The 57671-nt window shown below is 49.4% G+C and carries 54 protein-coding genes and 1 pseudogene (2 of these 55 cut by a window edge); 21 read left to right on the top strand and 34 right to left on the bottom strand.

Features of this window, described 5'->3' with window-relative positions:
* Together ppk1 and KME12_00835 are read left to right on the top strand one after the other, a co-directional pair.
* Window positions 1-1300, top strand: the 3' portion of a protein-coding gene (gene ppk1 / locus KME12_00840) for a polyphosphate kinase 1 (GenBank protein MBW4486313.1). The gene continues 860 nt to the left of window position 1, outside the view; 1300 of the gene's 2160 nt are visible here — the last part of the coding sequence; its start codon lies beyond the left edge, outside the window; the stop codon is at window positions 1298-1300.
* Between the two features lie 365 nt (window positions 1301-1665).
* Window positions 1666-2070 (top strand): response regulator transcription factor, encoded by a 405-nt coding sequence (locus KME12_00835; GenBank protein MBW4486312.1) that lies wholly within the window; start codon window positions 1666-1668, stop codon window positions 2068-2070.
* 123 nt (window positions 2071-2193) lie between these two features.
* Here KME12_00835 and KME12_00830 read toward each other — a convergent pair whose 3' ends face one another.
* Both KME12_00830 and KME12_00825 read right to left on the bottom strand, forming a co-directional pair.
* Complete coding sequence (locus KME12_00830) at window positions 2194-2376, bottom strand: hypothetical protein (protein MBW4486311.1); 183 nt, start codon at window positions 2374-2376, stop codon at window positions 2194-2196.
* Between the two features lie 173 nt (window positions 2377-2549).
* On the bottom strand, window positions 2550-2807 hold the full coding sequence (locus tag KME12_00825; GenBank protein MBW4486310.1) for a hypothetical protein: 258 nt from the start codon (window positions 2805-2807) through the stop codon (window positions 2550-2552).
* Between the two features lie 326 nt (window positions 2808-3133).
* Here KME12_00825 and KME12_00820 point away from each other — a divergent pair, with 326 nt between their 5' ends.
* Window positions 3134-3703, top strand: a complete 570-nt coding sequence (locus KME12_00820) for a DUF2854 domain-containing protein (GenBank protein ID MBW4486309.1) — start codon at window positions 3134-3136, stop codon at window positions 3701-3703.
* Between the two features lie 11 nt (window positions 3704-3714).
* On the opposite strand, the gene KME12_00815 is transcribed toward KME12_00820, so the two are convergent.
* A complete protein-coding gene (locus tag KME12_00815; protein ID MBW4486308.1) occupies window positions 3715-3978 on the bottom strand; it encodes a chlororespiratory reduction protein 7 in 264 nt (87 codons plus the stop codon).
* Between the two features lie 166 nt (window positions 3979-4144).
* On the opposite strand from KME12_00815, the gene KME12_00810 reads away from it, so the two are divergent.
* The 4 genes from KME12_00810 to KME12_00795 all read left to right on the top strand — a co-directional run bounded on the left by KME12_00810 (window position 4145) and on the right by KME12_00795 (window position 9604).
* Window positions 4145-5128 carry a YegS/Rv2252/BmrU family lipid kinase gene (locus KME12_00810; protein ID MBW4486307.1) on the top strand — a complete coding sequence of 328 codons (984 nt, stop codon included), beginning with the start codon at window positions 4145-4147 and terminating at the stop codon, window positions 5126-5128.
* A gap of 474 nt (window positions 5129-5602) precedes the next feature.
* Window positions 5603-6133 carry a porin family protein gene (locus KME12_00805; protein MBW4486306.1) on the top strand — a complete coding sequence of 177 codons (531 nt, stop codon included), beginning with the start codon at window positions 5603-5605 and terminating at the stop codon, window positions 6131-6133.
* A gap of 802 nt (window positions 6134-6935) precedes the next feature.
* Window positions 6936-8930 (top strand): sulfite reductase, ferredoxin dependent, encoded by a 1995-nt coding sequence (sir, locus tag KME12_00800; protein MBW4486305.1) that lies wholly within the window; start codon window positions 6936-6938, stop codon window positions 8928-8930.
* 272 nt (window positions 8931-9202) lie between these two features.
* Window positions 9203-9604: a hypothetical protein gene (locus KME12_00795; GenBank protein MBW4486304.1), complete on the top strand. Its 402-nt coding sequence runs from the start codon at window positions 9203-9205 to the stop codon at window positions 9602-9604.
* Between the two features lie 20 nt (window positions 9605-9624).
* On the opposite strand, the gene KME12_00790 is transcribed toward KME12_00795, so the two are convergent.
* A complete protein-coding gene (locus KME12_00790; GenBank protein MBW4486303.1) occupies window positions 9625-11181 on the bottom strand; it encodes a response regulator in 1557 nt (518 codons plus the stop codon).
* 15 nt (window positions 11182-11196) lie between these two features.
* Entirely contained in the window at window positions 11197-13524 is a 2328-nt protein-coding gene (locus KME12_00785; protein MBW4486302.1) for a PAS domain S-box protein, read from the bottom strand.
* Window positions 13525-14099: 575 nt separating this feature from the next.
* On the opposite strand from KME12_00785, the gene KME12_00780 reads away from it, so the two are divergent.
* Complete coding sequence (locus KME12_00780) at window positions 14100-14912, top strand: 16S rRNA (uracil(1498)-N(3))-methyltransferase (GenBank protein MBW4486301.1); 813 nt, start codon at window positions 14100-14102, stop codon at window positions 14910-14912.
* A 12-nt stretch (window positions 14913-14924) separates the two neighbouring features.
* The gene (locus KME12_00775) at window positions 14925-16004 is read left to right on the top strand and encodes a tetratricopeptide repeat protein (protein MBW4486300.1); all 1080 of its coding nucleotides are present in this window, start codon (window positions 14925-14927) and stop codon (window positions 16002-16004) included.
* 53 nt (window positions 16005-16057) lie between these two features.
* Here the strand turns inward: KME12_00775 and KME12_00770 are convergent, their stop codons facing one another.
* A complete protein-coding gene (locus KME12_00770; GenBank protein ID MBW4486299.1) occupies window positions 16058-16546 on the bottom strand; it encodes a hypothetical protein in 489 nt (162 codons plus the stop codon).
* A 397-nt stretch (window positions 16547-16943) separates the two neighbouring features.
* On the opposite strand from KME12_00770, the gene KME12_00765 reads away from it, so the two are divergent.
* Window positions 16944-17612, top strand: coding sequence for a triacylglycerol lipase (locus KME12_00765; GenBank protein MBW4486298.1), 669 nt, complete (start codon window positions 16944-16946; stop codon window positions 17610-17612).
* On the opposite strand, the gene KME12_00760 is transcribed toward KME12_00765, so the two are convergent.
* Window positions 17545-17973 carry a VOC family protein gene (locus KME12_00760; GenBank protein ID MBW4486297.1) on the bottom strand — a complete coding sequence of 143 codons (429 nt, stop codon included), beginning with the start codon at window positions 17971-17973 and terminating at the stop codon, window positions 17545-17547. The genes KME12_00765 and KME12_00760 overlap by 68 nt on opposite strands.
* 258 nt (window positions 17974-18231) lie before the next feature.
* Here KME12_00760 and KME12_00755 point away from each other — a divergent pair, with 258 nt between their 5' ends.
* Window positions 18232-19299 carry an alpha/beta fold hydrolase gene (locus KME12_00755; protein MBW4486296.1) on the top strand — a complete coding sequence of 356 codons (1068 nt, stop codon included), beginning with the start codon at window positions 18232-18234 and terminating at the stop codon, window positions 19297-19299.
* A 100-nt stretch (window positions 19300-19399) separates the two neighbouring features.
* On the opposite strand, the gene msrB is transcribed toward KME12_00755, so the two are convergent.
* The gene (gene msrB, locus KME12_00750) at window positions 19400-19894 is read right to left on the bottom strand and encodes a peptide-methionine (R)-S-oxide reductase MsrB (protein ID MBW4486295.1); all 495 of its coding nucleotides are present in this window, start codon (window positions 19892-19894) and stop codon (window positions 19400-19402) included.
* Between the two features lie 237 nt (window positions 19895-20131).
* Here msrB and KME12_00745 point away from each other — a divergent pair, with 237 nt between their 5' ends.
* The 3 genes from KME12_00745 (at window position 20132) to KME12_00735 (ending at window position 22463) form a co-directional block, all read left to right on the top strand.
* Complete coding sequence (locus KME12_00745) at window positions 20132-21349, top strand: ABC transporter permease (protein MBW4486294.1); 1218 nt, start codon at window positions 20132-20134, stop codon at window positions 21347-21349.
* A 63-nt stretch (window positions 21350-21412) separates the two neighbouring features.
* The gene (locus KME12_00740; protein ID MBW4486293.1) at window positions 21413-22117 is read left to right on the top strand and encodes an ABC transporter ATP-binding protein; all 705 of its coding nucleotides are present in this window, start codon (window positions 21413-21415) and stop codon (window positions 22115-22117) included.
* Between the two features lie 127 nt (window positions 22118-22244).
* Window positions 22245-22463 (top strand): hypothetical protein, encoded by a 219-nt coding sequence (locus KME12_00735; protein MBW4486292.1) that lies wholly within the window; start codon window positions 22245-22247, stop codon window positions 22461-22463.
* Between the two features lie 134 nt (window positions 22464-22597).
* Here KME12_00735 and ilvC read toward each other — a convergent pair whose 3' ends face one another.
* Entirely contained in the window at window positions 22598-23614 is a 1017-nt protein-coding gene (ilvC, locus tag KME12_00730) for a ketol-acid reductoisomerase (GenBank protein MBW4486291.1), read from the bottom strand.
* A 201-nt stretch (window positions 23615-23815) separates the two neighbouring features.
* On the opposite strand from ilvC, the gene KME12_00725 reads away from it, so the two are divergent.
* Window positions 23816-24499 (top strand): HAD-IA family hydrolase, encoded by a 684-nt coding sequence (locus KME12_00725; GenBank protein MBW4486290.1) that lies wholly within the window; start codon window positions 23816-23818, stop codon window positions 24497-24499.
* A gap of 85 nt (window positions 24500-24584) precedes the next feature.
* On the opposite strand, the gene KME12_00720 is transcribed toward KME12_00725, so the two are convergent.
* Complete coding sequence (locus KME12_00720; protein MBW4486289.1) at window positions 24585-25022, bottom strand: peptidoglycan-binding protein; 438 nt, start codon at window positions 25020-25022, stop codon at window positions 24585-24587.
* A 323-nt stretch (window positions 25023-25345) separates the two neighbouring features.
* Here KME12_00720 and KME12_00715 point away from each other — a divergent pair, with 323 nt between their 5' ends.
* The gene (locus tag KME12_00715) at window positions 25346-25714 is read left to right on the top strand and encodes a hypothetical protein (GenBank protein MBW4486288.1); all 369 of its coding nucleotides are present in this window, start codon (window positions 25346-25348) and stop codon (window positions 25712-25714) included.
* A 189-nt stretch (window positions 25715-25903) separates the two neighbouring features.
* Here the strand turns inward: KME12_00715 and KME12_00710 are convergent, their stop codons facing one another.
* The 3 genes from KME12_00710 to KME12_00700 form a co-directional block, all read right to left on the bottom strand.
* Entirely contained in the window at window positions 25904-26323 is a 420-nt protein-coding gene (locus tag KME12_00710) for a DoxX family protein (protein ID MBW4486287.1), read from the bottom strand.
* A gap of 71 nt (window positions 26324-26394) precedes the next feature.
* Window positions 26395-29700: an efflux RND transporter permease subunit gene (locus tag KME12_00705; protein MBW4486286.1), complete on the bottom strand. Its 3306-nt coding sequence runs from the start codon at window positions 29698-29700 to the stop codon at window positions 26395-26397.
* Window positions 29700-31118, bottom strand: a complete 1419-nt coding sequence (locus KME12_00700; GenBank protein ID MBW4486285.1) for an efflux RND transporter periplasmic adaptor subunit — start codon at window positions 31116-31118, stop codon at window positions 29700-29702. The genes KME12_00705 and KME12_00700 overlap by 1 nt, the downstream gene beginning before the upstream one ends.
* 125 nt (window positions 31119-31243) lie before the next feature.
* On the opposite strand from KME12_00700, the gene KME12_00695 reads away from it, so the two are divergent.
* Entirely contained in the window at window positions 31244-31822 is a 579-nt protein-coding gene (locus tag KME12_00695; protein MBW4486284.1) for a PadR family transcriptional regulator, read from the top strand.
* Window positions 31823-31877: 55 nt separating this feature from the next.
* Here KME12_00695 and KME12_00690 read toward each other — a convergent pair whose 3' ends face one another.
* The 7 genes and pseudogenes from KME12_00690 to KME12_00660 form a co-directional block, all read right to left on the bottom strand.
* The gene (locus KME12_00690) at window positions 31878-35441 is read right to left on the bottom strand and encodes a CHASE domain-containing protein (protein ID MBW4486283.1); all 3564 of its coding nucleotides are present in this window, start codon (window positions 35439-35441) and stop codon (window positions 31878-31880) included.
* A gap of 12 nt (window positions 35442-35453) precedes the next feature.
* On the bottom strand, window positions 35454-36881 hold the full coding sequence (locus tag KME12_00685; GenBank protein ID MBW4486282.1) for an amidase: 1428 nt from the start codon (window positions 36879-36881) through the stop codon (window positions 35454-35456).
* A 26-nt stretch (window positions 36882-36907) separates the two neighbouring features.
* The gene (locus tag KME12_00680; GenBank protein MBW4486281.1) at window positions 36908-37888 is read right to left on the bottom strand and encodes a 1-acyl-sn-glycerol-3-phosphate acyltransferase; all 981 of its coding nucleotides are present in this window, start codon (window positions 37886-37888) and stop codon (window positions 36908-36910) included.
* Between the two features lie 116 nt (window positions 37889-38004).
* A complete protein-coding gene (locus KME12_00675) occupies window positions 38005-38565 on the bottom strand; it encodes a sugar O-acetyltransferase (protein MBW4486280.1) in 561 nt (186 codons plus the stop codon).
* Window positions 38566-38901: 336 nt separating this feature from the next.
* Window positions 38902-39081 (bottom strand): annotated as a pseudogene (locus tag KME12_00670) (cryptochrome DASH).
* A gap of 188 nt (window positions 39082-39269) precedes the next feature.
* Entirely contained in the window at window positions 39270-40664 is a 1395-nt protein-coding gene (asnS, locus tag KME12_00665) for an asparagine--tRNA ligase (GenBank protein MBW4486279.1), read from the bottom strand.
* A gap of 22 nt (window positions 40665-40686) precedes the next feature.
* Entirely contained in the window at window positions 40687-41112 is a 426-nt protein-coding gene (locus tag KME12_00660; GenBank protein ID MBW4486278.1) for a hypothetical protein, read from the bottom strand.
* Window positions 41113-41202: 90 nt separating this feature from the next.
* Here KME12_00660 and KME12_00655 point away from each other — a divergent pair, with 90 nt between their 5' ends.
* Complete coding sequence (locus KME12_00655; GenBank protein ID MBW4486277.1) at window positions 41203-41532, top strand: hypothetical protein; 330 nt, start codon at window positions 41203-41205, stop codon at window positions 41530-41532.
* Window positions 41533-41562: 30 nt separating this feature from the next.
* Here the strand turns inward: KME12_00655 and KME12_00650 are convergent, their stop codons facing one another.
* From KME12_00650 to KME12_00595, 12 genes are all read right to left on the bottom strand, one after another.
* Entirely contained in the window at window positions 41563-41820 is a 258-nt protein-coding gene (locus KME12_00650) for a hypothetical protein (protein MBW4486276.1), read from the bottom strand.
* Window positions 41821-41994: 174 nt separating this feature from the next.
* Window positions 41995-42444, bottom strand: a complete 450-nt coding sequence (locus KME12_00645) for an anti-sigma regulatory factor (GenBank protein ID MBW4486275.1) — start codon at window positions 42442-42444, stop codon at window positions 41995-41997.
* Window positions 42445-42909: 465 nt separating this feature from the next.
* On the bottom strand, window positions 42910-43680 hold the full coding sequence (locus KME12_00640; GenBank protein MBW4486274.1) for a PEP-CTERM sorting domain-containing protein: 771 nt from the start codon (window positions 43678-43680) through the stop codon (window positions 42910-42912).
* A gap of 745 nt (window positions 43681-44425) precedes the next feature.
* Window positions 44426-45091, bottom strand: a complete 666-nt coding sequence (locus tag KME12_00635; GenBank protein MBW4486273.1) for a HEAT repeat domain-containing protein — start codon at window positions 45089-45091, stop codon at window positions 44426-44428.
* An 82-nt stretch (window positions 45092-45173) separates the two neighbouring features.
* Window positions 45174-45638: a CBS domain-containing protein gene (locus tag KME12_00630; protein ID MBW4486272.1), complete on the bottom strand. Its 465-nt coding sequence runs from the start codon at window positions 45636-45638 to the stop codon at window positions 45174-45176.
* A gap of 150 nt (window positions 45639-45788) precedes the next feature.
* Window positions 45789-47258: an S-layer homology domain-containing protein gene (locus KME12_00625; protein MBW4486271.1), complete on the bottom strand. Its 1470-nt coding sequence runs from the start codon at window positions 47256-47258 to the stop codon at window positions 45789-45791.
* Window positions 47259-47353: 95 nt separating this feature from the next.
* Entirely contained in the window at window positions 47354-48871 is a 1518-nt protein-coding gene (locus KME12_00620; GenBank protein MBW4486270.1) for a hypothetical protein, read from the bottom strand.
* Window positions 48872-49425: 554 nt separating this feature from the next.
* On the bottom strand, window positions 49426-49623 hold the full coding sequence (locus tag KME12_00615; protein MBW4486269.1) for a hypothetical protein: 198 nt from the start codon (window positions 49621-49623) through the stop codon (window positions 49426-49428).
* Window positions 49624-49784: 161 nt separating this feature from the next.
* Window positions 49785-50978 carry an 8-amino-7-oxononanoate synthase gene (gene bioF, locus KME12_00610; GenBank protein MBW4486268.1) on the bottom strand — a complete coding sequence of 398 codons (1194 nt, stop codon included), beginning with the start codon at window positions 50976-50978 and terminating at the stop codon, window positions 49785-49787.
* Between the two features lie 60 nt (window positions 50979-51038).
* Window positions 51039-51524 carry a hypothetical protein gene (locus KME12_00605; protein ID MBW4486267.1) on the bottom strand — a complete coding sequence of 162 codons (486 nt, stop codon included), beginning with the start codon at window positions 51522-51524 and terminating at the stop codon, window positions 51039-51041.
* Between the two features lie 70 nt (window positions 51525-51594).
* Window positions 51595-51963: a DUF1823 family protein gene (locus KME12_00600; GenBank protein ID MBW4486266.1), complete on the bottom strand. Its 369-nt coding sequence runs from the start codon at window positions 51961-51963 to the stop codon at window positions 51595-51597.
* Window positions 51964-52221: 258 nt separating this feature from the next.
* Window positions 52222-52710 (bottom strand): Orange carotenoid protein, encoded by a 489-nt coding sequence (locus KME12_00595; protein ID MBW4486265.1) that lies wholly within the window; start codon window positions 52708-52710, stop codon window positions 52222-52224.
* A 220-nt stretch (window positions 52711-52930) separates the two neighbouring features.
* On the opposite strand from KME12_00595, the gene KME12_00590 reads away from it, so the two are divergent.
* Entirely contained in the window at window positions 52931-53215 is a 285-nt protein-coding gene (locus KME12_00590; GenBank protein ID MBW4486264.1) for an acylphosphatase, read from the top strand.
* A gap of 26 nt (window positions 53216-53241) precedes the next feature.
* Here KME12_00590 and ggt read toward each other — a convergent pair whose 3' ends face one another.
* Entirely contained in the window at window positions 53242-54795 is a 1554-nt protein-coding gene (ggt, locus tag KME12_00585) for a gamma-glutamyltransferase (protein ID MBW4486263.1), read from the bottom strand.
* Window positions 54796-54805: 10 nt separating this feature from the next.
* Window positions 54806-56050, bottom strand: coding sequence for a TetR/AcrR family transcriptional regulator (locus KME12_00580; protein MBW4486262.1), 1245 nt, complete (start codon window positions 56048-56050; stop codon window positions 54806-54808).
* A 196-nt stretch (window positions 56051-56246) separates the two neighbouring features.
* Here KME12_00580 and KME12_00575 point away from each other — a divergent pair, with 196 nt between their 5' ends.
* Window positions 56247-57101, top strand: coding sequence for a fatty acid desaturase (locus KME12_00575; GenBank protein ID MBW4486261.1), 855 nt, complete (start codon window positions 56247-56249; stop codon window positions 57099-57101).
* A gap of 242 nt (window positions 57102-57343) precedes the next feature.
* Window positions 57344-57671, top strand: partial view of a PEP-CTERM sorting domain-containing protein gene (locus KME12_00570; protein MBW4486260.1) — the 5' portion only. Its footprint extends 236 nt past the window's final position; 328 of the gene's 564 nt are visible here — the first part of the coding sequence; the start codon lies at window positions 57344-57346; the stop codon falls past the right edge of the window.

Genomic DNA, 57671 nt, shown 5'->3' with positions numbered 1-57671 from the left:
CCCACCCGCAGTACGGGAAATGTTGATTCAAGAGATGTCGCTAGAGGAAAGTGATCTCTATGAAGTGGAAGGCATGCTAGGGCTGAGCGATCTGATGTCCTTTTTAGCCTTGCCACGGCCAGATCTCAAAGATGCGCCTTGGGCTCCCATTGTCCCCGCCCGGTTGCGGCGGCTCAGCCCACCCGGAAGCGATCGCAGTAATGCAGAAGGTGAGGACGCAGAAGACTTTTTCTCTGTGATTCGTAAACAAGACTTGATGGTGCATCACCCCTATCAGTCATTTTCTGGGACCGTACAACGCTTCATCATGCAGGCCGCCCACGACCCAGATGTGCTAGCAATCAAAATGACGCTCTACCGCACCTCTGGAGATTCGCCTATCCTCAATGCCCTCATTGCTGCTGCCGAGAATGGCAAACAGGTAGCCGTCTTAGTGGAACTGAAAGCTCGCTTTGATGAAGAAAACAACATCAACTGGGCCCGTAAGCTGGAAAAAGTGGGTGTACATGTGGTCTATGGCCTGGTAGGGCTGAAAACTCATACCAAAATTGCTCTAGTGGTGCGACGCGAAGAGAACCGCATTCGCCGCTACGTCCACATTGGCACCGGAAACTACAATCCCAAAACAGCACGGATTTACACCGATATTGGCTTATTGAGCTGTCGCGATGAGTTAGGAGCAGATTTAACCGATCTGTTCAACTACTTAACGGGTTATTCCCGCCAGCACTCCTATCGCAAGTTGATAGTCGCTCCAGTAAACTTGCGCGATCGCATGTTGAGCTTGATCTACCGGGAGATAGAAAACTGCAAAAATGGCCTTCCCAGCCGCATTGTCGCCAAGATGAATGCTTTGGTAGATAAGCGAATTATCGTCGCTTTATATGAAGCCTCTCAAGCAGGCGTCCAGATTGACTTAATTATTCGAGGTATCTGTTGTCTGCGCCCTGGTATTAAAGGCATCAGTGACAATATTCGGGTGGTCAGTATTGTGGGCCGTTTTCTGGAGCACTCCCGCATCTTTTACTTCCACAACCGAGGCGACGATGAAGTGTTTATTGGCAGCGCAGATTGGATGCCACGCAACTTAGACCGCCGAGTAGAAGCCATTGTCCCCATCGAAGACGCAGACCTGAAAAAAGATTTACAAGAAATTTTGGGGATCATGCTCTCCGACAATCGCCACGCCTGGGAACTACAGCCGAATGGTCGCTATATTCAACGTCGTCCCGCTGCCGAATGCCCAGAGCTGAGTTCGCAGAAAATCCTCATGGAAATGGCAGCCAGCTCAACAATTTAAGCGGCGATCGCTCGCTTGAGGGACTCAATCTGAAATAATGAGAACAGCTTAGTTAAACATCACTGCTCCAAAGCGTTGTGGGGCATTGCGGTGTTTAACCAAGTTTTAGTGCCTAAGGGTTAGAATTTTTCGGGTGAAAAGGGCTGTGCGATCGCCCAATTTTAGCCAAAAATCGACAATCAAAGGCGAAACGTTGATGTATCAAACTTTACTTAAGCAGCCGTAGTTCTTGGAATTACGGAGGGATTGTGTAGGAGTATGACTATTCATTCTGCCGATTCGCCCCAATGGTAGAGGGATTTCAGTAGCCCATACTACTAGACTAAAATTGTCAAACCAGATGTCTCTTACTTGACTGAGTGGTCATGTTATCTTGTATGCGCTCTGCCCTCCGTGTTCTTGTTGTCGATGATCATGAGTTGACTCGACTCAGCCTCAAGCTTGCCCTACAGAATCAATCCAATATTGAACTAGTGGGTCTAGCAAGTAATGGTCAGGAAGCAGTCGAGCTAGTTAAGCGTCAGCATCCTGATGTGATCATTATTGATTTACAGATGCCAGTTTTGGATGGTTTAAGCGCATCCACCCAGATTAAAAGTTTCGCCCCTAATATCCGGATTATTGCTTACTCCTCTGTGGACGATCCTCAAACAGAGGTCATGATTCAGACGGCAAATATTGATGCTTTTTGTAAGAAAGACGTGGCTACCAACGAGCTTGTGGCTTTAGTCAAAGAGCTAGGGCAAGCCGCCAAGAATGCCAGTGCTTAACTATACCTAGCTTTTCTCAGCACTGACCACCTACCCTGCTTGCCTGGAAGGTAACTAGTTCCAGGCAAAAGGTATCTCAGCAATTTAGAAATTTAGATCTAGAATTCAGCCTCTAGTCAGTGTCTAGAGATTTCCTGCTTCTGGAAAGGTCCGCTGAAATTCGTCAATCAAGTCATCCATTTCTTCTAAAGCCTGATTGACATCAATTCTCAGAGTGCCTAAATCAGGCTGCTCTAGCAATCTCAATAAGGTCTCGCGCTTGCTTCGGATCAGGGTGATGCGTTCTTTAATCGTTTCAGCGTTCATCTTTTGTATCTTTATATTTACTTCTATTGAGTAAGATAAACCATATTCAGCCTAAGTTTAAGGCTCAAATCTGTGTTTATAATCGGCCCAAGTTAGGCACTGCAAGCCTCAGATCTTATATATCTTGAATTGATAACATTAGGAGAGTAGAGATACCTCACCCTCCAGACAGACTAGCGCAGAAACGGTGGACGCTTGCTGTCAGCAGTCTTAGCCCGCATCACTTCAGTAATAAAGCGCTTGAGTGCCTTCTCACGGTTTTTCATGAAAGCTGCCCAAAACCCTGGTTGGAACTCATCCATCGTTTTAGCCAGAGCCCAAACATCCACGGCCAAGATATTGTAGAGGGTTTCGTCTTCCCGTTTGAGCGAATCAATTTGTTCTAATAACTTGCTTTTGGTCGCGGGTGGCTGCTTTTCGTCTTTGATCATGGCTCGGACCTACTAGTCTGTCAGTTTTTATTTGCGGGGTGCAAGAGTACTAACCTTGGGCGAAAGTGGCACTCATTTTATCTAGAGGGATAAGCCACCCCAGAAGACCCCCAGATGAAGTAGGCGATCGCGCCTCAACATCCCCAGCATATCCTGCTATTCAACAACGCTCACCTTGCTAACCACAATCCTCCAGCCGCACGTTTGGCAAAGCAGCGATCGAGTCTAGAGAAAAAATATTCAGGCTTAAGTCCACCAAACTTCCTGTAAAGGTAATGATATAAGGGTTAACTTTGCACACAGATTAATTCGTCTCAATAACAAATATGTTACGTCAAACTTCTCTAGGAACGCTGGGATTGGCAGTAGGTGGGGCTCTAACCGTGATCGGTTTTGTAGCTTACTTCTCTAGCAACGCTACCTTAAATCTTGTAGGGTTCTTTTATGGCATTCCGCTGCTTCTAGGAGGGTTGGCGCTGAAAGCTTCAGAACTCACACCCGTTCCGTTTACCCAACCCACGCCGCCAGAGATCGTGGAGCTACGAGATCAGCAAGCAACTACAACCCAAAATCAGATCCGTAAAGATGTAACCCGCTATCGGTACGGTCAATCGGCTCACTTAGACAGTTCTCTGAGCCACTTAGGTCTTAGCCCTACCAATGAGGAACGCCCAGAGCTAATTGGGGTGCGTGAGAGCAAAATCAATGATGCTTATGCCTTAATTTTGGAGTTCAATTCGCCGCTGATTTCTCTAGAAACTTGGCAACAGAAGCAAGCCAAAATAGAGAGTTTTTTTGGTCCTGGCATTCGCGTACAACTCACCCAGCCCGCAGAGCGACAAATTGAAGTGGCGCTGATTACGGCTTCTGTCGCTGCAACTCCTGCGACCAGCTAAACCCTACAACTCTATTTTTCTTTTTCTAACCTAACAGCGTACCACTGCAAAAAATTACCAGGCTCCATATCTAGCTCGCAGGAAGTATCTAGCAGATATTGGGCCTGGGCGGAGATAGAACTAAGTTTCTGCAAATCTTGAGGCAGATCGTCTTGCCGTTGCTCCAAAACGGTCTCTAGTTTGCTGAGCAACTCAGCCGCCGTCAGAAACTGTTCTGGTTGATTGGCTTCTAGAACCACAAAATGGTCTTGTCTATACATCAGAGGGTCGGGCATAAGCTTGGTATCAGAGGTTTAGCTGGTTAGCGATCGCAATAAATATCGTACTAATACTGTTATCGTAACAACGCATCGAAAGAAGGATGCCGTTTAGCTGTCTAGCTTTAAGACTTGGAGTAGAGGCATTTGCAACCTTTCCTTCTCGACCATCATCTTCACCGCTATGATTCGCTCTGCTTGTCTCATTTTCAATCCCATTGCTGGTCAAAGTGATCCAGAGCAAGACTTAGCCCAGATCCGGGCTTTATTGGAGCCAGAGATGAACTTAGAGATCCTCTCAACAACCAAAATCGTTGATGCGGATCAACTGGCCTACAACGCGGTGCAACGAGGAGTTGAAGCCGTGATTGCCTCTGGAGGTGATGGTACTTTGTCGGCAACCGCAGCAGCTCTAGTAGGCACTGATATTCCTCTAGGTGTGATTTCACGCGGCACCGCCAACGCTTTTGCCAATGCCCTCGGCATTCCTGACAGTATCGAAGCTGCTTGCGCCACTATCTTGGCAGGAAAAACCAAAAAGGTGGATGCGGCTTACTGTAACGGCAAACCCATGCTCTTGCTAGCAGGGATCGGCTTTGAAGCTGAGACGGTTGAACAAGCAGACCGAGCTGCTAAAAATCGCTTGGGCATGCTGGCCTATATCTTGGCAGGAGTCAAACAACTGGGGCATCTGCCCTCGTTTGAGGCAGAAATTGAAACTGATGAACACATCATTCAAGTCTCAGCCTCAGCCATTACGATCGCCAATGCTGCCCCAGCAACCTCGATCTTGGCGCAAGGACCAGCAGGGGTCATTTTTGATGATGGTCTGCTCGATTTAACCGTAGTGGCTCCACGTAACGTAGCAGGGGCGATCGCCGCTTCTTATCACCTGCTCCAGTCAGCTTTGACAGGCAACGCTACAGAGCGAGACGACATTGGCTATCTGCGAGCGAAACGCCTCAAAGTGTCAACTGAGCCACCCCAGAAGGTAGTTTTAGATGGGGAACTAATTGGCACAACTCCCATCGAAGTAGAGTGTGTATCCCAAGGACTAACTATCTTTGCGCCTGCTAACACTGAAGCGCCTCTAGAAGAAAAGTTGGAAGGTTTGCCCAACTTAGTGGTAGTTTCTAAGCCTCAAGCTGAGCCGCAGCATGATGAATAACTAATTTAGTTCGGTAATTACACCAAACTTTTCTAGTTTTATTCACTCCAATTAATCTACGTTCCGAAAATTTCCGGAATTCAGTTTTTTAGCTGGGATATTATGTGTTTTGGGCAGTGTTTCTTAGTTAAACAACCCCAAACCTCATTCAATTGATTAAATAGCCCCAGCTTTCTGTGACAGTTTAAAAAGCGGCTATTGAAGCACACCGTAATTAATTCCATGAACTAGATCAAAAGCACCCATTCAAACGAAGCAAACCATTATCTAGAGTTAATAGGTAATGGTTTTTAGCTTTTTAAGGGAACAATTTTTGGAGTGATCATTCCTTTTAGGTAGTTGAAGTGGGCAAGCTGCTAATTCCAAAAAACTTTCAATCAAATTAGATTTTTCTGGAACCTTTCAAGCAAGTCCTTCGACTATAAATTCAGGAACGCAAACATTAAATCAAACTTACCCTTTGAGGGAACCAAGATGAACCTCTCTCTGAAATCCATTGCTGCTTTTTCTGCTTTGTCTGTAATTGCGATCGCTCCTCTCCTCTCCGCTGGCTCCGCTTCTGCTCAACCTAGAAAAGGATTTAGCGATAGCTATGTAGGTGCAGGTGTGGCTGCGGGTGTCACCAACGGTGGTCAAAATAACGATGCTGCAACCTTTGGTGGCACAATTGATGGTCGCTTCGGCCTCCGCAAAGCTCCCGTTTCTCTGCGCGGTTCAGTTGTTTACAGCGACGACACTAGCGCCATCATTCCTATGATCACTTATGACCAAGGAATCACTAAAAACACCCAAGTTTACGGCGGTGTTGGCTACTCCTTTGTGGAAGCAAACGGCCAACCCACCCCAATGGGTAACGATGATGCAGTTGTATTGACCGCCGGGGTTGAATCTAAAGTCACCAAAGATGTTGTGGTTTATGGCAACACCAAGTGGGGCCTCAATGCTTATCAAAATGGCCCTGCTGATTCTCTAACCTTCAGCGCTGGTGCTGGCCTACGCTTCTAAGTTCACCTGAGAAACTTGATGCCAAAATCACTCCAACTACTGTGCTGAGTTGTAGGCATTCATCTGCTAGTTTTCAACCATGAGTCTGCATGAAATCTTTCATCAACTCTACAGCAACTAAGCAAGACTGAATAGTAATTCAACTTGGTTTCACTCAGCTCCTGGCCCTACAGCTAGGAGCTTTTTTAGTTGCTTTTTCCATTAATGGATAAAATGCAGTCAACTGATCCAATGCCGACCGATTCAATCAAGTTTTTAGGAATTTAATCACCTAATTCCCAATAACCAACTCAACTATTAATCCAAGTATGATTTCCAGTTGTGGCTGAGGAAATACTTTTTGAGATTCGCTTAAAAAATCAGGATCAACTCTTGATTAATTCTTGATCTAAGGCTGAGTTTGCTTGAAATGATCGGTGTTCTCCCTTAGCTTTCTCCGAGTTTACAGAGCAATTTTTAAGCGATATTATCAACTCAACTCAGCCGTCACGATTTAACCAGCCAAATCAGCTAGCATTAAATAGCATGTGCTTGACTTAACGCTGCCTAGTCCCGCAGTGGGGTTGGAATTTCATGCAAAATCCCTGACAAGCACCTTGACCCGACAAATGCAGTGATAAAATATATAGATTCACCGTAATTCCGGGCGGGTTACCGGGAATCGATAAGCTTCGAACTACTGAGGCTCTGAGCCCCTCAAAAGCTTTACAGCAAAAGTTTTACGGTTCAACCCTGACTTTAGACTACAACACTCGGTTGTACTCTAAGCTTCTGACTATTTTCAACTCGTACCGCAACTCCGATGGTTAAAACTCCGACTCCAACTCCCGTGGTTCGCAAACCTTCTAAGGTAGAAGGTCTTAAGGAACGTAGCCAATTTTTACGTGAGCCTGTTGCAAGTGAATTGCTACTGGATACCAACAGCTTTACAGAAGACGCGATTCAAATTCTCAAGTTTCATGGTTCCTATCAGCAGGACAATCGGGACAACCGGGTCAAGGGGCAGGAGAAAGACTACCAGTTCATGCTGCGAACTCGGAGTCCGGGTGGCTTTATTCCACCGCAGCTGTACCTGACTTTAGATCAATTGTCAGAAACCTATGGCAATGGCACGCTCCGAGCCACGACTCGGCAAGGGTTTCAAATTCACGGCATTCTGAAGAAGAATTTGCGAGTGGCGATCGCGGAAATCATCAAAAGCATGGGTTCCACTTTAGGAGCTTGTGGGGATCTGAACCGTAATGTGATGGCACCGCCTGCGCCGTACAAGAATCGGCCTGAGTATCTCTACGCCCATGAATACGCCAATAGCATTGCCGACTTACTAACTCCCCAAACAGGCGCTTATTACGAAATTTGGTTGGATGGCGAAAAGTTTGTTAGTGCGGAAGAGCGTCCAGAGGTCAAAGCCGCACGCCAAAGCAACGGCAATGGCACTATTTTTCATGAAGGTGAGGAGCCGATTTACGGCACTTACTACATGCCCCGCAAATTTAAGATTGCGGTGACGATCCCCGGTGACAACTCGATTGACCTGTACTCCCAAGATTTAAGCTTGGTCGTCATTACCAACGAGCAAAATGAGCTAGAAGGGTTCAATATTTTAGCGGGGGGTGGTTTAGGTCGGACTCACGGTAAGGAAGACACTTTCCCTCGGATTGCTGATCCTTTAGGCTATGTGGATAAAGCGGATATCTACGACGCAGTGAAAGCGATCGTGGCCACTCAGCGAGACAATGGCAACCGCAGCGATCGCCGTCACTCCCGCCTGAAGTACTTGATGGAAGAGTGGGGTGTGGACAAGTTTCGCACTGAGGTCGAGCAGTACTTTGGCAAACCGCTGCAACCCTTCAAGCCGTTGCCTGAGTTTAAGTACTTAGATTTTCTGGGCTGGCAAGAACAAGGAGATGGCAAGCTGTTTGTTGGCATTCCGATCGAGAATGGTCGGGTGAAGGACGAGGGTGCCTTCCAGCTCAAAACGGCGTTGCGGGAAATTGTCAAGCAGTTCAATCTGCCCATGCTGTTGACAGGTAGCCAAGATGCCATTCTGTACGACATCAATCCAGGCGATCGCGCTGCCATTCAAGCCATATTCGATCGCTGTGGCATTCAGGCTGATCCTGACAAAATTGATTCTCTCGTGCGCTATTCGATGGCCTGTCCCGCTTTGCCTACTTGTGGCTTGGCGGTGACTGAGTCGGAGCGAATTATGCCAGAGATTCTGGAACGGATTCGCGCTCTGCTAGATAAAGTGGGTCTGGAACAAGAGCACTTTATTATTCGAATGACAGGTTGCCCCAACGGTTGCGCCCGTCCATACTTAGCAGAATTGGGCTTCGTAGGCAGTGCTCCAGAGCATTATCAAGTTTGGCTGGGTGCTTCTCCTAACCAAACTCGCTTATCTCAGCCTTATGTGGAGAAGCTCCACATTAACGATTTAGAAATTGGCCTAGAACCAATTTTTGTCTACTTCAAGCAATCTCGCACAGCCGGAGAGAGTTTTGGAGATTTCTGCGATCGCGTTGGCCTAGAGGCCATTCGGCAGTTTTCTGTCGCTTACCAATCTGACCCGCCTGAGCTGGTTAGCAGCTACGCCGCCACGGTTAACACTGCCAATGATGAAGCGATCGCTAGTGTGAGCGAGACCGATGGGCTTGGTAAAGTCCGTCGCCGCATCACAGTACGAGAAGACCTTTATGCTAGTCTGCAAGCGATGGCTGCCCAGCAAGGTAAGAAGGTATCTCAACTGGCTACTGAGGCGATCGCAGCTTATGTAGAAGCTAACCAAAAGCCATAGTTTAACTAGAAGCTATAGTTACAGCTCAGAAATCCGATCCTTGGGGGCACTCGCCCCCAAACCCCCGCTGAGAGACGGTTGCGTCCCTCAGGCTCCCTCCAAACGAGTCTGACTGTGGGGGTTTCGGGTTTTTGGCTATATCAAGTTTTGGCACTCGGCTTCTGGCTTCTCCCCTTTTCATCCTTCATCCTTCCTCATGGGAGATGCCACAGCGGGGTCAAGTAGTCTGTAATGGAGGATACAAGAAACTATCTATCCTAAGGGGTGGAATTATGACTTGGCTAGAACGGCACTTTGGGCAGGAGTGTAGTAAAAAATTCCAGTCGGAGACTCAGAAGCACCCAGACGAAGGGGGGATGACCCCTGGACTCACAGGTGAGTATGACTTGGAACTCCGAGAGAAAGCGGGCATGCATCAACCGCCTCCGGCTCCGGAGAATATGGGGCTTGAGGGTGAATATGACCCAGTAGGTTTGACGAAGCGAGTAGCGATCGCCTTTGACCGTGATCCCCAAATCAGTGAAATTGAAAGCTTAGAAATTGACCAAAACGGTAGCACCATCATCTTTAGAGGCTCTGTGCCTAGCTCGGAAATCCTGCAATACATCACAGGGATGGCGGCGAAGGTGGATGGCACCAAAGCAGTAGACACCTCCCAAGTCAGGGTCTCCTAAACCAACTGATAGCCTTAGCTTCAGCCTGCTCTTTGCAGCGTCACGACGTTCAACGGTGGCAGATGAATCGTAAAGACCGTCCAACCGTGACTGCTCTCGACCTGAATGGTACCTTGCAGTTGTTCTACTAGGCGCTTGACCAAGGCTAGTCCTAAACCAGTCCCTCCTTGCTTCCAGGGGTCAGCATGGGGGACTCGATAAAATTTGTCGAAAATTCGCAGGATTTCTGTCGGCGGAATTTCTGCTTGGTTTTGGATAATCAGGCGGGTAAAGGGGACTACCGGGGAGATCGGTGAGGGACTGGTCACTTGCTCTACCTTCAGAATAATCTCACCGCCTGCTGGAGTATATTTGCAAGCGTTATTCAGCAGTTCGCCTAACATGCGCTCCAAGCTAGAGCGATCGGTAATTAAGGGCGGGGAGTTTTCTGGCAGATCAATGTTGAGCACCTGCTGATGTTCTTGCAGGCGGGAGCGGAAAGGCTCAATTAGGCTAGAGAACCAATCTTGCAGGTTGATCGCCTCCACCAGAAAGGTAGGATAAGCCGATGCTTCTAAGCGCTGTAGATCTAGTAGGTCGTTGATGAGGTCAATTTCACGGGCACATTCTGCCTTTAGAATTTCCAGATAACGCTGTTGGCGTTCAGCATTAGTGGCGATCGTCAGCATTTGCAGCGCCATTTTCATGTTCGACATCGGTGTCCGTAGCTCATGGGACACTGTGCTCAAAAAGTCATCTTTGAGGTGATTCAGTTTTTGCAGTTCTGCTAGGAGTCGAGCTTGTTCAGCCTGCTGGCGAATCGCTTCCTTGGCTTTGATCTGCTCGGTGAGATCGCGGAAGACTAAAACAGCACCCATCATCAGGTTTTGGTCATTTTGCAACGGCGTCAAACTGTACTCAATGGGAATACTTTGGTCTTCGCTGCACTTAAGGCTAGTTTCTACAGCAGTTTTTGGGCCAATACTGTCCTCCAAGAGGCTGCTGATGGGTTGCTGGAAGACTCTCTGGGTGGCCTCGTCCTCGGTCTGGAAAACAGCGATCGCAGGCTTTCCAAGAGCTTGTGCTTGCTTCCATCCCGTTAGACTCTCCGCTACAGGGTTCATGAACGTAATCAACCCTGTCGTATCAATCGTAATCACGGCATCCGCGATACTTCTCAAAACAGTTGACAGCCACTGCTCTCGTTCTTGCAACTGCTTCTCTAGCCGATGCCTCGCTAAAGTAATTTCGATCGTTGTATTCAGTTCTCGTTCTTTAAAGGGTTTTAATATATAGCCAAACGGTTGAGTTTGCTTAGCACGAGCTAAGGTGTCGTCATCCGCATAAGCGGTTAAATAAATAATTGGCAGCTGAAAGCGGTGGTGAATTTGTCTGGCTGCTTCAATTCCGTCGATCGCACCTTTGAGGCGAATATCCATTAAGACCAAATCTAAGTGATTCTCAGATGCCCTTAAAATGGCTTCTTCACCAGAGGCAGCAACCACAGGCACTGCATACCCAAACTTCTTCAGTCTGTTTTGCAAGTCCTTGGCGACAATGCTTTCATCCTCAACCACCATTATGTTTACAGTTGTCATTGTCCCAGATAACTTTTAGTTAGGAAATACAATTTCAAATTCGACACCATCACCCTCATTGATCTGGATTGCTCCCTCAATTTGATGAGTCAGGGCATTCACTAATTGCAAACCCAAAGAATCGGTATTTTGGTAATCTAAGTCTTTGGACAAACCAACCCCGGTATCGCTAACAGCAAGCATGAAGTGATGCGCATCTCGGACACCAAAATGAATACAAACTTCTCCTGTTCGTCCATCCGGAAATGCGTGCTTGAGGGCATTTGACACCAGCTCGTTAATGATGAGACCGCAGGGAATAGCGGTATCTAGGCCCAACCAAACCTCATCTACATCAATTTTTAAGGCGATCGCATCCGCATTAATTTCATAGGTATAAAACAAATTTGACACCAGGTCACAGATGTAATCTGGGGCATTAATCCGAGCCATATCTTCAGATTGATAGAGCTTTTCATGAATTAACGCCATTGATTCAATTCGGTTTTGGCTCTCTCTAAATACAGCTAGCACTTCGTCATCTTCTAGGTTTTGGCATTGTAGGTTCAACAGGCTAGAAATAATTTGCAGATTGTTTTTAACTCGATGATGAACTTCTTTAAGTAGAACTTCTTTTTCCTGAAGTGAAGTTCTCATGCGCTCTTCAATTTGCTTGCGATTGGTGGTGTCAAAGCGAATAGCAAGATATTGAAACGGTTGGCCTTGCTCGTTCAGAAAAGGCACAATTGTGGTGTCAACCCAGTAGTCGCTACCATCTTTAGCGCGGTTCTTAATCTCTCCCTTCCAAACCTTGCCCTTAGAAATCACTGACCAGAGATCCTGAAAGAAAGTTGGGTCATGATAACCGGAGTTAATCAGGCGATGGTTCTTTCCCAGTAATTCCTCTCTGGTATATTGGGAAAGCTCACAAAACTTGTCGTTGATATAAGTAATAATGCCCTGCCGATCAGTAGTCACAACGATTGCTGATTGATCGAGAGCAAACTTAATATCCGACAGTTCTTTCAGAGAATTTTGCAGTTGTGCTTCAGCCTGTCGGCGCTCGGAAATATCTTCAATCACAGAAATAAAATATTTGGGCTTAGTCGCTTCCCGCACTAGCGAAACAGTTAAATTGACCCAAATCGTAGATCCATCTTTGCGGACGTACCGTTTCTCCATCGAAAAAGTCTGTAGGGTGCCCGCTAAAACTTGGTGAACACAAGCTAAGTCAGCAGCCAAATCATCAGGAACAGTGATGTCTTGAAAGGTGAGGTCAAGTAGCTCCGAGCGGGTGTAGCCGACAGTATCGCAAAGCTTTTGATTCACACGCAGCCATTGTCCCTCCAAGCCAACATGGGCAATCCCGACCGCAGCTTGTTCAAAAGTTGCCCGAAACCGCTGCTCACTATCTCGCAAGGTTGCCTCTATCCGTTGTCGTTCTACGATTTCTAGTCGCAGTTCTTTGTTGGCCTGAGCTAGGGCTGTGGTTCTTTCGGTTACCCGAATTTCTAGCTCGTTATGAGCGGCTTGAAGCGCTAACTCAGCTTGCTTGCGATCGGTAATATCGTTATTGATTTCTAGAACAGCAACAGGATTGCCATTTTCATCTCTTTGCAAAGCCCAACGACTCGCCACAACTAACTGACTGCCATCTTTTTTGGTATGGCACAGTTCCCCTTCCCAACGATTCTCCCGTAGCAACTGAGCTTCAATCTCCGCTAGCGGTTGAGGAAACTCTGTTTTTAACAAAGTGTGTGAACCACAAGATAAAGCTTCTGCTTTTGACCACCCATACATTTCTTCTGCGCCCTGGTTCCAGAAGGTGATAGCACCATTCCACGCTCTCACCAAGATGGTGTCATGTGCTAGATCCAGTAATTGAGCTTGCTTCTGGAGCATCGCTGCCTGCCTAGCTAGAACTGCCTCGGCTTGCTGACGTTCTAGAATCTGCTGCTCTAATTCTCGGTTAGTTGCTTCTAGCTGAGCAGGACTCGGTAAAGCCAGAACTTTTGGGATTAATGGCCCCAACTCTAGAGCGGTGAAGAGAGATATGGTGGCTGTGAACGCCTTAACGGTGCCAGATACCCAGTAAGTTGGATGCCAAAGCGTCCAAACTTCCAAAATGTGTGTCGTTCCACAAGCGATGATGAAGGCTCCAAACAGTAAAAATATCCACGGGAAGGGAACATCGCGCCGCTTCCGGATAAAGTAGACCAACGAAATCGGAATTGAATAATAAGCTAGGGCGATCGCTAAATCTGAGACTACATGGAGCCAGACTAAGCCCGGTCGCCACAGGTAACAGTGCCCATGCGGAATAAATTGATCAGAAAATAAAAAACTGCTAAAGAATTCCCACATAAAATTTATTGTTCTGATTTCAAAAATCTAGTTTTTGAAGCATTAGTTAGTCTGCTATAGCAATCCTTTTTGATTCTTCAATGGGGTGCAAGGGTAAAACCCTTGTGTGGGGACTTCGCCCCCACCCCCTGTTTCCAATCCATTTAGGATTGCTATAGATAATGGGCAAGACTCAACGCCTAAGATCACCCAAAAGAAAAAAGGTTTTTAGTAGTTTTCTTTATCGAAAAAATTGAATCGCAGGGTTTAAACTGTAGGAATTTAAGGGCTGCTATCCTATCTCAAACTTTGTTCGATCAACCCTTTGGGTACACCCGTAATCGTACGGAAGTCATTTAGAAATCAACCACATCGCTTCTTTTAGAGTTCGCATTAGCTCATCTGATTAGGTAAAAACCTGCTGTAGATTCACTGTAATCAAAAGCTTTGATAAAAAAAGGCTTAAGTATTTGTTTGTTGAGATCGAGCGGCTCTAGAAGCCTTTGACCTGTGAAAAAGGTAGACCCAACCCTAGATGAATCAGAACACTCAATGTCAGGATAGACAGGATAGAAAAGTCGGCCTAGGAGTATCACTTGCCTGAGTTGCAACGATTGGCGATCGCGCCCACTCAACTACATGGAGAGCAAATTAGCTTAAGCGCAGAGCAACAGCATTATTTGAGCCGAGTTTTGCGGCTCCGTTGTGGCGATCGCTTTATTGCGATGAATGGTCAAGGCCAGTGGTGGTTAGCTGAACTATTAGAGAGCCAAGACCAAGCTCTGCAAGCGCAGATTGTTCAAACTTTGAGCGTTGATACTGAGTTATCTACTGCAATCACACTAGTCATAGCTTTACCGAAAGGCAGTGGATTTGATGAAGTGGTGCGGCAAGCCACCGAACTCGGCATTAGCTGTATTGCTCCTGTGATTAGCGATCGCACCTTACTCCACCCTAGCCCCCAAAAACTAGAACGCTGGCGGCGTATTGCCCAAGAAGCAGCGGAGCAGTCTGAGCGACAAGTTGTGCCTACGCTCCTAGAACCCGTTTCCTTGCTGACACAACTACAAGAGTTACGAGCAACCACCCCAGACACACCTCCAGCCATTGGCTACTTTTGCGTCACTCGGTACGATGCGCCCCATCTATTGAACTGCTTACAGAGAGATTTTGGGTTTACCGACCAGCAACCACGGTTGTCTGCGCTATCCTCAATGGTAATTGTGACTGGACCGGAAGGCGGCTGGACAGAGAGGGAAGTTGAGCAAGCGATCGCGCTAGGATATCAACCTGTGTCTTTGGGGCAGCGCATTCTCAGGGCTGTCACCGCTCCCTTAGTCGCACTCTCTTTAATGGCTGCTGTGACTGAAGCCAATCCGAGTCCCATCTCCACCAATTTGCCAGGGTGAACTAAAGAAATTATGACTGAGCTGGAACAAGTAGCGGCTGCCTTTGACAGCAAGGACTATCGCACTGCCGCCCAATTACTTAAGGCTCTGCGACAACGGATGCCAGAAAATCCTTGGGTGCAGTTATATATCGGACGGCTACATGAAGTCTCTGGCAAACTAGACGCGGCTGAATCCGTTTATCGCCAGCTCCTGCGCAACTCACTGCATCCTAAAGTGGCAACACAAGCTCGACAAGGCATGCAACGGGTGGAAGCGATTGTGAAAGCCCAACGGCAACAAGCGATCGCCGAGGCAACGACTGACCCTGCCAACACCGAACTCGGCTTTTTGATGCTCGCTCCAGTAACCGGGGAAGCCAGAAACGTCGCAGCTCAAAACTTTGCCCGCATCATGAAGCTAGATGCTTATACGGCCCGGATGCAACTCCCCAGCCGCAGTTGGCAACTGTACCGCACTGGCCCAATTGGAGAACTACAAGTCTACGGCCAAGAGCTAGGGAGCGCTCAGATTCCCGCCTTCTGGGTGTCTTTAGCGGCAGTTGAAAAACTACGGATCTTTCGCGTCCTACACTTTCAATCAGTTGCACCCCAGATCACCGTCGTTTGTCAAAACGAATTCGATCAGGTGGGTTCCTTGACCTTCGAGTGGTCAGAAGTGACGCGGCGGGTTGAAGGACTCCTGCCTATTTTTGGAGATGTGATTGATCAAGGAGCTTGGGGCAAGTTGCAATGGAAAGAGCAAACGCAAGATTACGCCCATATTTGGGACTTGCATATTCCCGGACGCCAATCCATCTTACGGTTCTGTGATAGCAACTACCTGTTTCAAGAAGACGCCGCGATCGCCGAGCAAGTGACTCCCCAAACCACCACTCGGATCAACTGGAACCACCTGATCGATTTCCTCAATCAAAAATTGCCCAACTTAGAAGTTTGGTCAGATTTTACGGGCTTTGCCGAAACCACAGTAGATCATATTCCCCCCTTAAGCCGCATCAAAGCGCAAATCGACATAGAAAGAAAAGCAGAGACCCATTGGGACCCTGCCTTTCAGCTCTATAGCGCTCTGGTATTTTTACAGTCGAATTAGAAAAGACAAGTTAAAACAGGCAGTTAGAGGAGGAGAGCCTCCAAACCTACTCATTAGGTAGGAACTTTAACTTGACGAGCCATATCCAAGAAGGAACTCATATTAGGACCAGGACGACGGCGATCGCCAAAGCTAGAGAACGCGATCGCGGGTTCAGAAGACTTTTGACCGTTCTGGTTGTTGGTTACAGGGGCAGGAGCGGGCTGAGCAGGAGCAGGTGTTGCCTCATTTTTCGTAGCCTCAGCCCTAGCAGCCTTTCTGGCTTCAGCTTTTCCAGGTTGAGCAGCGGGCTCTGGCGCTTTGGGAGCTTCTACCTTGGCAGCCTCAATCTTGGCAGGTTGGGCTTTCGCGGGCTCAGCTTTTGCAGCTTCAATCTTGGCAGTTTGCCCGTTGGCTGGAGAGTCATCTAATTCCATGAAATAGCCTGAATTCCGCTTAGGCTGTGGCACAGCACTGGGCGCGTCGGCGGCTGACTTCTTGCTAAACAAGCCAGTTACAAAGGCCAAAATTCCATTAATTAGTTTCTTAATAAAACCGAACATGATACCCGCTCCTAGCGTTGGTCTTAATGAGTTAAGTGAAAGCCTGAAAGATTAAAGCTAGCCGAGACTTCCAGCTACTTGATCTAACTAGTTCAATTAAGAAAATTATGAAATTTTCCTACTCACAAACACAAGATTACTCAACATTAATTTACAAAAGTTTATTGACAGCATAGGAGGTACAAATACTCACTCCGAAGACGCTACCTTGAACCACACTGCTTTGTAGACTTTTATCTTGTTTTGCAGACTTATTATGCAGACCTGTTTTGCAGAATTGACCCTCTGGTTTTAGCGTTTGCTTTTAGCCAGTCAATCAGCTGTCCTAAACAAAGCTCAAAATCGCGATCGCCTCTGTCTAAGCTAGAGATGCAAACAGAAAACGTAAGGGAGTTGCATGGGTTTTCGCCATCCAGTGTTGCTAATTCACGGCATTAACGACACCGAAGCCGTCTTCCACTCCATGTCTCGTTACTTAACGCGATTAGGTTACTCAGTCCACAGTCTTAGCTTAACCCCTAACAACGGTCACTTAGGCTTGGAATATCTAGCGGCCCAAGTTTCTAATTATGTAGCTAGCACCTTTGCTCCAGAACAACCCTTTGATTTAGTTGGCTTTAGTATGGGTGGCATTGTTAGCCGTTACTATGTACAGCGCCTAGGCGGAATTGCCCAAGTTAAACGTTTTGTCACCATTGCTTCACCCCACCAGGGGACTTGGATCGCCTATGGCTCCGAGCGGCCTGGTTGTAGACAAATGCGACCTGGAAGTGCTTTTTTGCAAGACTTAAATCAGGATACTGAGGTGTTAAGTCGGCTTGATTTCACCTCCATTTGGACCCCTCTAGACTTGATGATTGTGCCCGCCAATAGTTCACTCATGCCTATAGGACAAAGTGTGCCAGTTTGGGTGCCGAGCCATGCTTGGATGGTGTCTCATCCCCAGAGTTTGCAAGCTGTGGCTTCCTGCCTCCAAACTCCCCTCCAGGTTTCTATCTCTAGCGATCGCCCACTTGAGCAAAGTCGCGATCGCCAAAAATTGCCGCTGGATGGCAGTAGAACTTAAATTCCAGCAGATTGTGAAAGGGATCTTCGAGAAAGAAGGTGCGGTGTTCTAGAGGCAGACCGGGGAAACGGCGCTTTGGTTCTTGGTAAAAACGCAATTGTCGTTGTTGCGATCGCTCTAGCAGTTCTTCCCAGTCGGACTCTGAGGTAAACACCAACCCAAAATGCCTAGGATAAATGCCCCGTTGCGGTGTGAGCAGTTCTGAAGTTGTGTGAGCCACCAATTGATGCCCATATAAATTGAGGATCACGGAGGTTGCATTCTCGCGTCCCACCGTACAACCCAGCCCATCTGCATAAAAGACTTTGGTCTGGGCAATGTCAGTCACTGGAAAAGCCAAGTGAAACAAGACAGGATTCATAACACGCTCTATCAATAGATTGCTAACACTCGTCAACTCTTTAAAGCTGTTTTCAAATCGCGATCGCCCCACAAAATCTGATTTTATGAAACCATCTTCTTTAGATAACTGAAGTATTAAGAACTACGGGTAATCTCTTCAATGGCAATCTGAATCATGGTCTGATTTTTGGCAGGCACGCTGCTCAATGACTCTCAATTCAACCCAATAATCGCGAACAGATCAGCTGCTGCAAAAATAGTAATTCGAAGTAGGCATATGACCAGAATTTATTTTGCTACTAACCGCCGTCCTAATCGAGACGTAAACCCTGATGACTTTGGTCGTAACTTTAGCGATGACGGTCTAGCAAATTTGCGCTTTGGTCGAGCCGAAGTCTCAGGCCCCGAATTTGATCAGTTTCAGATTCGAGTGGCTCCTGAGGATTTATTTGCCGAGCCGCCTGTGTTGGGTAGCCAAACTATATTTGAGCAAGTTCAGCAAGACATGGCTCAGATAGGCGAAGATACCATCATCTTCATTCATGGTTTCAACACCTCCTTTCATGGAGCCTTAAGCTATGCAGCTCGGTTACACCAAGTCCTGACCGCCAACGACCCACTCAATCCAGCACAGCCCCTCAAGCTGAATATGTGTGTCTTTTCCTGGCCCTCCGATGGTTCCTTGCTGTTGACCAATCCGCGATCGCGTGATGCCGTTGCCTACAAAAATGATCGCCTGGATGCAGCTGCTTCTGGTGTCGCCTTTGCCCGTGCCTTCTTAAAACTTGCTGACTTTATTAACAAAATTAATCAGAACTCCCAGCCCCCTTGCAACCAACGATTACACCTGATTGCTCATAGCATGGGCGCTTATGTGTTGCGAGCTGCCATGCAAGAAGTTAAAAACCAAGTGGTTCAGCTACCGAGAATCTTTGATCAAGTGTTGCTGATGGCAGCCGACGAAGATGATGATGCCTTCGATCTTGACTACAAACTATTTTCCTTGCCCCGCATCACTCGTCGCACTAGCGTCTACTTCAACCGCAACGACTTAGCTTTGTGGGCTAGCGACACCCTAAAAGGGAACCCTCCCCGACTTGGCACCGATGGCCCTATGCAACCGCGATCGCTGCCTCGAAACGTCTACCCGATCGACTGCACCGATATTATTTCGCGCATCACCGATCCCGCCGAGCATGGCTATTTCGTCACTGTGCCGCGAGTCGTGACTGATATGAGACAAGTAATCCGTAACCAAATCCCAGATGAAATTCGCGGTCGGCGCTATATCCCTGAGACCAACCGCTATCGGTTACTCATGGGACTCGACCCCCAAAACCGCTAAGGCAAACCTCTCTCCAAACCCTCGCCAAATTCGAGAGAGGCTTTGGAGCTGTCTCCCCTTCCCTGCTAGGGAAGGGGCCGGGGGTTAGGTCTCAAGTTGCTTAAGCAGGGAGAAACTTGAGCGAAACTCCGTTCATGCAGTAGCGCTGACCCGTAGGCCGAGGACCATCATCAAACACATGACCCAGATGACCTCCACAACGATGACAATGCACCTCCACCCGGGTCATAAACCAAGACTTATCAGTGGTAGTCGCGATCGCATCCTCAATCGGAGCGTAGAAGCTAGGCCAACCCGTGCGGCTATCAAATTTGGTTTCAGAGGGGAATAGTGGCAACTCACAGCCCGCACAGACATAAGTGCCTTGGCCATACTGCTTATCTAATGGGCTAGTGCCAGCCCGCTCGGTTCCATGCTGACGTAGCACCTGAAACTGTTCTGGCGTCAAAATCTGCCGCCACTCTGCTTCGGTTTTAGTAACTTCAAAATTCTCGTTGGTCGTTGTCATAGCGCTTGAGTTCCCGCGTAAAAAAGATAAGCTCCAGGCTGAGCCAACAATTGCTGCACCCGCCCAGATAAAGTTTCGTCTCTTCATTTATCCATTATGAAGTTTGCAAAGCAGCTGAGTCGTCAGCCAACCCTAAGTTGCAACTTTTTGGCGCAGGTCTGGGGGATGCAACCGTCCCTCAGTGGGGGCCTCAATGGGGATTTAAGGGCAGGTGCCTCCAAGGGCTTCGGTTCTAGGCTGTGCCTAGACAAAAATTCTCAACTGTACGCTAGGGTGAAGTTGTAGTCAGCTCAAGTTCTACTAAGCCCTTTGTGAGGTCACAGCATGGATTCGCTAGAAAGCGTCAAGATGGCCGTTACTACCCTTACTGCCAACAAACTGCGGAGTAGCCTGACTATGCTCGGTATCATTATCGGCAACGCTTCTGTGATTGCAATGGTAGGCATCGGGCAAGGAGCCCAGAAGTACGCTGCCGAGCAGTTTGAATCCTTAGGGCCGAACGTGCTGTTCATTGTGCCTGGGTCGAGAGAAGCCCAGCGCTCCACCTTTGAAGTTCCCAAAACGCTAGTTCTTGCTGATGCCAGAGCGATCGCGACTCAAGTGCCTTCTGTCAATGCCGTTGCTCCGCAAATTAACAGCCAGCAGTTAGTCACTTATCTGAATAAGAACACCAACTCCATCATTATTGGCACGACACCAGAGTTTCTTACCGCTCGTGACTTTAATGTGGCGCAAGGACGATTTATTAGCGAGCTAGATTTAGAACGTAACAATCAAGTCGTTGCGCTTGGCGCAGAAATCGCCGAAAAACTGTTTGGCAGCGAAGAGCCCGTGGGCAAACAGATTCGGATTAAAAATGTCAGCTTTCAAGTCGTTGGGGTCATGGAAGCGAAAGGAGCCTTTCTGGGCAACAACCAAGACGACACACTTTATATTCCGCTGACCACCATGTCCAGCCGCATTGTGGGGCGTACCTCTCCCTACGGCATTGACTTAACCTTCATTGTTGCCTCGGCCAAAAACGAGAAAAGTGTGGAAGCCGCCCAGTTCCAGATCACCAATCTGCTGAGATTGCGACATAAAATCACCGGGGATGACGACTTTACGGTGCAAACGCAGAAAGACGCACTCAAGGTAGTGGGCAATGTCACCGGGGCCTTAACCATTATGCTGGCGGCGATCGCAGGTATTTCTCTCTTTGTGGGTGGCGTGGGCATCATGAATATCATGCTCGTATCGGTGCGAGAACGCACCCATGAAATTGGTCTGCGGAAAGCCATCGGCGCAACCCAGCAAGATATCTTGATTCAGTTCATGATTGAATCAGTGATCCTAGCTGCTCTAGGAGGCGCGATCGGCACCTTCATCGGTACCAGCGGCATTTGGCTGGTCGGTGCAGTTACTCCCTTGAAAGCGGGCGTTTCCCCAGTCGCGATTCTAGTTGCAGTGGGCGTTTCGGGTGGTATCGGCTTGTTCTTTGGAGTTGTGCCTGCGCGTCAAGCCGCTAAGCTAGACCCCATCGTCGCATTGAGAAGTGCATAGAAAGAAGTGCATAAGAAAAATGCTTAAGGAGTTGTAAGAGCGATCGCCATGCCCACCTCAGTCATTATCCGCTTAGAAAACATTGCGAAAACCTACGGCTCCGGCGAAACCGAAGTCCGAGCCTTGGCAGATGTAGACTTAGTGATTGAAAAAGGAGAATATTGCTCCATCATGGGCGCTTCCGGTTCCGGGAAATCCACCATGATGAACATGATTGGCTGCTTAGATCGCCCCACCTCAGGCAGTTACTACCTAGATGGTGTTGATGTCTCCCGCCTTAACGATTCAGAACTGGCCCATATCCGCAATCGCAAGATTGGGTTTGTTTTCCAGCAATTCCATTTACTACAGCAGCTCAGCGCTTTAGAGAATGTAATGCTGCCAATGGTTTACGCGAATGTTCCCAACGACGAACGCCGCGATCGCGCCGCAGAAGCCCTGAAACGAGTGGGCCTAGGGAACCGCATGAACAACAAACCCAACCAACTTTCTGGTGGACAACAACAGCGAGTCGCCATTGCCCGCGCGATCGTCAATCGCCCCGTTTTGCTCCTAGCCGATGAACCAACAGGCGCACTCGACACCCGCACCACCAAAGAAGTGATGGACATCTTTACCGAACTCAACACCAGTGGCATTACCATCGTCATCGTCACCCACGAACCCGACGTCGCCCGCCTCACCAAACGCATCGTCTGGTTCCGCGACGGTCAAGTCCTGCACTCCCACTTACAACCCGAAGAACTCGGCCAAGTTGCAGCCGCCTAATTCACTAGTGCTCAGCAAGCTCAACTAATTTAAATAAATATTGCGCTACCTTCAATTAGACGGATGACTTGAAGTTTAAGGGAAAACTGAAACTGAGGATGCCAGTTCCCTTTAGGTAAGTTCCGCTATGTTTCGCAAACTGCCAATCCCCTTCATTTTGCTAGTCGCCATTTTATTCGTAGCGCTAGGCGACAGCTTTCTGCCCCAACCTCTGAGTGGAGCCAGCCTCAGCACCCGTACTGCTCTGAACTCCGCGATCGCAGGTATATTTCCTTCCTGGCGACCTAAAACCAAACCCTACCAACGCACCGAAAAGGCCTTAGAACAAGAACAAGACACTCCCTAACCTCTAAGGCCGATCTATAAAAAAAAGAAAAAAGCTAAAACAAAGCAAACCAAACCCTTTTGGAGGGAGTTTGAGGGACGGTTGCGTCCCTCAATGGGGGCTTGGGGGCAAACGCCCCCAAACTCTTTCTGCAATTAAGCTTCCTTCAACCAGCTAAACATCGCCCGCAGATCCTTACCCACATCCTCAATCGGATGCTCCGCTTCCTGACGACGCATGGCTGTAAACCCAGCCTTACCCGATTGGTTTTCTAGCACAAACTCACGAGCAAACTGACCCGATTGAATCTCGCTCAGCACCTTCTTCATCTCAGCACGAGTGCTATCCGTGACAATGCGAGGCCCACGAGTCAAATCACCATACTCAGCCGTGTTGGAGATGCTGTCACGCATCTTCGCCAAGCCACCTTCCACAATCAGATCCACAATCAGCTTCACTTCGTGCAAGCACTCAAAGTAAGCCAACTCTGGTTGATAGCCAGCATTTACCAAGGTCTCGAAACCAGCCTTGATCAGCGCACTCAAACCACCGCACAGAACCACCTGCTCTCCAAACAAGTCAGTTTCGGTTTCTTCGCGGAAAGTGGTTTCCAGGATGCCACCACGAGTGCCCCCAATGCCTTTGGCATAAGCCATTGCGAGGTCGCGAGCTTGACCAGACGCATCTTGATAGACCGCAAACAGAGCAGGCACGCCTTGGCCTTGCTCATAAGTCCGACGCACTAAGTGACCAGGGCCTTTGGGCGCAGCCATCACCACGTCTACATCACTGGGAGGCACGATCTGACCGTAATGAATATTAAAGCCGTGCGCAAAAGCGAGAACTTTGCCTGCTTTCAGGTTGGGTTCAATCTCTTCTTTGTAAACGGTCTTTTGTACTTCATCAGGCAACAAGATCATGATGAAGTCAGCCGCAGCCGCAGCATCAGCGACGTTTTTAACCGCCAAACCTGATTCTTGGGCCTTTGTAGCAGATTTGCTCCCTGGATACAGCCCGACGATGACGTTCATGCCACTATCTTTGAGATTGAGAGCGTGGGCATGACCTTGAGAGCCATAGCCAATGATTGCAATGGTTTTTCCAGCTAATAAGTCTAAATTGGCATCAGCGTCGTAATACATTCGAGCCATATCGGTGTCTCCTGACCGCATGCGCGTGATTCTCTGCAAACTCTTAATCTTATCAGACTTATGTCTCAAGACCGTTGCAAATAGCGCGACCCATCTTTAAACGAAACTCGTTATTAAAAAAATAATTGAACGGCTAGAAGTACGATTTTTCTAACCTTGTATTGAGGCTGAAGCAGAAAATCCCGATGAGAATACAGCCAACTTCCAGAGTCTTTTTATCGTATGGCACCTATAGGCACTGCTATCTTCGACATCATTGGCACCTGCTTCAGCTTGGAGCAACCCCGTCAGCAATTAATAGAAATGGGGGCACCGCCTCAAGCGCTAGAACTGTGGTTTGCTCAAACTCTGAGGGACGCCTTTGCTCTTTCGCATGCAGGAGGGTACTGCCCACTCAAACAAGTGCTAGAAGCAGAACTGCCTAGAACGCTGAAGCTACTGGGGGTTGAGGCAAATGCAGATCAACAAGCTCAGGCGATCGCCGCTTTCTCTCAACTAGAACTACAACCAGATGCCCTAGAAGCTTTTCAGAAACTAGCTCAGGCGGGTTGGCAACTCATTGCTTTAACCAATGGCAGTGAGGATTCTACCCGCAAACTCTTGGAGCAAGCAGGTAGCTCAGAATATTTTGCTAACGTTTTCTCTTGTGATGCCATCCAAAAAACCAAACCGCATCCGAAAGTTTATGATTTGCCTCGCCAAGCAATTGTAGGGGAGGCTTGGATGATTGCAGCTCACGCTTGGGATATTGCAGGGGCTGCCCGAGCTGGTTACAAAACGGCTTTTATCACTCAGCAAGAGGGAGATTACTTGAGCGTTTATCCTAAGCCAGATGTGGTTGCCAATGACTTGTTGAGTGCTGTGAATCAGATGGTGCAGCCTGTTTCTGCTCAGACAATGACCTAGTAGAAAAGCTAAAAACGCAAAAAACCCCCTGAGTAGGGGGATGAGAGCAAGAAGTTTGTCACAATGATTTAGCTTAAGCAGCTACTTAAACTACTGGTTGTAGTACTTCCTCTTGAGGAGGGTTAAAATCTGCGCCACGAGGCAGACGCTTTTTAGCTTCTTCGTCCAGCTTTTTGCGAACGGTTAAATTAGCAATTCCAGTTGCTGGCAAGCTATAGGTTTGTTGGAAGGTCTTCATGGCTCGCAGAGTCAGAGGGCCATAGAACGCACTCACAGGCAGCTTGGCATTGACGGTTAAATTCAAGCTGTACTGAAGATTTTTCACGATTTGTTCAGCTTTAATTTCCGTTGCGGCATCTAATCTACCTGTGCTGGACAGGCCATATTGAGCCTGAAATTCACGTAATGCTGCCTGAGTGTAGATATCTAAGGTGGCATCGTAGTTGCCGTTGATGCCGTTGGGGCCTAGGTTATATCCCAATCCATCCAAAACTTCTTTGATTTGAGTTAGAGAGTAAGCCATGATGCAATTCCTGCTGCTTGAGTAAGGGCTTGATTGATCTCAAATTAGCTTTGGCAGCACTGCTGTCACCTCCTACGGTGTGGTCATCCAACCGCATGAGCTTGCTTTACTCCTATTGGATTGAGGAAATGTTGGGAATAAGAGTGAAGTTGTTTAATTGCTAAAGTTAGTTGTCAGTAATACGAATGTCTATAAAAGCACTAGCGATCGCAACTTGGCAAAAATTCCCAATGACCGCAATAACCCGTAAAAACCGACTTGTGGGAATCCGAAAATCGCTTAAGAATACTAAATCCAAGTTCGCGACTTCACATACGGTAAGAATGAATACACAACCAGATGATCAGCCTCACTCTGGGAGTACCGATACTGCGATCGCTCAGCAGTTGAGTCAGGCAGTGGCTCGGTATCAACGTTTTTCTAGTTCGTTCAGCCGTACGCTCAACTCGCTCTTTAGTTTTTGTGATTGGCAACTGGTACCGCTAGAGCGAGGGGTGGAGCTAATTATTACTTGCACGAGTAGCAATGTGCGATCGCAGGTGATGAATAGTTTGCTGCCGATCTCGACGCGGTTACAAGGCTTGTTCGGGTGTTCTAAAATTCGGATTTTGGGTGGGGCTTATCCGTTTGAGACGAGTACGGATCAGGTAATTCGCTATCACCATTATTGGAAGCGTTACGATCAGCGCTGAATCTTTGGGTAAGAATCGAGCATTGGGGGCACTCGCCCCCAAACCCCCGCTGAGGGACGGTTGCGTCCCCCAGGCCCCCTCCAAAAAATGATTAACTTTCTTTTTCTAGTCGATCAGCCTACCTTCCTTAATAGGGGAGAAGCTGGGGTTAAGTCCATCATCTTTGCTGGGTGAGGAAGCTAGTTTGAGCTACGATTTTTCGGCTCCGGGTTGGGCTTCTGGGTTGCGGGTGTACCAGTAAGCCCAAGCAATGAGTACGGCCTGGAGGGGAAGTCTGGCCCAGTAGAGAGCTTGGTTTTGCGGAATCCCATCGAGCTTGATGTTGTGCAGGGCCATGTAGATGTTGGCCGGAAACACAGCGATAAACAAAGAAATTAGGCCCCAAGCTGCTGCCACGCTGACGAAGGGAATCAATAAGCCAATCCCACCGAGGATCTCGAAGACGCCACTAATGTAGACGGAGGCAAAGGGAGGAAAGGGTGGGGGGACGATGCGGGCGTATTGCTCTGGTACTAGGAAGTGGCTGATACCAACCATGATCAGACAAACCGCAAAGATGCCCCGAAGGATTTCTTTGCGGCGATCGCGCGATTGCGGGGCAGAGGGCATAGAAACTTTGGGAAACGCTAGTCCCAGGATAGCGATCGCCTGCCGTTGCCGCTTCTACCGAGAGTTAGCTTTTAGCGCCGACCAGAGACCGTGGGAGCAGGCACTTCTACAGGAACAGGTTGAGGAACCACTCGTCGTTTGCGCCCTAAGCCACCGTGCCAATCGTGGAGCAAGGTGTAGAAGCAGGGGATGATAAACAGCGTTAGTACAGTGGCGAGGGATAGGCCAGAAAAAACGACGATGCCGAGCGGTTGTAAAAACTCTGATCCTTCGCCAATGCCTAATGCCAAGGGAAATAAACCTAAAACGGTGGTGATGGTGGTCATCAGGACTGGGCGTAACCGTTGAGGCGCGGCTTTGAGAATCGCGGTTTTGCGATCGCAGCCTTCTCGCTCCAAAATTTGATTGGCGAGTTCCACCATGATGATGGCGTTGTTGACCACAATCCCCACCAACAGCACAGCACCCACAAGGACTGTCGCCCCGATTGCAGTCTTAGTAACAAATAGACCCAGGATGCCACCTGCTAACGCCAAGGGCACGGTCAGCATAATTACCAACGGGTCAATCAGGGAGTTATATTGCACTGCCATCACGACGAAGACGAGAAACGCAGCTAGGCCACCCAAAACCTTGAGTGAATCTTGCAACTGTCGGCTCGACTCAGCAGCAGAGCTAGGCAACACGGTCACTCCCTCAGGCAGCTCGATCTCAGAGAGAACACTATCAACTTGCTCTAGAGCCTCGCCTAAGCTGGCTCCCTCGTTCAAACTGCCAGCAATGATGAACACTTGTCTCTGGTTAATCCGCTGAATTTCACCTGGTGCTTGGCCTTCTTCAATTCGAGCCACATCACCGAGCTGAATCCGGCGGTTGTCCTCGACAAACAAGGGGAGTTGGGCCAACTCAGAAGGTTGACGAATAGAATCTTGATCAAGCTCCACTCGCACATCCACTAAGCGATTGCCTCGCTGAAGTTGGGTGGGCACTGAGCCTTCGATTGCAGTTTGAATAGTGTCACCGATGTCTTGAGTGGTTAAACCCACAGTCGCAAGGCGTTCCCAATCTGGCCGAATCTGTACTTCTGGCTGGCGTTCATCCGCATCGGGTCGAAAACTGGCTAGCGTGACGCGATCGTCTAGGGTTTGCAAGATTTGTCGTCCTGCTTGGCTAAGTTGCTGCGTGTTCACACCTTGCAGCATGACATCAATTTCTGCCCCCCGGACTGGCGAATTGGTCAAGACAATGCCTCGCACTTGACCAGGGCTGAGGCGCAACCGGATGCCTGCTAAGTTCAACTTGTCGAACTCTTTGGTCACTCGCTCAACGTAAGCTTCTACATCGCTTCCCGACTTGAGGGTCACAGTGCTAGTAGCCCGCAAGGGATTAGCATTGGTGCTGTTGCCAAAGAGAGAACCACCGACTGTTGTAAACGCATAATCGGTTTCCGGTTGTTGAGCCAAAATTTGATCCACCCGCTCCATCACCTTCTGGCTCGTTTCTAAGGGGGTACCTGGTGGAAACTGAGCAAATAAGTTGGCTTGTCCGGTGTTGATGCGAGGCAGAATTTCTTGGGGAATTTGACCTGCCATCAGCCAACTACTGCCACCGAGAATCACAACTGTCGCGGCTACGACCCAAAAGCGATGCTGCAAAACGCGAGTTAAGAACCGACCATATCCATAAGTGGCAGCCTCAAACCGCTGATTGAACTGCCGCAGCAGCCAAAACCGATTCACGCCGCTCGACCAGCGCACTGCAAGCAAACGGGAAGTCAAGGCAGGCACAACCGTTACAGCCACCAAAATGGAAGCAGCTACGGCAAAACTAATCGTCAAAATCAGTTCGTTAAACAGTAGCGAAACAAACCCACCAATCAGGAGAAAGGGCAAGACGGCTACCAGGTTGGTGCTAGTGGAGGCAATGAGAGCGGACTCAACCTCACGGCTACTTTGCTCGGATTGGTCAAGCAGTTGTTCTGTGCTTATCGGGGCGCTAGCTGCTTTACCTGGTGTCATGCCTGCGCCCTCGGCAATGGTTTCTAGCATCACAATCGAGTTGTCGACCACGATGCCCACGCCCAGGGCAAGACCACCCAAACTAAAGACGTTGAGCGACAAGCCAAACAACCGCATCAGAATAATGGCGGCTAGAGTTGCTAAAGGAATAGCCAGCACAATGATCAAGGTTTGGCGGAGAGACCCTAGAAATAACAAGACGGCGATCGCGGCCAAACCTGCCCCAATCAACCCGGAACTGGTGACATTAGAAATGGAGTTACGAATAAAGCGCGACTCATCCAAGGTTGGACGGATCTCTAGATCTTCTGGAATTAAGCCAGATTGCTTGAGTTCATCCAACCTTTTTTTGACTCCATCTACAACTGTGATGCTATTAGCATCGGGTTGCTTTTGCACACTGACTTTAACGGCAGGTTGACCATTCAGAGCCACAAACACCCGCTGTTCTTCATTTCCGTCAATGACTTCGGCAAAGTCTCGCAGGTAAACCCGACTTGTGAGAGCAGGGGTGGAGGAGGCTGTAGTGCTGCTGCTCCCAGATGCTGTAGCTCCATTACTGGTGTCTTGGCTAGTGGCTGAGCTGGTTCCTCTGGTCTCAAACGACAGATTGGCAATTTCATTAGCGTCGCGGAATCGGCCTACGGTACGGGTTAGTGGTTCTACACTAGAGCCAAGAATGCGGCCTCCAGCCACATCCACGTTGCGATCGCGCAGAGCATCCAGCACATCGGTCAGTCCTACGCCAGAAGCTTGGAGACGGTTGAGGTCGATGTTAACTCTCACTTCTTCGGCTACACCACCGGAGACATCGACGGAAGCGACTCCAGGGACAACGCCTAACTCACGAGCTAACTCTTCATCCGCAAACACGCGCAAATCCACACTTTCACGGGAAGGCGAAGTCAGCGCAAACTCATACACAGGTAATTGCGAAGGGTCAGCTTTGAAGAGACGTGGTTCTTCAATCGTTTCTGGCAAACGACCCCTAGCCCGGTTAAAAGCAGCAGTAGCATCATTCAAGGCTTGGTCAATATTGCCGCCCGGTTGAAAGAACAGATCTAAACTCACCTGACCTTCGCGAGTTTGGGAATAAACTTGCACCACTCCCTCGGTGGCGGAGAGTGCTTCCTCCAGCGGCTTGGTGACTTCATCTACTGCCACTTCTGGGGAGACTCCCGGGGCATCGACCCGTACCCCAATTCGGGGATAAGTGATGGAGGGTAACAGATCGACTTGCAGCGTCGTCAGAAAGAAAATTCCGACGACAATCACGGCCAGGGTCAGCATTAACGTGCCAATATGCTGTCGAATGGCGATCGCGCTGACGCTAAAGCCCTTGGATTGCGGAGCTTGCATTACCGCTGTCTCCCTTGCGTTTGGTTAGGTTGAGTGGTTTGAGCAGGTTGACTAGGCTGACTAGTTTGGCCAGGTTGAGTTTCGGAGAGAATGCTGAGACGCACCGGAGCACCATCCTTGAGCGGTCGGCCACTGCGAGCCACAAACTGTTCACCCGCCCGCAGCCCAGACAGAATTTCGACTTTGCCGTTGGCTTGCTGGCCTAAGGTAACAGAACGAGCCACCGCCTTCGGTTCCTGCGTATTGCTATCCACCACAAATAAAGTGGCATTGGAGTTACGCTGCTGTCGAGCTTGTGACGATTGCTGAGATTGTTGAGATTGTTGGCCTCGCTCGGATTGAATGGCCGACTCTGGCACCACGACTCGTTGCGATCGCGGTTGCACAAAACTCACCCGTGCAAACATCCCACTACCCACACGACCATTCTCGTTAGGAATCGTGATTTCTACCGGGACATAAAGCGCATTGGCGACGGGCGTAATTCGCGTCACTTCACCGCCAAACACTTGGTTGGGGAACGCATCTAGGCTCACCCGCACCTCTTGTCCCTGGCGAATGGAGCCAAGCTGCTTATCCGCAACGTCGACCATGACCTTGGCACTACTCAAATCGCCTAAGCGCAAAATTTCTGCCCCTGGTTGCACCAAAGTCCCTGGATCGAGCCCCCGGCGCAAAACTACACCTGTCACCGGAGAGCTAAGACTGGCATAAGATTGACGTTCATTCGCTTGAGCCACCACCGCTCGTTGAGCAGCTACGCGCCCCTGAGCAGCCACCACAGCCTGCTGCCTGGTACGGACTTGTTCTTGAGCTGATCGGAGGGCTTGGGCGGCAGTCCGAGCCTCGGTTTGAGCTTGTTCGGCTTGTTGAGCAGCGATCGCCCCCTCTCCCAACAACTGCTGCAAACGCGACGCATCTGATTGAGCTTGTTGCAGTTGGAGCCGCGCTTCTTCTACTTGTGTCCGGGTATCATTCACTTCTGCTTCTGCCTGAGCCACTTCCGACTGGCGAGCGGCTAACTCGGCTTGGGCTTCTGCCACAGCTGTTGTCAATAGAGAAGCATCCAGCTGGGCTAAGGTTTGGCCTGTATCCACGGTATCGCCCGTATCTACCAGGAGATCGAGCAGTTGACCCTCGACTTGGGAGCGCAGAGAGACTTCCCGGAGCGGTTGTGTCGTCCCGGTAAATTCCACACTTTCTTGCAAAGAGCCAGTTGCCGCGATCGCCACATCCACTGGAGTTGGGCCGCCTCGCGCCGCTCCACCATTCTGCTGGCGAGGTGCTTCTGCATCTGCTTTGGAGAAAATTCCGCAACCCGACACAGGTATCAGCAGCAGGAGGAGGAACGCTCGACTAGCCAGCAGTCGGGAAAATCGTTCTGAGGTTGGAGGCTTTACATCAGCAGGCTGTGGCATAAACTAATGAACCGCTCGAACGTCTTTAGCTAGGATTTTAACTTTACTTTACAAATCTTGGTACACTCAATAGGTATATCAATTTGTTATAAATCAAGTCTAGTAATTTTTTACTGAATTAACCCATGCTTGAACTAGCCGCTCTCGGACTGCTGCAACAGCAACCGTTGCATGGATACCGCCTGAAACAGCAGCTAGAACAGTTTATGAGTGGTTGTATCAGTGTCAACTATGGCGCAATTTATCCTTTGCTGAAGCGCTTGGAAGACCGAGGCGAAATTGCCACTCAGATTGAGGAAGCCAGCCAAACAGGGCCAAGCCGGAAGATCTTCCAAATCACCGAGCAGGGGCGCGATCGCTGGAAGCAAGAAATGATGGCTCATCCCCATGAAAGCTGGGTGAATGCGCGATCGCGGTTTTGCATCAAGTTTTTCTTCTTTAGCCACTTGGAGCCAGCCGAGCGCCTGAAGTTAATTGAGCACCGCTTAATGACCTGTCGGTTGCGCTTAGAGAGTCAACAAGCAGGGCCTACCCCTAGCGATTCTTACCAAGCTGTCATCGGGCAACGATTTGAGATGATGTTGCAGTATGAAATTCAATGGTTGGTGATGCAATTGCAACGCGAACAGATGAACAGTTCAGTGCATGAAACCACCGCTCCACCGCTTGATCCAGACGTGTTCACAACTTATAGCCAGTTCTAATCATCCAGCTCAGAACTGGTCAAAATTGGTTACAGAGATGTTGCTTGTCACTGGGCTAGAGGCTGCTTTTGCGTCCTGCTAGGTTGGCAACCACAGCAATCAACTCCGATGGGCTGACGGGTTTAGGCACATGTAGTTGAAAGCCGCATAAGAGAGCCCGCGTTCGATCTTCTTCTCTGGCATAAGCGGTCAACGCTGCCGCAGGAATGTGTCCTCCTTGGTTGGGGGGTAGCGATCGCACCTGATCCATGAGGGTATAGCCATCCGTTTCAGGCATCCCAATGTCACTGACCAAAACATCAAGTTGCTGCTGCTGAATCGTCGCCAAAGCTTCTGTGGCAGATGCCGCCGTGATCACTGTAGCTCCACTTTGCTCTAAGGCGATCGCTAAGAAATCGCGGGTATCGGGTTCGTCATCCACCACCAACACTCTTACCCCTTGCAGATCCAGTCGTGGCTGAAAAGCAAGGCGATCGCTAGGGTGCAGCGGGATGGGGTTTGCAGTCGTGGCCTCTAGAGAGCTTGTTATCAGCGGTAACTTGACCTTAAAAGTGGTTCCTTGCCCTAAACCAGGGCTTTCGGCTTGCACCGTACCGCCATGCAGCTCTACCAAATGTCGCACGATCGCCAGTCCTAGGCCCAAGCCTCCATAAGCACGAGTCGTGGAACTGTCTGCTTGCCGGAAGCGCTCCCAAATATGCGGCAAAAATTCAGGGCCAATCCCCTGCCCTGTATCGCTCACTATGATTTCAGCTTGGGAGTTGACGCGCTGGAGCCGAATTTCTACTCGTCCCCCTTGCGGGGTGAACTTAATGGCATTGGCAAGCAGATTCCAGACAATTTGCTGCAAACGATCGCGATCGCCTGAAATGGGGCCAGTCAGCGGATCAAGCTCGGATCGCAGGTGAATGGCTTTGGCATCAGCCCCAGGGCGAACCGTTTCAATCGCAGCCGCAATCACCGTCGCCAGCTCCACCGGACGCATCTGCAGGCGCAGCTTACCAGTAATGATCCGAGACACATCCAAAATATCTTCGATCAAAGCTGCCAACGAACGGGTATTGCGTTCCACCGTTTCTAAAGCCCGTGCCACCATCGCTTCATCAAACTGGCGCGATCGCAGCAATTGCGTCCAACCCAGCATGGCATTGAGTGGAGTTCTCAGCTCATGAGACAAAGTGGCTAAGAATTCATCTTTGGTGCGGTTGGCGTTTTCGGCTTGGGTGCGTTCTTGTTGGGCGATCGCATAGAGGCGAGCATTATCCACCGCGATCGCCGCACGACGAGCCAAGTCTTCTGCTAGCGCCAGATCTGCCTGGCTGTAATGCCGACCCGACTCAGCGGCAACAAAGATGATGGCTCCTAGAGTCTGCTCACGCGCTACCAAAGGCACAATCATGAGAGACTGAAAGCCAATTTCTCGCATCATCTCTAGATGCCGAGGATCGCGGGCTCCCTGCATCAGCATTGCATCGGTAAGCTCTGGATAGAGCTCGGAATGGCCTGTGCGTAAAACCTTCGCTAGACCAGTCGGAGCATTTATATCTAGCGGATATTCCTGACGAAGTTTATGGCCTAGCTTGACTTTGTCTGGGTCTACATGAGCCACAACCAATTGCTGCACCGAACCATCCGGTTGAATGATATCTACCCCACACCAATCCGCCAAGGTGGGCACCACCAGTTGAGCAACACTGGTTAAAGTAACTTCGTAATCGAGAGAGGAGGCCAGAACAGCACTCGCTTGGGCGAGAAACCGGATGGCATCTTCTGCCCGCTTGCGCTCGGTTAAATCTAAAGCAAAAGTAAGACCGACATTCGGATCGTTTTCGAGACGGGCACCTCCTACTAAGACAGGAATACGGCTACCATCTTTGCGAATAAATTCCTTTTCGTAAGGAGAACAAACGCCACTCAGATGATCTTCTTGAATAGCTCGCTCATCTAAATAGCGATATTCACCAGGGGTCAAAGCATCCCAGCGGAGCTTGCCTGCTAGCAAGTCTTCCTCTGTGTAGCCCAGCATTTGCAGAAAGGCACGGTTGGCTTCTGAAACGGCACCATCACGTTTCGCAAAGAACAAACCAATGATATCCGCCTCAAATAATCGCCTGAAGCGGCTTTCGCTAATTCTAAGAGCAGTTTCTATTTGTTTTTGCTCAGTAATGTCCTCGTGCATCAGTACCACCTCGCGAGGGTGACCTTGCTTGTCCTTAACAGGGTAGATAAAAGCTCTAACCCAACGCTGAGTTTCCTTGCGTCTAGTTGCACCCGGTAGGGTTGCTTCTAGGTCGTACAAGACAGCCGGGATAGGAGTGGCAGTTCCGGCGAACCCTTGCTGAAGATAAGGCATGATGCCTTTTTCAACCAATTGCTGATCCGCCAAAATGTTATAGGCACCTAGTTGCTCTAGCGTGATACCCCAGAGCTTCTCCCAAGCTTGGTTTACTTGAAGCGTGCGGCCATCCGGAGCAAGAATTTGAATGCTCAAAGACGATTGCTCGATCAGGGTTCGGAAGCGCTCTTCACTGTCTCGTAAGGCTTGATCTGACTGATGCAACTCAGCCATCGATCGCTCCGCCACAGACCGAGCTTGCACCTGCGATCGCGTGACCCAAAACAGAATCAAGCTGAGTAAATACCCACCAACGGCAACATAAGACACTAAGTCCTGCCCAGATGCGAGTTCCAATTCGGGCCGCGAGTTAAATACGATGTACCAAGGACGACCTGCAATTTCGATCCTTCTGGCCGTGGTGAATTGGGGATGCTCAGACGAATTACGCTGGGTTTGCTTGTAATCAGAGCGATGGAGTAGGGTTTCAGGGCTGGAAGTCAGGCCGTCATAGAGTTGAAAATCAATGACAGGATATCTTTCCTTGCCAAAAATACCCGCCATCAAATCATCGGCTCGAAACGGGCTATACACAAAGCCTTGCAGTGCTGCTCGTCGTTCTGCGATCGCGCTAGGCATAATGCCATTGCGGTACACAGGTAAATAAATCAAAAAGCCTGCTTGCTTGTTTTGATCTATTTCTTGTACAAGCGTGACTCGGCCAGAAGCGGCAGGAAGTCCAGTATCACGAGCCTGCTCCATCGCTGCCCGTCGCACAGGCTCTGTAAACATGTCAAACCCGATTGCAGCTTGATTCCGCCGATCCAGAGGCTCTAAGTGAATAACGGCGTGGTACTCAGCTCGTTGGGAATCGGGTCGCAGGACAAAGTTCGCCATTCCTTGTTGGCGTAGCTCAGCTATAAAAGCATCCTTGTCAGCTGCGCTCACCCGCGCCGAAAAACCAATGCCTTGAATACCTGAATAGCGCTGTTGAAGTTCTAAGCGTTGCACATAAGCACGAAATTGAGCTTGGTTAAGGCGCTCATTTGCTGCGAACAAACCACTACTAGAGCGGAGAAGGGCGATGTAAGTATCTAGGCGATTTTCAATTGCATCTTCAGTGCGTTGAACCGCATTCTCAAAGCGTAATTGGTCCTTCGCTCGCGTTACAGACGCCACGTAAGCAGTCGCAACCGTCGTTAGCAACAATGCTATCCCCAGAACGAGAGAGGGAGTCCAAGTACGGCGCAGCCGCACAGGTGGCCAAGACAAGCGCAATTTCATGTTCACATTAAGTCAAAGCGCGAAGGGAGGACGGCGATCGCTCCAAGGCTGTAAGGCTTCAATCTGAGACGCCAAAGCAATCAAAGTAGACTCAGCCGCAGGACGACCGACAATTTGCACACCCACAGGCAACCCTCGCGGGTCAAATCCTGCCGGAATGGCGATCGCAGGTTGACCACTGGCATTAAACGGCGGACAAGGAGCCACCCAGTTGGTAATTTTCTGGAAAGTGGTAGCGGGGTCTAAGTCAGCCCATTCTCCCACCCGAATCGTTGAGTGCAGAAAGACAGGCAGCACCAACGCATCGTAGGTATTGAAGAAGGCAACAATGCGACGGGCGATCGTCTGCATCATCCCCACCGCTTGCAGATATTCTCCACAAGAGCCAGACTGCTCTAGCATCCAGCGATTCATCGGTTGCAGATACTCTCCCGGAATTCCAGATGCCGCCACACCCGATCGCCAAACCACGGTAAACGGTTCGACTAAATCCGTGAAATCAGGACAATCCGGTTCGACTTGATGCCCCATGCTTTCCAACAACTTCACTGTATCTAAAACCGCTTGCTGACAAACAGGGTCAGCTTCTCCAATCGGTTGCACAGCAGTCGAAAACGCAATTCGGAGCGGTGGTACAGGTTGCTCAGCCGTAGCTTTGGCTTGCTCTGCTACCTTGAAGAAGGAAGGATTGGGGTCCGAGAGCCAATAAGGATCACCTGTGGTATAACCGGACATCACATCCAAGAGAGCCGCTGCATCCGCGACGGTGCGAGCCAAAGGGCCATTAGTGGCAATCCCACTGAGGCGATCGCCCACAGGTGCCTGAGTAATACGACCTCTAGAAGGTTTGATGCCAACCAAACCACAACAAGCCGCTGGCCCCCGAATCGAGCCGCCGCCATCGGAGCCTTGAGCGATCGCACATAGCCCTGCTGCTACTGCCGCCGCCGCACCGCCACTAGAGCCGCCCGGTGTGTAATCCAAATTCCAAGGATTACGAGCTGGGGGGAATCCTGATGGTTCGGTGTAGGGGAAGGAACCCAACTCAGAAGTCGCCGTTTTGCCCAAGATCACAAAGCCTGCTTGCTTGATCCGTGTCACCACACCGTCTTCATAATTGGCGATATTGTCCTTCATTACCGGAGTGCCAAAGGTACAACGCACCCCCATCACTGCATTCAAATCTTTAATCGAAATCGGCACCCCGAAAAAAGGTGGCAGATCATCAACACTGTGGTTCTGAGCTAAAGTCTCGGTTTTGGCTTTGGCATCTGCGATCGCCTGCTCTGCCATGACAGTGAAATAACTACCAAGCTGAGCATCCAACTGCTGAATCCGCTCTAGATATAGCTCCACCAAGTCCAGCGGTGACACTGTTTTGGCGCGAATCAGTTGCGCTTGCTCAACAACAGGGGTAAAGGCTAACTCAGTTCGATCCATACTTCATTTCCAGCGATCGCGATACTTTACCAAAATAGATGATTCAGAAATCGGCGGAACAGCTTCACCCCTTGAGGCTCCTGGTAATCTTGGGGCAAGAGTTGCAGTAATGCCACTTGTAAGGCATCTATGGCGGCTTGGGCTTCGTGAGGTTTGGGACGATGGGAGGGCGGAAACTGTAGTGGTTCGCCAAACCTGACGGTCAAAGTTTTACGAAAATAGAGGTCTTGGGTGCCAATTAAAGCGACTGGCACAATGGGTACTCCTGCCCGCAACGCATAGATCACGGTTCCCCGTTTTAAGGGTAGACGCAACTGTCCTTCTAGCGTGCCCAATCCCCCCTCCGGAAATAAGATGAGGCCATCCCCATGAGCAAAAATGGCTTGTACCGCCCGATCGATTTGCCGCAACGCCGCGATCGCATTTCCTGCCGGAACATCCCGCTCCAACGCCAACGCCAAATCAGCCAAATCTGGGCGATCGCTCTGAGCCGCTGCAATCACCGCAATTTCCTCTCGCCACCGCCGCTCAACCGGAATCACTCCTCGCGCTTGCTGCAATACCTGCCGCTTCCACCCCTTGTTATACAGCGTTCGAGCATCCGCCAAGATGTGATAGTACGGCTCACCCGGAACTTCCGAGAGCAGCAAGAACGGGTCAATGTGATTGAGATGGTTAGCCGCAAGCAAAGCTGGCCCTTGCGGAATTCGTTCTGCATACTCCACCCGCACTTGAAACAAGCTGTGAATCAGCGATCGCAACACCTGCCGCCGCACCTCACCCGAGACAGGTCGCTCAAACTGACCCTTCGCGATCGCCTCTGTCTCATTCAGCGCTAATTGGATACTGGCTCGAACTGCGCGATCGCGAGCTGCTGCCAGTCCCTCTTGCACCCGCTGCACCACTGCTGGAGTTAACTCAGGTAGGGCTTGCGTGGCTTCCTGGTTATCGTGCGGCAATTTACCCGTCGCATCAGAAGTTGGCTGCTCAGAGGGGGGACTGCTCATGCTCCCAATTTGCCTGAGAATGTCTAGCCAGTATAGGGTAAAAAATTACCCTCACCGGATCACTCCACAATGCTTTAATTTCGCCATTTTTAGAGGCGATCGCTCTCTACCCGAATCTAGTCCCTCACCTCGCGAATGACGCGGCAAGGATTGCCTGCTGCTAGTACTCCCTCTGGAATACTCTTTGTCACTACACTCCCTGCCCCAATGACTGAACCCGCACCAATCTGAACACCCGGAAGGATCAAGGCACCACCGCCAATCCAGACATCTGACCCAATCTCTATGGGCTTAGCCAGTTCTAACCCTGTACGGCGATCGCTTGCGCTGAGAGGATGAGTTGCTGTGTAGATTTGCACCGCAGGCCCAAACATCACGTTGCTACCAATTAAAACTTCGGCAACGTCTAAAACGACGCAGTTGAAATTAAAGAAAACTTTGCTGCCAAGCGTGATGTTGCTGCCATAGTCGCAGAAGAATGGTGGTTCAATCCAAACCTCTTCACTTGTGGTTTTGAATAACTCTTGGATGATGCGGCGACGCTCCTCTGGCTGGTCATCGCGGGAATCATTCAGCATCTTGATTAACAGGCGGGCACGACGGCGTTCATCACAAAGTTGAGGGTCGAGTGGGTCATAAAGCTCGCCGCCCAACATCTTCTCCTTTTCGCTTTTCATCCACCCCTCCTAGGCCAACAGCCAACACTTGTGCGAATCTTAGCCCCGATCTAAGAAGCGATCGCCTTTGTCCTGATTTATAGTTCAGCTAGGTGGATGAAGCGAGAGGAGTACGTTGCCAATGGGCATACTGCAAGCATCTCCTCCCGCCACCTCCTCACAGGGCAAACTACCGATGCATACAAAGTTTCAGACTAAAGGGCTGTTTCGGACTAGAATGCATGGTTCTCAAGGATTTGCCATCTTTGACTTCGCAGCCTATCTCTTCTTAATCGGCTTGCTCGTCATGGCCTTGCCCATTTTTTTACAACCCTCTACTGCCAGTAGTAGCGCCAATTACCGCAGTCGTGCCGTTTTACCACTACGCTTAGAAGTTGGGCGTTGATGCCTAGGAGTAGCAGCGTTGTAGATTTTTTCATTTGCTTCAGCCGACTTGAATAGATCTACCACCGGACGCAGATAATCCACGCCAATTCTGACATTGAAGCGCTGTTGTTCGACAGGTTGTAGTTTCCACCAGCGGGAAACCCGTTTGTCCTTGTCGCCATAACTCAAAGCGTTCCGGGTCTTCTTTCCTTTCAGCAAGAGAAATTAAGAGACCAAAAGCTACTTCTGGAGGGGGTCTGGGGGACGCAGCCGTCCTTCAGCGGGAGTTTGAGGGCAGGTGCCCTCAAGGCTCGGATTTCCTCAAACCATCCCCAAGCTTAGAAATCAGCACTCAACGGCGTACGCGGGAACGGAATCACATCGCGAATATTCGTCATCCCCGTCATAAACTGCACCAACCGCTCAAACCCTAAACCAAAGCCTGCGTGCGGCACCGTTCCATAACGACGCAAATCCAGATACCACCAATAAATTTCCGGGTCTAACCCCTGCGCTTGAATCCGGCGCTCCAAGACATCTAAACGTTCTTCCCGCTGCGAACCGCCAATAATCTCCCCGATTTTGGGCGCGAGAATATCCATTGCCCGCACCGTTTTCTCATCCTCATTCAGGCGCATATAGAACGCCTTAATCTGCGTCGGATAATCCGTTAAGATTACAGGCTTCTTAAACACCTCTTCCGCCAAGTAGCGCTCATGCTCCGACTGCAAATCTAGACCCCATTCCACCGGGTAGTCAAATTTACGATCGCATTTTTCCAAAAGAGCGATCGCATCCGTGTAAGTCAGCCGCTCAAACTGGTTATTGATGATGTTATCCGCCGTCGCCAGCACCGTATCATCAATCCGCTGATTGAAAAACTCCATATCTTCTGGGCAGCGCTCCAGCACCATCTTAAAGATGTGCTTTAGGAACGCCTCTGCCAAATCCATATCGCCTTCTAGGTCACAGAAAGCCATTTCTGGCTCTACCATCCAGAACTCAGCCAAGTGGCGGGAGGTGTTAGAGTTCTCAGCCCGGAACGTCGGCCCAAACGTATAGACATTACTAAACGCCATTGCCATAATTTCGGCTTCAAGCTGTCCACTCACCGTTAGGTAAGCAGGTCTCCCGAAAAAGTCTTGGCTATAATCAATTTCTTTAGCATCCGTGAGCGGCACCTGCTTCAGATTCAGGTTCGTGACCGCAAACATTTCCCCTGCCCCTTCACAGTCACTAGCTGTGATTACAGGGGTATGCACCCACAAAAAGCCGCGTTCTTGGAAGAATTCGTGAATTGCAGCGGCACAAGCATTCCGCACTCGGAACACAGCCCCTAAGGTGTTAGTACGAGGACGCAGGTGGCCAATAGTGCGGAGAAACTCAAACGAATGCCGCTTTTTCTGGAGGGGAAAGCTTTCTGGATCGGCTTCTCCATAGACTGTTGCCGATTGGGCTTGCAGCTCAATTCGCTGTCCCTTGCCTTGAGAAGGAACTAAAACTCCAGAAATCTCTATCGAGGCACCCGTGTTGGCCTGCTTCAGCACTTCCGCATAGTTGGGCAAGTCTTGGTTCAGCACCGCTTGTAAGCTGGCTAGAGAGGAGCCATCGTTGACTTCTACAAAGGCAAAACCCTTCAACTCTCGCTTGGTCCGAACCCAACCTTGAACAGCGATCGCTTCATTGGGCTCACCGCTGCGCAATACTTCTGCAATCCGTCGTGTCGCTATCATCGTTAAACACTAAAATCGGGGGCTAATTCGTACAGGACTTCAAAATCCAGCCTACAACAACGCCCAAACCACCAAAACGCACTGCTTGCCAGAACACATCCTTAAGGCTGTTCCAGGAAAGTAACCGACTTTCTAGCGCCACTTCCAAAGCATCCAACTGCTGCCGAATTTGCTTGAGTTCTGCTTGGAGTTCTTGGCGTATTTCCTGCGATCGCGTCCGTCGCAAGTCACGCTGCACCTGGTCTAAGCGCTGTTGCAGATCGTTTTGACGGGATTGGTCGTCCTGAATTTGAGTGTAACGCTCTTTGAGAGATTGCAGCGATCGCTCTAGTGCTTGTACTTCTTGCTCAAACTCTTGCTCGAAAGTGGTGGAAGATTCATCAGCCTGGGTCAGCTCTGCATCCGGTTCTTGTGGAGAAGGCGATGACGATTCTGGCGGTAGCTTCATGACAACAATAGTAAAGTAGGGTTAGATGCCAACCCAGATCACACGCCTTTAGGACTGTTTATGCCGGATGCAACCTCCAAACCAGCCGCGATCGCTCAAGGTCTCACGGCCCCTCAGACCGCACGTCTGCAAGAATTTAGTACCCTCGAACTGGCCCAAGCGCTAGCTGCTCGCCTGACTTTAACAGACATGGACTGGCATCGGCTAAAGTCTAACCGGAAAGTGCGTGCTAGCGAACAAGCTGCCGCCGCTTTAGTTTTTTTGCTCAAAGATCAACCGGAAGAAGCTTTAGCCCGTTTCCACCAAGCCACTGGATGGCTAGACCGTTCTGTATCAGCGCCTCCGTGCCCGACGCATGGCCATCGCCAAGCCAACGCCTCAGCCAGCTCTGCTCCCGAGATTGAAGCCGCTGAACGCTGAAGCAACTAAAAACAGATTAACCAGAGTATTTTAGCTCTGCTCTACTTCTGCATCTTGACTGGGATCAAGCTTCCGCTCTGGCAGCGTTAATTGAATTGCGTTTAAGCGACGGGGTTCAGTTTCTACAATCGCTGTAACCGCCGCAGTTGGGCCTTTCACAATGACCCCAGATTCAGAAAATGCTTCAGCTACTGGATGGTAGATCAAGGTCAAGAGGCAGGAGCATCCAGCCAACAAAAACAAATCTAGATTTTTCGCACGAAGTAAACAGTTTTGCGATCGTTTCATAGGTTTAACCATATTTTTCAACGAGAATCCTGACACAAGTGACTGAGTTTCAGGAAAACGAGTGCCTGAGCATTCAAAAATAGTAGCCCACGTTACCGCATATGCTACCCAAAACAAGCCTGCCTCAAATAGAGTGCCCCAAACTGGGAGGTTAAATATAAAAGCCTAAATTTACTAGCGAACTAGAGGCAACCTGAAGCGATTGTTAACCTCTTTGCATAGCCTCAGCTCGGTCCCAGCCGCATTCCACTGCACCCGGTCAAACACTTGGTAAAGAATATATAGGCCCCGACCGCATTCTTTTTCGTTTTGAGGTAAGTGTTCCGAACAGCCAGAGCTACAAGAAACAGGCGGTGCAAATCCTGAGCCTTGGTCCGAAATGACCCACCAATACTGGTTTTCTACCACTGAGAAACGAACTAAGACCGTTTTACTGGGGTCTAGCTTGTTGCCATGCTTTGCTGCATTCACCAATGCTTCTTGCAATCCTAAACGAATCTCTGACTGCCACTGGGCTGGAACTTCTGCAAGCAATAAATCCAGAACTGGGTAGAGATAGAGGGTAGAAGCAAAGCTAACAGTGCCCCAATTACGCCCTACAGGCCGAAGTGAAACCGCAATCACTTAAAAAACCCCGTAGTTTTCAGGTGGATAAACAAACCTTAGGTTTGTTAAGCAATCACCCTGAGAATAACCTAGTAACCTTCTGTTGCTCAAGCCTGAGTTAGTTAGTGTCATGCCTTTAAGCACTAGAAGGAAGCTCCCAACCTAACACTATGGTAATTACTGAAAGCTATTGCAGTAGTTACTAATTAGGTCAGGACTGAAACGAGCTAATTTTTTATAGCTTAGTCTACGCTGCCTGAAAGACAACGTGTCTCAGGCCCTTAATTTTTTTAGAATTGTTAACCTACTGTTGTTATTGTACCAAAGTTTCACTTGAAAATATAGCCAGCGGCAGGATTCAAAGCCATGCTAGTGCAGAATCGAATAAAGCCGATGTGCTGTAAGCACACAAAAGCTAGGAGCTAGGAGTATGGCAACTCCTAGCTCCTAAGGAAACTTATAGTGCGGGTTGGATGGGTCGTATTATGAAGCTCGACCTGCTTTGCGGCGACGAGTAGTGAGGAAGGCACCCGCTGCTAAGCCCAAACCTGCCATTGTGGACGGTTCAGGAACTGTAGCGCCAACAATTTTGAAGTCAGGTCCGTTGTAGCTAGATTTAGAAACCAGTTGGACTCCTGCGATCGCTGATGTGCCGACACCTAGATCACTCAGGTTGAGGCCTAAGGAACCAACGTTTTGAGCCTCACCAATTTCTTTTGTGTCAATGCTATAACTAGCATTAACGAAGGTAGAAGAATCAACCTCGAGGAAATTGCCAATCAAAGTACCGGCAGAATTAATAGCTTGAAGTCCGAGCTTGCTGTTCATACCACGCTCCCACAGGAACAGAGTATCAACTGCTTTTTCAAAAAAGAGGTTGATTTTGAAAGAACCTTTGTCTTCTGTATCAATAATATTGTTGAGGTTGAGGTTACCTAAACTTGCAACAATACTATCGTTGGTAGCGCTTTCTTGCTTAGTGCCACTAGCCTTGTCACCAATGTCTGAACTCGCTGCGCCAGAGTTACCTCGTGTGTATGGATCGTTCTGTAGAATTTGAGCTCTGCTTACCAAGCTAAAATCAGTAACTTTTTGGCCATTGAACTTAACTGACGTGAGGATGATGTCCTTAGTGGGTGGGGTACCAGTGAATTGAGTAGTAAATGAGAATGCCTGAGCAGGTGCAGATGAGGCAGCAATAGTTACCGTAGAGGCAGTTACAGCAGCTGCTACTAAAGATTTGCGAAAATTCATGTCAAGTCTCCGTAAGTAATGCGTGACGTTGGCGAGGGCTGCTTTAAATAAAAAGACAACTACTGTCTTTGGAACTCGTGAGAGCGTAGATGGGCAAGCTGGACTCATGAAGTCAGGCTTAGGGAACCCCATACGTAGGCATACATATGTGCATCTGTTGGGGCGGTAGATCCAGGGAGCGGAACGGCCTAGAGCTGAACTGAGAGCTGAGCAATACAACTGGTGTAGAACTCATATCTGTCCAGCTAGGTTGCTGTAGCGATCGCGTAATTCAGACTAGGAATTACACCAAAGTTTCAACTTAATCAGCTATTGAAAACCAAGTGTTAAAACTGCTACCTACCTAAATGGAACTGTCTTGTGCTTAACCCTGCCGTATCTACTCTATACACGGCTAGTGGGAAGTACCACCGTGGGACGCCAATCTTCACGTATTCTTTAATCTAAAAGGTGTTGAGTTGCTGAGGCTTTAATCAGTGCTGTTATTATTTGGTCGTTTGGGTCAGTCCTTACGCCAAAATTTTCTAAGTGTAAATACGTAAGTTCTCTAGTAATTTTTAGAGTCATAATAAAACCCACCCTGTATCTAAGGGGTGGGTCTAGCTAAATACTGTTTTTCTAAAATCCTATCTGGGGCTGCGATCGACAACCTCCCATCATTATTGACTCGTCAAGTCCAAGAATTATTCCCTAAGAGCTAGCCTTTAGGGAAAAGACATGCCAGCTTTGCAGAAAATTTATGACTTCAGGCGGATTGCAAGGCTTCTTGAGCATCCTGAGCTACCTGAGGCACCTCATCCTGAGCCAAAGTTGCTAATGCTGAATTGGCTTCCGTACCACCTAGCCGACCTAAGGCTTGTACCAAGCGATGACGCACTTGCCAATCAGGATGAGACGCATAGGACACTAACAAAGGAATTGCCCGAGGATCACCCAGTTCTCCTAAGGAGCCGATTGCAGCCATTTCTACCAAGTCGTTACCAGAAGTCAGGGCTGTCTCCAAAAGACCGAAAGCACGGGGATCACCGAGTTCTCCGAGGGCCGCGATAATACTGAACTGTACTAACCATTCCGGGGTCTTTTGATAAAGTTCCTGCAAGTCTCCCAGAGCATCCTGTAATTTCAAAGCTCCTAAAGAGTCGGCAGCAGCAGCCTGCACGTCAGGTTCGGGGTCATTGTGTAGGCGATCGCGCAAAATTGTGGCTGTTTGAGCTAAGTCGTGATTTCCTAAAGAAGAAAGCTGGCTGACAGCGGCGTAACGCACTCTGGCACTACTATCCGCTACTGCGGTTTGAATAAGCGGAAAGGCGGTAGCAGGCTCTAATTGGCGGAGTTGATTCACTCCTCGTAGGCGATCGCCGAAGTCCTCTGAGTGCAGTAAGGCTTGCACAGATTCAGGAGTAACAGTCATGTCGATTAATCTCACTTTTGGTATGGAAATGGCAATCTCAACACTAAATGTCTGAGCAGCCAATGTTTTTCAATCGGTTTTGTTAATCCGCCTGAGCAGCCATCGCTCGGACAATGTCACCCCGTGTCAAGACACCAACTACATGGCCATTGGGATCTAAAACGGGTAAGCGATGGATACTCCGCTCATGCATTAAACGGGCTGCGTCTTGCAATAGCTGATCAGGGCTAGTTGTCACCGGATCGCGGCTCATCACTTCTCCAACGGTTTGCCCCAATGCTTTATGCAAATCCCGCTCATAACGGGCTGGGTTTTCTAGATAAATTACGCTATCTAGGATCATGATGTAGGCTGGGGGCGTGGCTCCAGTTTCCTGCCACATCAAGTCGGTTTCCGAGACAACCCCAATCAATTTGTCAGACTGATCGACGACTGGAAGACCGCTGATTCGTCGGGTTGCCAAAATCTGAACCACTTCCTGAAGGGGGGTTTCAGGCTTAACGGTAATGGGATTGCGACTCATGACATCCGCAACAGTTTTGGGCATATTTGAGCAAATGCCTCTCCTAATAGGGCTCTGGCCTCATTCTAGGCAATTCTGGGGATCAACCGAAGGAGTTTTACGGAGATTTATCTTACGAGAATTTTATTCAGGTGGCCGCTCTCTGGTCATGCTGTTCAAATAACCAACCGTTCCTTAGGGACCCACAGGGCTAGGAGATGCCGTCACTCTCGACTGATTTTGCAGCAACTCTAAAGCCGATAATCCCTCCCCCTGGAAGCCGAAGTACCAAAGGGTTGCAGCAGCTTCCGCCCGTGTCACTGATTTCTTAGGTTGAAAGAGCGTGGTGTATCCTAAAGCTCGACGAATATTAGCAAGATCGCCATTTTGAAAATCGGCTAAAACGGCTCGCAGTGCTTTCGGGTCAATTTTTGCTGCATCTTGGAAGCCCCAGGTTTCTTTCACGGCATCCAGGGAGGCTGTGGGCAGAGCTTGCCGAGTATCGAGGGGCAACTTCCACAGCAACATCACTTCTCGGGTTAAGGGTGCATCGGGTCGGAAACTGACTGCAGTAGCATCACCTGACAGCGGGCTAGGAATAATCCCTGCTTCCGCTAGTCCCTGAATCATTTGAAAGTCTGGGTCGCTTTTGGGTACATCCTGAAATACAGGTTTGGCGTTGTTAGAACCCAAGCGAAGCTGCTGTCCAGCGCGATCGCTATAAATTCGGTTATTCGCCGTGACTAACCAACGGACGTACTCGCGGCGGGTGATGATTTTGTTTGGCTCCAAAAGGTTGGAGTTCTTGGCAGTCGTGCTTTTGGCATCGCTGGAGCGGAGGGGTAAAACTCCCAATTGCGCTAAGTCCTTAATATAGGAGCGCAGTTCTTGAGGAGCTTTATTGAGGTCAGTGAAACCTTGAGCATTGGTCGTCACAGGAGCTGGGCTAGCCGTGGCAGTCGTGGCGGCTCCAGTAGGAATAGGCCCGACAAAATCAGGATCACCGGGTTGCGGCCCAGCATTAGCATTCACGGCTTGAGGTGAAACACTGCCTGCTTCGTCAGCGTAGTCAATTGTGAAAACGGTGCTGGTAGCCGAGCTGCTACGAAGGGGAGTAGCGCTGGGTGTAGGGGTTGAGTTTCCTGGGCGATCGCTGGATATCGGTGGCGGGACAGCAGCCGTAGCCCCAATCGTCACGGTCGCCTGCAAACCATTACGACGCGCTACCAAAGTAGCAGGTAAATCTTGAGTCGCTTGGCTTACCAGTTGCCATCCATTGGTTTGAAACTGTTGGAGATAAAAGCTTTGTACCGCATTACTCGGATCGCCGCTCGTCCACTGGGCTTGTCCAGATGCCTTTGGCTGCGTTTCGTCAGTGGTGGAATTTGTCCCAGGATTGGTCGCGGCAGGATTGGCAGGGCTAGGACTAGCAACGGGGACAATGTCCTGCAATTCGGACTCCGGATAAATTGGAATTTCCGCCGGAAAGTCAGCGGGTCGATTGGCATCGGTTGTAGCTTGCCCATCCCTCCCCGACAGCCCCACGTTGCCAGCACCTTCCTGCAACCTAGAGTCGGCAGCTAGAGAGTCCTTGAAAGCATTACCTGTGGGGCTATTGGCGCAAGCCGTCAACACAACGAGCAGTGAGGCAGCCAAGCCAGCCAATACAGCGGGGCATCGATTGGGTAGCACAGCGAACTAAACAGTGAACATCAATCCCTACGCTAGCGCAGATTGGTCCCAACTATAAATTAGCTACCTCAATCCAGATTGACGTGCTGGTCTAGATCCTGAATTTGCGGGTCTGGAAACTGCTGCAAGACTCGCCACAAAACCGTGTAGGTGCCATCGGAGTGACGGATCATGGGCCGAAACGCTAAGAGGTAATCGCTACTAGGCGTTTCTAGTAATAGATCTAGATAGCGGCGATCGCGACGAGACACAGGTTCTCCGCTCATCACAATTTCTGGCATTTGGAATTGCAGCGATCGCACCAAGTAAGTTTGATTCAGGCTAATCGGAGCTTGGCTCATCAACGGTTCGCTCAACGCCAAGTTGCTAACTTTTCCGCTGAAAAAGCGACGGCGATCGGCTTGGATCGTGTCGAGTTGGGTAGGTGGGGTATAGGTGAGGAAAAATTGCCGCAGGTCTGGAGTCAGATCTACTTGGCTAGGTGGCAGGGTAGGTTGCAAGGACTCTAGGGCGACATCTCCGATCGGAGCCATGAAACCGTAATTCAGTCCAGACTGCGCGAGTTGAAAGCGACCATTCTCGATCTCCATCAGAAATCGGGGGGTAAATTGCGCCCCAGACTGTACCAAGGGAGCAAACGGAAAGCGCTCAGCTACTGGGGGTTGCAAACGATTTTGTAAAGCGCTGGGTTGGGGGCGATAAGCTTCCGACAACAAGACACGAGCAATTCCAGTGTTCGGTTGAGCGAGAAACTCAGCATACAGCTGACGTTCTTTGGGATAGAGGCCGTAGGCGTATTGGTCTAGCGCTTCGACTTGTCGAGTCGGGGTAGAGAAGCTCACGGCACTAGGGAAAGCAGTTTGGGTACGAGCCAATAGTTGCTTGATCGACTCCAAAACCGGAGCGGCTTCTGGAGGAGGGGCGATCGCGGGGGGCATAGGCGGCACATAATCAGCGATCGCAGTTTTGGCAGATTGGCCGATTAAGGGTGGCTCCTCAGCGGGCAAGGTAGGAGCAGTCCCATAGCGGTAAGTAGCTGGTTTGCCTAAGTTAGGGCTTTGAGTCGGAGTTCCTGGCAAACTTGGAGCTTGGCGTTCTCCCACCAGGCGCAACGGCTTTACCTCTGCGACCGAAGCCAGCATGTAGAGGCGGCGATCGAGCAGATTACCAAGAGACGCCAATCGCTGAGTCGATTGATGCAAGTTACAGTAAACCATTCCCTGGGACTGGCTGAGACCAGAACCCACGGTAAAAGGTTCTTCGCGATCGCCAACTCGTACCCTGGCAGGCGCACAGAGCAATGTCGGTAGAGGATACTGGTTTTTGAGAAACCGCTCCACCGCAACGGTATGCAAGGTCAACTGTCCTCTGGCGGCTCGCACTTGGTTGGGGTCCGGTTCAGCAACGGCGCGTTCGATGCGGTTGACTAGCAGAATCTGTTCCTGCACAAGTTGCTGGGCTCGGGGCCAAAACCCTTGGGCGCGAATCACCTCGGTCGGAATAGCATCAGTCTGCGCCACCGCCGGATGATGGATCAGCAAGCTCAACAGTGAAGGCCCCAACAGCAATAAGGAAAGATGGCGCATGTCAACTAACTTGGGTGTTTAGACGCGAACAAACCCTCTCTGAGTTCAGGTTGCCCGCTTGATTAAAAAAACTTAAACCTCTAGCGGCGATCGCGGCTAAAAATCATTCTCTCGATAGATCGAAGTGCTTGAGACCAAGCGACAACTGACATCTACTGATTGATGCCAATTTACTACTAAACCAGCCACGCTTAATTGAAAAACGAAATTTATCAGAACCTTGGGTCTGATAACCGTGATATAGGCGATCGCTCTCTTTAAGTTGTTGGTAGTCCTCGGCAACTGTTAAGGTAACTCAACTACCGTCAGTTGATAGCAATAGTTAGACATCGCGTGCGGTCTAACTTCCAATCGCTGCTGCTGACGGTTTAGAGTCAGTTCCTTTGCAGTAAAGCTACTCCAAGCCTCCAGACCTTCTCGCTGCCAAGAGAATTCGAAGTCTTGAAATTGATTCCTTTAATCTCATTTAACTATTTAGTTGTTTTGTGATGAAATATTGACTTCTGTGAAGCTTATTCGTGTTTTTGCGGCCTTTTTAGCGGAGCCCCAAGTCCTTATAGTTTGCCGTTCAGCGTTTTGACGTTCCATCCAATGACTGTTAGACCTGCCGTCTTGGCCCTGGCCAAAGCTTCTTGTGAGGTTTCTCCTTCCAATAGCTCACATTCAACAAAGTCTGGTGCTTCGTAGAACTGATAACCCAAGGGCAAGTGAGACGGAAGTTGAGAACAGGTAAGCACTATTTTTTTGGCCATCTTTACGCATAAATAATTTACAGATAGAGTTTCTAGGTTAAAAATTCTGTAAAGGTGAAAAAACCGCCAAAGCGCTTGTCTTTATCTGCAACCTAAGCAGATAAGTCAATCCCCTAAAGATAGATTTACTTCTAGATATGTCTTCTGGAGCCTGTAGAGTATCAAGTTTGTAATGCAACCTGGCTCAGAGCGGTAGCCAACTGCTGCAAATGAGCTGAGGTGTGAGTAGCCATCACTGTGACCCGAATCCGGCTAGTCGGGACAGTCGGGGGGCGAATGGCCGAAGCAAAAATTCCCGCTTGTTTGAGTTGGTGGCCTGCGCGAAGCACCGTGGCAGCATCTGGCGCTTGAAAACAAAGAATCGGGGAGGCAGACGGTAGAGGCTTGAGAAGTGAAGCTGCGATCGCCTTCCCTAAACTCTCCCGAATTAATTGATCTAGATCAGTGACATTCTGCCAAAGCTGAGCCCGTCGTTCTGGTTCTTGTTGGACGATCGCGATCGCGGCTAAGGCAGCGGCAGTATCCGCCGGAGAAAGTCCTGTGGTGTAAATCCAACTGGGAGAGCGGTTCCGCAAGAAATCAATCAAAGTAGCAGAGCCAGCCACATAGCCGCCCAGGCTACCCAAAGCTTTGCTCAGAGTGCCAACTTGAATCAAAGGTTGCCCAGTACAGCCAAACTGCTCCACACACCCTGCTCCTGTTGCTCCCATTACGCCCGTCGCATGGGCTTCATCTACCAACAACATCGCCTCAAACTCGGTAGCGATCGCGATCAGTTCTGGCAGGGGACAGAGATCACCATCCATGCTAAAGACGCTATCCGTCAAAATCAAACAGCGACGGTGGCGATCTCGCTGCTGAGTAAGCTTGGCTCTCAAATCAGCCACATCACAGTGAGCATAGTCTGTCACCGTGGCTCCGCTGAGAATAGCTCCATTCTTGAGGCTGGAGTGGTTATATTGATCCGACAAAATCAAATCGCGCTTGCCCACTAAAGCTGCGATCGCGCCCAAGTTCGCTAAATAGCCAGAACTAAACACCAAAGCATCTTCAGTTTGCTTGAGAGCCGCGATCGCCAACTCCAACTGCCGATGTAGCTCCCGGTGCCCAGTAATGAGCCTTGATCCGGTACTCCCCGTACCCAACTCTTGGGTCGCCGCGATCGCAGCTTGAATCAGGCGATCGTCACTGGCTAGCCCCAAGTAATCGTTGCTGGCAAAGTTGAGCACTTCTCGTCCTGCCAAACAAACTACAGGCCCTGCTTGGCTCTCAATCGTTTGCACCGAACGGTACCAATCCGCTCGATGAATTGTCTTTAGAGATTGCTCCAACCAGGCGTAGGGGTCCGTAGCCATGCTTGCTTATAGAGATTAAATACGGCTTAAGATACTTACCACAGGACTTACTAGAAAGAATTAGCGCTGCCAAACTTCAATCCCGTTGCGGACATCGCGATCGCCCAACCAGGCAGTAGGGTCGCCTTGCACATAAACGCCATCCGTCTTGGAAAACACCACCCGCAGCGTACCCGTACGGCCCACATTCAGATAACCCGCAGACCAAACATCGTATTTGGTAATCCCTGTCAGGACAACGCGATAACTGCCAGGAGCCAAATTCAAGACCTGACGACGATTATAAAGTTGGGGACGGTAGATTTTTTGACCATTAATCCACACAGTTCCCCAGTCCTTACCCAGCGCATCAAATTCCACAAGTACAGGCGGCTGAAACTGCTGCGGTGGCTGAATAATAATGATGTTGCCGTTATTTGGATAGCCAGGATAGCCAGGATAGCCCCAATGATGCTGATTCACCGGGGCAGTAATGGTAGGTGAAACAGTCACACCAAATTGGCCCGCTAAAACCAAAGACGAGAGCAGCGCAGAAAACATAGACATTGCCCCAGATTAGGGAGAACACAAATCCCCAGTATCTATAGAGACAAGTCTGCTGTCTACAATTGTTCCACTAAGCACTCTTAGTGCGTAGGTAGCTGAGTAACCAGTTGGCCATCGTAGCGCGGCGCGTCAACCGAGGCACTAGCTCACCCACCTTATAGCCCGTAAACCCTAACTGTTCTTTCAGCAACTGCTTATGTTCCGCCGGAATCGATCGCGTCAGCCTCACCGTCGCAGGCCGACTCTCAATAAAGTCCGGAGGTTCAGGGTAAGCCTCTCGCAAGTCTAGAGCCACACCCATAGCATCCCACCGTCCATTCGCATCATCGTAACGATAACCTAAACAGTGCCACACCAAACGATTGGCGATCGCATCATCAACTTTGTCATTCAGGATATCCCAGACAGTGTCAGTATTCAGAGGCGGTAGATCAGACATAAAACGAACCCACAGAATTCGTAGAATTTTTAGCCCGATCTAAAAAATTACCTCAAATTCAACCCAAAAAACTTTCCTAATTCCCCATCCCCTAGAAACTCACAACAACCATACCCAAAACCCTTCTGGAGGGGGTCTGGGGGACGGCTGCGTCCCCCAGCGGGGGTTTGGGGGCAGGTGCCCCCAAGCTCTTTCGGCATCTCAAAAAAGAATGCAACGACCAAAAATTCTCTTAAAGACGATTTAGCTCACCAAACCTTAGGTGAAAACAGCGCCTTCTTTGGGCTCAGGACCCATACAAGAAACCACATTCCGCATAAACGTAATTTGGTCATTAAACTCTAGCCCTTTAATCGCATTAAAGAACTCTTGAGCATCACCAGACATCTGATAGTCAGAGGGAACATTGACGATCTGACCGTTCTCCATCCCTTGAGCTAAGAGATACCAAAAAGCGAGTCTGTTGCTGGAGTTGAAGTCTCCATAAGCAGTGCCAAACTCCGAGGCTTGACCTGACACAACATCTCGTTGAGCTTGAACCTGCTGCTCTTGAGGCAATTGCTGAATGCGATCGACGATCCCTTGAGCGATCGCGAAACCAGAAGTATCAGGGCCACCTTTGGGTGTGAGAGAACCCTTCAACTCCTCATAAATAAACCACAGGAGCGCTAGTTGAGTATCTGCATCAAAACCTTGAAAGCTTTGAATCGCTTGCTTTTGATTATGGGCAATGTCAGTGTATGTCATAGGAGCTTGAAATTAACAACCTCTGAAATTTAACAAGCGGTACAGTGGGCTTAACCCCGCTCAAGGCATAAGCTTCTAATTAGAATAATCGCCTTTAACCCCACTGTGGGCAGAGGTCAATTTCTGATAGTGCCCTAAGGGGAAACCTACATCCATAAGGCTAAGAGTCAGGTTTAAGCATCGATTGTGAGTGTTAGATTTCGCATGAGAGGGCAGCTAAATGGCAAACGTTAAGCATCCCAGAGTTCATGTTTGGATTTCTGGGCGAGTCCAAGGTGTCGGTTATCGCATGTCAACTTGTCAGGCAGCAGAAACTCTAGGAGTTAATGGCTGGGTCAAGAATTTGCCCGATGGCAGAGTGGAAGCAGTCTTTGAAGGCCCCCCAGAACTGATAGAAGAGATGATTCGGTGGTGCCACAAAGGGCCACGTATGGCAATCGTGCAAGAAGTCAAAGTGGAGCACGAAGAACCAGAAGGCATTCAGGGATTCCATGCAAGTCGCTGACTACCCGCTGAACAAGTAACCCCAAATTAGCAAGCCAGCACCACTCCACTACGGCGGCGATCGCCTGCGCCCGTAATGGTCCCAGCAGCATCTCGCATCACTGTATGCACCCCACCAAAAAACATATTTTCCTGCTGCCACAACACCAGCTCATCATCAGCCGGAAGATGCAGTTTTTCCAACTCCGCTTCACTAAATCCTGGCTCAACATTAAACACAGAATTTTCCCAATGAATTCGCGGGCTATCTACTGCTACCCCCACTGGCATTTGAAAATCTAAAATATTAGAAATTACTTGCAAAATCGCCGTTCTAATCCGATTGGAACCCCCAGAACCCAAAACAATTTCTGGCTGTTGATCTTTTAGCACAATGGTAGGAGCCATCATGGACGCAATGCGAGTATTTTCCTGCCACTGATGGAATCCCTGGGGGTTCAAATCTTCCTCCCCCAACATGTTATTCATCATGATGCCAGTGCCAGGAATTACATAACCACAACCTTCCCCATTGGAAGTAGTCACACTCGCAGCATTGCCTTCATCATCAATTACGCTAAGGTGAGTTGTGCTACCCCATTTATTCGCGACATCCAGCAATTGAGCTTGATACATTTCCACCTGAACCGCCTCTAGAAAGGCTTGAGAATCTTGCTGCTGACAAAGCTGGTCAGACTGCTCTCGACGAGCGATATTCGTCAGTCGCATCGCCGTAGCTAAAACATCTAAATGCTCGGCACTACCAAACTTAAAATTCGCCAAGTCGATCGCAGATAGAAGCTCTAAAGCCAAAGCGATCAAAGTACCACCAGAGCTAGGCGTGGGGTTAGTCAGCAAGATATTATCTCGATAATTGATCGCCAGTGGTTGACGTTCAATCACCTGATACTGTTGCAAATCTTCGAGAGTTAGATAACCACCAAAATTCTCACAATCTTGAACAATTTGATGTGCAATATCGCCTCGATAAAATCCATCCGGCCCTGTTTTAGCTAAGTAATCTAAAGCCTCTGCCAAGTCGGGCATTACCAAATTGGTTCCAGGTGCCACAAGAGAACCATTGGGGGCAAAAATTTGACGTGATTCTGGAGAAGCAGTCAGAATGGGGCTAAGAATTTGAAAGCAGAAATATTGAAAATCAGAGATTTCCACTCCTCTTTTGGCATAGTGAATGGCAGGTTCCGCGATCGCCTGAAATGGCAACCGACCCAACTTTTGATGCACATGGAAAATACCAGCCACATTTCCTGGTACACCCATCGAGCCTAAGCCAATATGAAACTCTTGAATAGCACCGCCAAAGTTAACATCAACTGGATAAAAATTCAGGTGGGAAGGATTCTTTTTATAACGAGGTGTTTGAGTAAAAAAGTCAAATAAAATATCTTGTTGCTGAGACGTATGCGCTAGGAGAAAGCCACCTCCTGCGGGAGAAGTCAGGGTGGGTTCCACCACAAAGGCTGCCATTACCGCTGCGATCGCGGCATCAAAAGCATTGCCGCCCAAGCGCAACATTTCCAGCCCTGCTTCGGCTGTTTTGGCATGTCCCGCAGCAATTACACCATGAGTTGGGTTTGGCATAGACTAAATTTTAGGTTTTTTGGTCGAGGCGAATGGCTTGCTCTAGAGCAGCTTTGGTTTTGGCTCGCTGCACATAAGCTTGCAACTGAGTGATATCCCAACCAATTAGCATACTTAGGTCTTCTAAACTCAGTCCTCGCATCAGCATTTCTACACACCAAGTTTGTTGGACTTGCTCAATCTGGGGTGGCTGCCCTTCCGGGGTCAATAAATTCTCCGTCATCTGCTGCCACTGCGATCGCACTTCCACCTCTGAAATCGGTTCTCCCGTCGTCGCCAGAAACAAAGCAGTCTGGGCATCTTTACGACTTTTGAGCCAGTGAGTCAGGGGATTGCGGGTGTAGGTGCCATAGCGTTGGCCTAAGATCCACTGGTTGACTGGCACTTGCCTCACCCCATTGCGCAGCACTTGCAACCAATGTTGCTCAGTGGCACTAAATTGCTGCGATCGCTGCAAGGAAGCAATTTCGGTCACGCTCAAACCCGCCGCAAACAGCACATAAGCGATCGCATATTGTTGCAACCCTCGTTTTTTTGCTTGTTGCAAAATTGCGTGAACCATAGGCGCTGGAAGATCTGATACCACTTCAGGACGAACTAAAGGAGCGATCGCCTCCTCCGGATGAGCGTTCATCGCTTCTAGCTGCGCCTCCGACTGAAATACTGCCCCATGCAAAAACAGCTCCACCAGATTATCTAAAAAGTCATCTCGGCTGTCCCAGAGTTCGTGAAACTCGCTAGTGAACTCAATCACGGCATATCCCAACAACATCCCGTTGAGTAGACTGGCTAATTTTTCTGCCGGAAGGAGAGTTCGCAAATGCCCCTGATGAATTACTGTGGCTAAATACTCGGCAACATAGCGATTTGCCTCTGTGATGCCTTGCCCCAAAGCTTGGCGATTTTCGGCAGGATACTGACCCGCCTCCCCAACCACAGAGCGAACAAAGTCTGGCACGCGCTCCAGCGCTTGGAGACAAGCATTAGCATAGTCTTTAAGAGTCTGGGCAATATTGCTAGTTCGGTTAGCTTGCTGAATCAGAGACTCGCCCAGCTGGGTAAACATTCCAGAGTCTTCTAGCACTGCCAGCAAAAGGCCATGCTTGTTGCCAAAGTGCCGAAACAGCGTGACTTCATTGACTTCCGCTAATTCGGCAATCTGTCTTGTGGTCGTTTCGGTGACCCCCTGAGCCGTAAACAGCTCAATGGCCGCGTTAATAAGGCGCTGGCGCGTCGGACTTCGTTGAGCAGACATAAACTAGGAATGCAAGTACCACTTGCAATTGTTGAATGGGATTGCTAAAATGTGCAAGTATAGCTTGCATCCTCCTACTGTAGCGGTCTTTTTTGATTTCGATCGAACGAAGGCACAGCCAGTGAATAGCGAGGGCGCGTGCACCAGTTCTGAAACTCCCCAGCACTGGTTAAATACGGCATTCAAAAGGAAATTTATGACCTCTAATTCCATTGCGCCTGCTGCTATAGGCAGGCCATCCCTATCGTTGAGCTGGTCTAATGTGCTCTTCTTCGGGAGCTTTCACGCCCTCGCTTTACTGGCACCCTGGTTTTTTTCATGGTCGGCGTTGGGCGTCACGCTATTCCTCCATTGGCTGTTTGGTAGTATCGGAATCTGCTTAGGGTATCATCGGCTCGTTAGCCACCGCAGTTTTCAAGTACCCAAATGGTTGGAGTACATCATCATTACCATCGGAGCCTTAGCGTTACAGGGCGGGCCTATTTTTTGGATCGCCGGTCATCGCCAACACCACGCCTTTGCAGAGGATGTTGATAAAGATCCCTACTCTTCCAAGCGCGGTTTCTGGTGGAGCCACATGCTGTGGATTCTCTATCCGCGTGATGAGTTTTTCAAGGCCGAAAAGTACTACCGCTACGCCCCCGATCTAGCTCGTGACGCTTACTACCGCTTCCTCGACAATTACCATGTGTTGTTGCAAATTCCGATGGGGCTGGCGCTCTATGCGATTGGCGGTTGGTCATTTGTGATCTGGGGTCTATTTTTACGCGCAGTGCTGTTGTGGCATAGCACCTGGTTTATCAACTCGATCACTCATTTGCGTGGCTATCGCACTTACGAAGTGGAAGACAACTCTCGCAATCTTTGGTGGGCAGCCATCATTACTTACGGCGAAGGCTGGCACAACAACCACCATGCTCAACCCAATGTTGCCCCCGCTGGTCGCCATTGGTGGGAAGTTGATGTCACTTGGTGGGCAATCAAAGCGCTGCAAACCGTTGGTTTAGCGAAGAAAGTGGTGATGCCACCCGCAGCAAAAACAGCGAGTTAAATACAACTCGATAGTTAATAGAGGGGCGCAGCCTGCTGTGCCTTTTTTCGTTTTTGTAAAAGGATCTAGGCAAGAGAGGCGATCGCCTTTCATTAGCAGATTTTAGCTACCCACATTTAAGTTTTGTCAACATTCTCACCTTTCAACAGTAAATATACATAGAGCAAATCTAGACAGCCCCCGCAATACCAAATAAATTGGACACAAGAAAGAATCAGCCTTATATTCCAGGGAAGCTACCGATGAAACAATTAGCAAAATCTGCACTAGCAGCCTTCAGCCTCACTTGCTTGAGTACTAGTCTTTTTCAGGCTCTCCCAGCTCAAGCAGCTTCGCTCAACTTTAATCTGTCTTTTATAGAAGATAATTCGGGCCGAACTGGGTCAGGCACACTGCAAATTGATGACTCCAAGGCTCTAGGATCAGGGTTCTTTGAGATTACCGATTTCCAGGTTTTAACTCCCCAAAGTAAATCGCTTACATTAAGCAACTATGTTCCAGCTAGCCCTAGTTTTGTTTTAGGTTTCAATCAGACTTTAGGCTCAATTGCTCAAGTCAGCTCCGACGCAA

Origin of the sequence: Trichocoleus desertorum ATA4-8-CV12 (genome assembly GCA_019358975.1) — a bacterium.
In the GTDB taxonomy this organism is placed as follows: domain Bacteria; phylum Cyanobacteriota; class Cyanobacteriia; order FACHB-46; family FACHB-46; genus Trichocoleus; species Trichocoleus desertorum_A.
Note: the sequence above shows the minus strand (reverse complement) of the source record. Positions and strands in the feature narration are given on the sequence as shown.

Bases quoted from the DNA above. Each gene is read 5' to 3' on its own strand.
- KME12_00575 (MBW4486261.1), top strand. From the start codon at position 56,247: ATGACCTCTAATTCCATTGCGCCTGCTGCTATAGGCAGGCCATCCCTA.
- KME12_00820 (MBW4486309.1), top strand. From the start codon at position 3,134: ATGTTACGTCAAACTTCTCTAGGAACGCTGGGATTGGCAGTAGGTGGG.
- KME12_00595 (MBW4486265.1), bottom strand. From the start codon at position 52,710: ATGACATACACTGACATTGCCCATAATCAAAAGCAAGCGATTCAAAGC.
- KME12_00615 (MBW4486269.1), bottom strand. From the start codon at position 49,623: ATGGCCAAAAAAATAGTGCTTACCTGTTCTCAACTTCCGTCTCACTTG.
- KME12_00580 (MBW4486262.1), bottom strand. From the start codon at position 56,050: ATGTCTGCTCAACGAAGTCCGACGCGCCAGCGCCTTATTAACGCGGCC.
- KME12_00835 (MBW4486312.1), top strand. From the start codon at position 1,666: ATGTTATCTTGTATGCGCTCTGCCCTCCGTGTTCTTGTTGTCGATGAT.
- KME12_00785 (MBW4486302.1), bottom strand. From the start codon at position 13,524: ATGTGGGAATTCTTTAGCAGTTTTTTATTTTCTGATCAATTTATTCCG.
- KME12_00675 (MBW4486280.1), bottom strand. From the start codon at position 38,565: ATGAAAAGCGAAAAGGAGAAGATGTTGGGCGGCGAGCTTTATGACCCA.
- KME12_00770 (MBW4486299.1), bottom strand. From the start codon at position 16,546: ATGTTCGGTTTTATTAAGAAACTAATTAATGGAATTTTGGCCTTTGTA.
- KME12_00605 (MBW4486267.1), bottom strand. From the start codon at position 51,524: ATGTCTATGTTTTCTGCGCTGCTCTCGTCTTTGGTTTTAGCGGGCCAA.
- KME12_00590 (MBW4486264.1), top strand. From the start codon at position 52,931: ATGGCAAACGTTAAGCATCCCAGAGTTCATGTTTGGATTTCTGGGCGA.
- KME12_00630 (MBW4486272.1), bottom strand. From the start codon at position 45,638: ATGCCCAAAACTGTTGCGGATGTCATGAGTCGCAATCCCATTACCGTT.
- KME12_00660 (MBW4486278.1), bottom strand. From the start codon at position 41,112: ATGAAGCTACCGCCAGAATCGTCATCGCCTTCTCCACAAGAACCGGAT.
- KME12_00765 (MBW4486298.1), top strand. From the start codon at position 16,944: ATGGGTTTTCGCCATCCAGTGTTGCTAATTCACGGCATTAACGACACC.
- ggt (MBW4486263.1), bottom strand. From the start codon at position 54,795: ATGCCAAACCCAACTCATGGTGTAATTGCTGCGGGACATGCCAAAACA.
- ilvC (MBW4486291.1), bottom strand. From the start codon at position 23,614: ATGCGGTCAGGAGACACCGATATGGCTCGAATGTATTACGACGCTGAT.
- asnS (MBW4486279.1), bottom strand. From the start codon at position 40,664: ATGATAGCGACACGACGGATTGCAGAAGTATTGCGCAGCGGTGAGCCC.
- KME12_00790 (MBW4486303.1), bottom strand. From the start codon at position 11,181: ATGACAACTGTAAACATAATGGTGGTTGAGGATGAAAGCATTGTCGCC.
- KME12_00680 (MBW4486281.1), bottom strand. From the start codon at position 37,888: ATGAGCAGTCCCCCCTCTGAGCAGCCAACTTCTGATGCGACGGGTAAA.
- KME12_00755 (MBW4486296.1), top strand. From the start codon at position 18,232: ATGACCAGAATTTATTTTGCTACTAACCGCCGTCCTAATCGAGACGTA.
- sir (MBW4486305.1), top strand. From the start codon at position 6,936: ATGGTTAAAACTCCGACTCCAACTCCCGTGGTTCGCAAACCTTCTAAG.
- KME12_00650 (MBW4486276.1), bottom strand. From the start codon at position 41,820: ATGAAACGATCGCAAAACTGTTTACTTCGTGCGAAAAATCTAGATTTG.
- KME12_00805 (MBW4486306.1), top strand. From the start codon at position 5,603: ATGAACCTCTCTCTGAAATCCATTGCTGCTTTTTCTGCTTTGTCTGTA.
- KME12_00735 (MBW4486292.1), top strand. From the start codon at position 22,245: ATGTTTCGCAAACTGCCAATCCCCTTCATTTTGCTAGTCGCCATTTTA.
- KME12_00700 (MBW4486285.1), bottom strand. From the start codon at position 31,118: ATGCCACAGCCTGCTGATGTAAAGCCTCCAACCTCAGAACGATTTTCC.
- KME12_00690 (MBW4486283.1), bottom strand. From the start codon at position 35,441: ATGAAATTGCGCTTGTCTTGGCCACCTGTGCGGCTGCGCCGTACTTGG.
- KME12_00810 (MBW4486307.1), top strand. From the start codon at position 4,145: ATGATTCGCTCTGCTTGTCTCATTTTCAATCCCATTGCTGGTCAAAGT.
- KME12_00685 (MBW4486282.1), bottom strand. From the start codon at position 36,881: ATGGATCGAACTGAGTTAGCCTTTACCCCTGTTGTTGAGCAAGCGCAA.
- KME12_00725 (MBW4486290.1), top strand. From the start codon at position 23,816: ATGGCACCTATAGGCACTGCTATCTTCGACATCATTGGCACCTGCTTC.
- KME12_00635 (MBW4486273.1), bottom strand. From the start codon at position 45,091: ATGACTGTTACTCCTGAATCTGTGCAAGCCTTACTGCACTCAGAGGAC.
- msrB (MBW4486295.1), bottom strand. From the start codon at position 19,894: ATGAAGAGACGAAACTTTATCTGGGCGGGTGCAGCAATTGTTGGCTCA.
- KME12_00815 (MBW4486308.1), bottom strand. From the start codon at position 3,978: ATGCCCGACCCTCTGATGTATAGACAAGACCATTTTGTGGTTCTAGAA.
- KME12_00775 (MBW4486300.1), top strand. From the start codon at position 14,925: ATGACTGAGCTGGAACAAGTAGCGGCTGCCTTTGACAGCAAGGACTAT.
- KME12_00795 (MBW4486304.1), top strand. From the start codon at position 9,203: ATGACTTGGCTAGAACGGCACTTTGGGCAGGAGTGTAGTAAAAAATTC.
- KME12_00830 (MBW4486311.1), bottom strand. From the start codon at position 2,376: ATGAACGCTGAAACGATTAAAGAACGCATCACCCTGATCCGAAGCAAG.
- KME12_00745 (MBW4486294.1), top strand. From the start codon at position 20,132: ATGGATTCGCTAGAAAGCGTCAAGATGGCCGTTACTACCCTTACTGCC.
- KME12_00825 (MBW4486310.1), bottom strand. From the start codon at position 2,807: ATGATCAAAGACGAAAAGCAGCCACCCGCGACCAAAAGCAAGTTATTA.
- KME12_00640 (MBW4486274.1), bottom strand. From the start codon at position 43,680: ATGAATTTTCGCAAATCTTTAGTAGCAGCTGCTGTAACTGCCTCTACG.
- KME12_00600 (MBW4486266.1), bottom strand. From the start codon at position 51,963: ATGTCTGATCTACCGCCTCTGAATACTGACACTGTCTGGGATATCCTG.
- KME12_00705 (MBW4486286.1), bottom strand. From the start codon at position 29,700: ATGCAAGCTCCGCAATCCAAGGGCTTTAGCGTCAGCGCGATCGCCATT.
- KME12_00710 (MBW4486287.1), bottom strand. From the start codon at position 26,323: ATGCCCTCTGCCCCGCAATCGCGCGATCGCCGCAAAGAAATCCTTCGG.
- KME12_00695 (MBW4486284.1), top strand. From the start codon at position 31,244: ATGCTTGAACTAGCCGCTCTCGGACTGCTGCAACAGCAACCGTTGCAT.
- KME12_00715 (MBW4486288.1), top strand. From the start codon at position 25,346: ATGAATACACAACCAGATGATCAGCCTCACTCTGGGAGTACCGATACT.
- KME12_00620 (MBW4486270.1), bottom strand. From the start codon at position 48,871: ATGCGCCATCTTTCCTTATTGCTGTTGGGGCCTTCACTGTTGAGCTTG.
- KME12_00720 (MBW4486289.1), bottom strand. From the start codon at position 25,022: ATGGCTTACTCTCTAACTCAAATCAAAGAAGTTTTGGATGGATTGGGA.
- KME12_00760 (MBW4486297.1), bottom strand. From the start codon at position 17,973: ATGAATCCTGTCTTGTTTCACTTGGCTTTTCCAGTGACTGACATTGCC.
- bioF (MBW4486268.1), bottom strand. From the start codon at position 50,978: ATGGCTACGGACCCCTACGCCTGGTTGGAGCAATCTCTAAAGACAATT.